Source organism: Bradyrhizobium sp. STM 3809, assembly GCF_000239795.1.
Lineage (GTDB): Bacteria > Pseudomonadota > Alphaproteobacteria > Rhizobiales > Xanthobacteraceae > Bradyrhizobium.
Map to the genome: position 1 here is coordinate 1 of NZ_CAFJ01000166.1, position 42441 is coordinate 42441.

The window sequence follows — 42441 nt, forward strand, 5'->3', positions numbered from 1 at the left end:
TCGCCGACCGCCAGCACGCGCTGCAGGTGATGCAGGCGCTGAAGGGAATCGGCGTCACCGTGGCGATGGACGATTTCGGCACCGGCTATTCGTCGCTGTCGACCTTGCAGGTGTTTCCGTTCGACAAGATCAAGGTCGACAAGAGCTTCATCCAGTCGGTCGAGACCAGCGTGCATGCGGCTGCGATCGTCAAGGCGACCCTGCTGCTCGGCCGCAGCCTGAACATTCCCGTGCTCGCCGAAGGCGTCGAGACCCAGCAGCATCTCGCCTTCCTGCGCGAGGAAGGCTGCGCCAGCGTGCAGGGCTTCCTGTTCGGCAAGCCGATGCCGCACGAGGCGATCAGCCGCATGATCCGGGATGTCGGCATCGCGCAGACGTTAGCCTCGGAAGCGCCGGCCAAGAATGCCGCGGCGGCGTGAGCTGCCGGCGGCGCTGCCAGAGCTGAACCGAAACACGAGCCGCCCAAGCGCCCCGACGGACTCGACCGCCTGGGAGGGTCGGGGTCTCCCCTTCGGCGCGTTGCTGACGGCCAGCGGACAGCTCCGGCTTCGCACTCAACCCTCATGGTGAGGAGGCGCGCAGCGCCGTCTCGAACCATGAGGCCGGATCCGGGCCTCGCCCTTCGAGACGCCCGCCTGCGGCGGGCTCCTCAGGGTGAGGGTTGAGGGTACTCAGTTGGTCTCCAACGGAGCATTTGCGATTGGCAAGCCGATCGAGCCAACGACGAGCGCTCGTCCCTCTGTCGGCACGCGACGCATGACCACTGCGCCGGGCCGGCGTCGGCGCTCGCCATGACATTCAAAACTCCGCGGCGGTCAGAACGTGCGGATGATCCTGAAATCCAGGCCGTCGGCGGCGGCGAGGTGAATCGCCATGCCGGCGCGGCCGTGGCGGATGGCGACGTCGCCGCGGGCGGCGGAATAGACGATGTTGCGGCCGGCGGCGGCGAGCGGGCGCAGCGCCAGTGAGCCCGCGCGCTCGGCGGCGGCCTTCAGGAAGCACAGGCCTTCGTAGTTCGACTGGCCGACCGAGCCGACCGGCGGCGCGTCCGCGCCGAACCTTGCGGTGTACAGGCTCATGAAGGCGTCATTCGCCGCCGAGCCGATGCAGTTGAAATAGCCGGAGGCGGAATACAGGTTCTCGGTGTTGTCGGCGCCGATGCCGAGCAGCACGGTTTCGTCCACCGCCCCGGCGAGACGCAGCGTGGTGGCCGCCAGACCGGATTCGCCGAACGCCCGGTTGAAGGTGATGCTGTCGGTGCCGATCAGCGACACCAGCACCACGTCCGGCCGGGCGGCGCGGATGCGCGCCAGATGCGCCTCGTGATCGTCGTCGCCGACCGGCACGAACTCCTCGCCGACGACCTGGCCGCCGGCCTCGGTGATGTAGGTCTTGGTCTGGAGATGCGATTGCCACGGCCAGACATAGTCGCTGCCGATCAGGTACCAGCGCCTGGCGCCCTTGTTCTCCGCCAGCCAGTGAATGGCGGGGCGGGTCTGGCTGTGCGGCGTCTCGCCGATCGCCATCACGCCCGGGGTGCGCTCGCCGCCTTCATAGACGGGCGTGTAGACGTAGGGGATGCGGCCGCGGGTGAGCCTGCGCAGCCCCAGCCTCACGGCGCTGATATGCGAGCCCATCACCACGTCGATGTCGTCGAAGTCGAGCGCGTCGCGGGCGCGCGCGACCACCTCCTCCACCGGACCGCCGGAATCGTAGAACGACAATTCGATCTCGCGGCCGAGAATGCCGCCGCGGCGGTTGATCTCGGAGACCGCGAGCAGCGCGCTGTTGGTCGCAGCCGGACCCCAGATGCCCGGCGAGCCGGAGAAGGTGATGAAATTGCCGATGCGCAGCTTGTTGTGCCGGCCGCGCCGCTCGAAGCGATCGGGATCGAGGCGGATCAGCGACGTCAGGCCGTCGCGCCGGGGCGGGCTCCTGAACAGCAGGGATGGCGGCAGGTTGAGGCGACCGGCCGTGACGGATCCTGTCGAGAGCACACCCACTCCTTGGCCACAACCGGGGTTGGCCCACTGTGGGCCGGCGGTCATACGCCGTCAAAATCAGCACAGGTTCGGCAAATATCCTATTCGAAAATGTTGAATGTTCAAGAATTGGGATGCATATAGATCGGGCAGCAACTGCCGGACAATCATTCAATTCGGGACCCCTGAGCGAAGTTCACCGTGGCCAAATCGCCAAATCCAAACACACCCCTCACCGAACATCTCGCCTACCTGCTCGCGCAAGCCAACCGGGAGATCAACCGGCAGCTGGAATCGCGCTTGAGCGCGGAGGGCGTGCCCGTCGAGCAATGGCGCATCCTCAAGGTGCTCTCCGACGGCGAGGGACACTCGATGGGCGACCTCGCCGAGGCGGTGCTGCTGAACCATCCGACCCTGACAAAGATGATCGACCGCATGGTGTCGGACTCGCTGGTCTACCGCCGCCAGGACGCCCACGACCGCCGCAAGGTGCTGATGTTCATCAGCGACCGTGGCAAGGCGCTGTGCAAGCGGCTGAACTCGCTCGCCGCCAGCCAGGAGGCGCATATCCTGGAGAACTACGGCGACAAGGCGACCGGCGAGCTGAAGCGGCTGCTGGAGAACCTGATCGACGCGGCGAGCTGAGCGGCTCGGGCGTTGCAGGCATTCAGGGCCGAGCTCTATCCTCCGGTCATTGCGAGCGCAGCGAAGCAATCCAGGGTCTCGCCCACCATCCTGGATTGCTTCGCTGCGCTCGCAATGACGCGGAGTTCGAAGGCCGTAGGGTGGCAAAGGCGCGCCCGGCTTGAGCTGAAGCGAAGACTGGTGCGCGCGCCGTGCCCACCATTGGCCGATGCACACGTCGATGGACGGTGGGCACGGCGCGTCGACTGAATCCCGCGGAGCAGCACCTGGGACGCGCCTTTGCCCACCCTGCGGCATCTCTCCTGCGGCAAATCGGTCTCCTGGCCCGGCAACGCCGGGATAGACGCAAGACGAATCCTCCCTCATCCTGTCACCTGACGATCGCGACGAACGGGCCATAGAGCTCGCGCGCGATCACCGGCCCGGCGTGGCCGGACGAGGACCGACACAGGGAGGACAGGCCAATGGGCATGCATCTGCTCGATCGCGCCATCGGCAGCGACTATCCGACATTCGCCAGCACGGCTGACATCCGCGCCTTCGAGCAGACGCCGTACAGCGAACGCATCGCCGCGCAGAGTACGTATGACGCTCTGAAATGCGGGGCGTCGGCCAATCCCGATGCGCCGGCGATCCAGTTTCTGCCGAATGCCGATCCGGCCGATGCGCCGGTCACCATCAGCTATCGCGACTTCATCGCGAAGGTGACGCAGGCGGCCAACATGTTTCATGCGCTCGGCGTCGGCCCCGACGACGTCGTCAGCTTCATGCTGCCGCTGGTGCCCGAAGCATTCGTCACGCTGTTCGGCGCGGAGGCCGCGGGCATCGCCAATCCCGTCAATCCGCTGCTCGAGCCGCATCAGATCGCCGAGATTCTCGATGCCGCCAAGACCAAGGTGCTGGTGGCGCTGGGCCCCCTGCCCGGCACCGACATCTGGCAGAAGGTCGAGAAGGTCCGCGGCGGCCTCAAGCACCTCAAGGCGATCGTGCAGGTCCATGGCGGCGGCGGCGACCCGGCCAACGGCATCCACGCCTTCAACGACCTGATCAAGCCGCAGCCGGGCGACCGCCTCGTCAGCGGGCGGCAGATCAAGGCCAGCGACACCGCGGCCTATTTCCACACCGGCGGCACCACCGGCACGCCGAAGCTGGTGCGGCACAGCCACGGCAACCAGGTCTACCAGGCCTGGGGGATCAACCTGCTGTTGAAGGCGAAGCCCGGAGCGACGCTGTTGTTCGGCATGCCGCTGTTCCATGTCGGCGGCTCGCTGACGCAGGCGCTGCAGACGCTCTCGGCCGGCGGCAGCCTCGTGGTGCTCTCCGGCGCCGGCTGGCGCAATCCGAATGCCGTGCGCAACATCTGGGGCCTGGTCGAGCGCTTCAAGCCGGAGACGCTGTCGAGCGTGCCGACGGTGCTCGCGGCAACGCTGGCGGTGCCGCAAGGCAGCGCCGATGTTTCCAGCCTGCGCTATGCCGCTGGCGGCGGCTCGGCGATCCCCGTCGCCGTCGGCCAGGCGATCATGGACAAGCTCAAGCTGCCCGTGCTCGAGGTCTACGGCATGACCGAGACCGCGAGCGTGCACACCATGGCCTATGCGGACCAGCCGATCCGGCTCGGCTCGGTCGGCCTGCCCCTGCCCTATGCCAAGGTGCGGATCGTCAAGCTCGATGCCGACGGGGTTTACGAGCGCGACTGCGCGAAAGATGAGATCGGCGTCGTCATCATGGCCGGACCCGGCGTGTTCTCCGGCTATCTCGACGAGGCGCACAACAAGGGCGCCTTCATCGACGGCCACTGGGTCAATTCCGGCGATCTCGGCCGGCTCGATGCCGACGGCTTTCTCTGGATCACCGGCCGCGCCAAGGACCTGGTCATCCGCGGCGGCCACAACATCGACCCGGCGCCGATCGAGGACATCCTGTTCCAGCATCCCGCGGTCGGCTTCGCCGCCGTGGTCGGCCAGCCCGACGCCTACGCCGGCGAGCTGCCGATCGGCTATGTGCAGTTGAAGCCGGGCGCGAGCGTGCAGCCGGGCGAGCTGGAGGACTGGGTGCGCGCGCGCACGCCCGAGCGCGCCGCCGTGCCGGTGCAGATCATCCCGATCGATCCGATGCCGGTGACCGGCGTCGGCAAGGTGTTCAAGCCGCAGCTGCGCTGGGACGCCGCGACGCGCGTGTTCACCAAGGTGCTGTCGCAGCTCACCGACCGCGGCATCGACTGCAGCGTCAAGGTCGGCGCCCATGGCAGCCACGGCAGCCTCGCCACGGTGACCTTGCGGAATGTGCCGGCCGAGCAACGCGAGGCGATCGCAAACGAGGTGCACACGCTGCTGGCGCCATTCGTGATCCGGCATGAGGTGGTTCACGCGTAAGCCGAAAGCTTCAGAAGGTTCCGTAATTTTACGGAATGTTGCTGGGCAGTAACATACAGCGTTACCTCCAAATGCTACAACCTCAGCGTGATTGCTGGGGGTTTTGTCAATGCGTAACACGATCATGTTGAGCGCGGCGGTGATGATCATCTCCACCGCCGCGGCCTTCGCCGCCGATCTTCCCATGGCCGTCAAGGCTCCCGTCGCCGCCGCACCGGTCAGCTGGACCGGCTGCTTTGCCGGCGGACATCTCGGGGGTGCCGTCAGCGACGACACGTCGACCAATGCTCTCGGCCGCTCGATCAACTACCAGGCCACGGGGTTCGTCGGCGGCGGCCAGATCGGCTGCGACTACCAGTTTGCGCCGAACTGGGTGATTGGCGGCGAAGGCCGCGCCGCATGGACCAGCCTTGAGACCACGCGCAATGAGTTCGTGAGATTCCCGGGGCTGGGCGGATTGCTGGTGCCGTCTCAACTCCGCATCCGGAACGACTTTCTGGCATCGGTGACGGGCCGCCTCGGTTACGTCTATGCCGCGACGTGGCTGGTTTACGCCCGGGGTGGCGCCGCATGGACGCGCGAAAAGCTCGATGACGCCTTTGTCAGCCCGAACGCAGGTGTGTTCACCGATCCGAGCGTGACGACGACCCGCACCGGGTGGACCGCGGGCGCCGGCGTGGAGTGGGCCTTCGCGGCGAATTGGTCGGCGAATGTCGAATACAACTACTATGATTTCGGCACCAAGAGCCTGCTTCTGACGAGCCCGACCAATCGCGTGACCTTCGCCGGCTTCAAGGACACCATCCATGCCGCGACAATCGGGGTGAACTACCATTTTTGATCGCGACAGACGATGCTGTCTCGCCGGTTGAACGAGACGGCGGTCCTCTGCCGGGATGACAGCGCGCCGTGACGATCTCCCGGCTGGGAAGATGAATCCGATTGGCATCACCATCGCGGCCGAAGATGCCAGGCAGGCCGACGTGGCGGCCCTTATGGAGGAGGCCGACGACTATCTGCGGACGTTGTACCCAGCTCAAGGCAACCGTCCCGTCGACGTCGACGCGCTGTCGGCGCCCGGGGTTGCTTTTCTGGCGGCCCGTCGCAACGGATCGCTGCTCGGCTCGGTTGCCCTCCGGCCGATTGGTCCGGGGCATGCCGAGATCAAGCGACTGTTCGTGCAAGAAGCGGCGCGCGGCTGTGGGCTCGGACGCAGGCTCCTCGCGACGCTGGAAAGCGAGGCCAGGCTGCGCGGCATCGACCGCGTCAGCCTCGAAGTGGGAATCAAGCAGCCTCAGGCGATCCGGCTCTATCGGAGCTTCGGCTATCGGGATTGCGGCCCGTTCGGCACCTACCGCCTCGACCCGCTCAGCCTGTTCATGACCAAACGATTGGCGCCTTGAGCAGGTCGCGCGGCCTGGCTCGGAAAGAATTGAGACGACCCTATTTCTCCGGCAGCCCCGGCGCCAGCCGCTGAATGTGCAGTTGCCCCATGGGCTTCACGAGCCCCTTGTCTGCCGCCACCTGGCGCAGGAGATTCGGCCAGTCGGAAATGATGCCGTCGACACCGATGTCGATCAGTTGAGCCATGTCCTCGGGCTTGTTGACGGTCCACACCACCACCTGAAGACCGAGCGCATGCGCCTCGCTGATCAGCTCCGGCGTGACCTCGGTGTAGTAGGGCGACCACACCTTGCCGCCGGCCGTGTGGATCGTGCGCGGCAGCGATTGGCCGTGATCGGCGGGATTGAACCCGGCGGTCCAGCGAGTGGCTTCGGTCAATGACACTGTCGGCGTCTTGCCGCCGACGCGCGACAAATAGACTGTGGGGATCCGAGGCGCGCGCTGCTGCACCAGTTGCAGGATGCGCCAGTCGAACGACTGGATCATGACCCGGTCGGCGAAGTGCTCGGCCGCGATCAGGTCGAGCAGGAGGCTGACGAAACGCTCGGGATCCGGCGCTTCACTGGGAAAGGCGGGATCGAGCTTGGTCTCGATGTTGAGACGCACCTGGTCTTTGCCGGAGCGCCTGACGAGATCGATGACCTGCTTCAACGTCGGAATCCGGGGTGACGGAAACAATTCGCCGGTGAGCACCCTCTGCTCCGGAAACTGCTTGGCATAGTCGCTGCCCGGCCTGATCTGCCCGACATCGTAGGACTGCACCTCTGCAAGCGGCAGGTCGATCAGCAGCGGCCCGGGCGGGGCCACGTAATGGCCGAGGGCATCGCGGGCGAGATCGGGATTGAGCCGCCGTTCGTGCGAGACCACCAGCACGCCGTCGCGGGTGACCCCGACATCGAGTTCGAGCGTGTCCACGCGAAGCGCCAGCGCGACTGTGAACGCCTGCAGCGTGTTCTCCGGATGGAGCGCGCGCCCGCCACGGTGCGCCTCGATGTCGAACGCGAGGCCCGGGCAGCTGATGCCGCAGAGCAGGAGAGCCGCGCAGAGGGACCGAGACAAGGGCTGCATGGCACCAGTCTACCACGCCGGCGCGTCAGGCCCATTCCTCTTGTTTCCGCTGCCCTTCTGAACTAGGCCTTTACCATGAGACCAGCCGACAAGGCTGGCCAGGAGGCATCGAGGGGAGGCGATCCGCACACGCAGCAAACGCCGTGCCTGCATCCCCTTTTCGGCCTCTCTCTCCGGTTTCTCTTGAGTTCACGCGCGACGGACCATGCCCATGACCGACCTTCCTGTCCTCATCGCCGGCGGCGGCATTGGCGGCCTCGCGACCGCGCTGACCCTGCAGCAGATCGGCGTGCCCTGCATCGTCTACGAGAGCGTGCGCGAGATGCGGCCGCTCGGGGTCGGCATCAACCTGCAGCCCAATGCGGTGCGCGAGCTGTATGACCTCGGCATCGGCGCCGATGATCTCGACCAGGTCGGCGTGCCCGCGAAGGAATGGGCGCTGGTCGGGCTGAACGGCAACGACATCTATTCCGAGCCGCGCGGCCTGCTCGCCGGCTACAACTGGCCGCAATATGCCGTGCATCGCGGCAAGCTGCACATGCTGCTGTACAGCCGGCTGGTGCAGCGGGCCGGCGCTGCGACGGTGCGGCTCGGCAGCCGCGTCGCGGGTTATGACAAGCATGCGGATGGCACGGTGACGGCGCGTGTCGAGCATGCCGACGGCTCGCGCTCCGAGCAGCGCGGGCGGCTGCTGATCGGCGCCGACGGCATCCATTCCGCGGTGCGCGCGCAGATGCATCCTACCCAGCCGCCGATCCATTGGGGCGGCGCGGTGATGTGGCGCGGCGTCACCTGGGCGAAGCCGATGCGCACTGGCGCGTCGTTCGTCGGGCTCGGCACCCACCGCCACCGCGTCGTGGTCTATCCGATCTCGCATCCCGATCCCAAAACGGGCCTCGCGCTGATCAACTGGATCGCCGAGGTGACGATGGACAACACCGAGGGCTGGAAGCAGACCGGCTGGTTCCGCCAGGTGCCGGTCGCCGAGTTCGCGCATCATTTCTCGGGGTGGACCTATGACTGGCTTGACGTCCCCGCGCTGATCGCGGGCGCCGACGGCGCCTATGAGAACCCGATGATCGACCGCGATCCGGTGCCGACCTGGGTCGACGGGCCGGTGGCGCTGATGGGCGACGCCGCGCATGCGATGTATCCGACTGGCTCGAACGGCGCGAGCCAGGCGATCGTCGACGCCCGCGTGCTCGGCACCTGCCTGCTGGCGCACGGCGTGACGCCGGCGGCGCTCGCCGCCTATGACGACAAGCTGTGCGGCCCGATCTCGCAGGTCATCCTGCGCAATCGCGGCGCCGGCCCGTTCGGCCTGCTCAATCTGGTCGACGAGCGCTGCGGCGGCACCTTCACGGACATCGACGAGGTGATCCCGCCGGCCGAGCGCGAGGCGTTCATGGCCGGCTACAAGAAGGCGGCCGGCTTTGCGATCGAGCAGCTCAACACAGCGCCGCGGACGATCGCCGAGGGCGCGCGCGTCGAGAGCCTGGCCGCGATCTGAGGCCGTTTCGCAGACGGCGTGAGCTGAACCGGTGCAGACGAGCCCATCGCCGACACGGCTGCCGGGGACCGCGATGCTCCGACGATCCGGCATTCTTTCCCTGGTCCTCGCCTCCCTGATCCTGTCGGGTCAGGCCGGAGTCGCGGCCGAGTGCCGCAACAGGCCAGCCACGGCACGCCTGGTCGGCCCCATGATCATGGCCGGCTTCTTCGGCACCAAGCCATCCGATGCCGGATTCCAGCAGGTCGTAGCAGACCTCGAGGAGGGGCTGATCGGCGGGGTCGTCATCCTCGGCCGCAATGTCGGCACGCGGGACGACCTCGTGGCGATGATCGAGCGGATTCGATCCTGCAAATGCGCGGCGCCTCCGTTCATCGCCATCGACGACGAAGGCGGCACGGTCGAGCGGCTCGGCCCCAATATCGGCCTGGCGGCAACGCCGTCGGCCGCGGAGATCGCCCGCGGCTCCGTCGCGGCCGCGCGCGAGACCTACACGGCTCTCGCCGCGAAGCTCGCGGCGCTGCACATCACCATGAACCTCGCGCCGGTGGTCGACCTCAACACCAATCCCGCGAACCCGATCATCGGGCAGCGGCAACGCAGCTATGGCAGCGACGCCGACACGGTCGTGCGCTACGCCACGGCCTTCATCCAGGCGCATCGCAAGCAGGGCATTCTGACGGTGCTCAAGCATTTTCCCGGACATGGCTCGTCGACCGCCGACAGCCACGCCGGCATTGCCGACGTCACGGCGACCTGGTCGCCGGCGGAGTTGAAGCCTTACAGGCGGCTGATGCGGAAGGGACTGGCCGGAGCGATCATGGTCGGGCATCTCGCCAATACCAGCCGCTGGGGCGGAGTCGCCACCCAGAGCGAGGGTCACGCGATCGACCGCCTGCTGCGCCGCGAGCTCGGCTATGACGGCGTGGTCATGACCGACGACCTCGCCATGAAGGCCATCCTCGACGCCAAGCCGCCGGCCGCCGCGGCGGTGGACGCCGTCAAAGCGGGCGCCGACATCATCATGTTCACCAAGCTCGGCGAGGAGGACCAGACGTCCAACATCGGCCGCGAGATCAACGGTGCGCTGACCGATGCCGTCTGCTCCGGCGGGATCAAGACCGGCGCGCTGCAGCGCTCGGTGGCGCGGATTCGCAAATGGAGATCTGGCTGGGCGCAGCACAGCCCCAGGAAATCCTAACGCCACGCCAGCTTCGATTTGTGTAGTTGGCGAGCTGCCGTAGGGTGGGCAAAGGCGAACCGCTGACCTCCCCGCAAGCCAACTCGCGGTGGCGCCGTGCCCACCATCTCGCGGCTGACGACGTCGATAGACGGTGGGCACGCTGCCGCCTCGCGGCGGCGGCTTTGCCCACCCTACAGGAGCTGCGAAGGCCGCAGCCCGCTTACGCGTACCGCCCGTGGCAGTGCTTGAACTTCTTGCCGCTGCCGCAGGGGCAGTCCTCGTTGCGGCCGACCTTGCCCCAGGTGGTGGGATCGTTGGGGTTACGCGCTTCGGCGGGCACCGGGGCGGCGCCGGAGGACGGCACCAGGGAGACGTTGGCGAAGGCCATCTCGTCCTCGCCGGTGTTGGGATCGGCGTGATGCGCCTGCATCGGCGGCAGCACCGGCTGCTGCTCCTCCGGCGGCACGATCTCGACCCGCATCAGCTGCGCGGTGACGGCCTCGCGCAGATGCGCGATCATCGCCTCGAACAGCGTGAAGGCCTCCGACTTGTACTCCTGCAGCGGATCGCGCTGGCCATAGCCGCGCAGGCCGATCACCTGGCGCAGGTGGTCCAGCATGATCAGGTGCTCGCGCCAGAGATGGTCGAGCGTCTGCAGCAGGATCGTCTTCTCGACGTAGCGCATCACGTCGGGACCCCATTGCGCGACCTTGGCGGCCATGCGCTCGTCGGCATGGGTCTCGATGCGCTTGAGCAGTTCCTCGTCGGCGATGCCCTCTTCCTTGGCCCAATCCTCCACCGGCAGGTCGAGGTCGAGCACGCGCTTGAGCTCGTCCTTCAGCCCGGCGACGTCCCACTGCTCGGCATAGGCATGCTCGGGCACGTGCTTGCTGACGAGGTCGTCGATGAAGGCGTGGCGCATGTCGGTGATGGTCTCGACCACGCTCTCGTCCTGCATCAGCTCGACGCGCTGGTCGAAGATCACCTTGCGCTGGTCGTTCTGGACGTTGTCGAACTTGAGCAGGTTCTTGCGGATGTCGAAGTTGCGCGCCTCGACCTTCTGCTGCGCCTTCTCCAGTGCCTTGTTGATCCAGGGATGGATGATCGCCTCGCCTTCCTTCAGGCCGAGCCGGGTCAACATGCTGTCGAGCCGGTCGGAGCCGAAGATGCGCATCAGGTCGTCTTCGAGCGACAGGAAGAACTTCGAGCGGCCGGGGTCGCCCTGTCGGCCGGAGCGGCCGCGCAGCTGGTTGTCGATGCGGCGGGATTCGTGGCGCTCGGAGCCGATGATGTAGAGGCCGCCCGGCTTGACCACGGTCTTGGCCGGCTTGGAGCCCTTCGCCGGCTCGATCTCGACGGTCTCCTCGGCCTTCAGCACGATCTCGCGGAAGCGGGCGATGTCGGCCTTGATCTGCTCGATCTTGGCGGCCTTCTCGGCCTCGTCGGTGATGTCAGCGGTCTCCTGCTGGATGCGCATCTCCAGGGAGCCGCCGAGCTTGATGTCGGTGCCGCGGCCGGCCATGTTGGTCGCGATCGTGATCGCGCCGGGCACGCCGGCCTCGGCCACGATATAGGCCTCCTGCTCGTGGAAGCGTGCGTTCAGCACCGCGAACAATTTCGCCGGCTTGCCGGCGCGGGCGGCCGCATAGAGCTTGTCGAGGGCACGCTCGCTGCCGAAATCGATCTGCTTATAGCCGTGCTGCTTGAGATAGGCGGCGAGCACCTCCGACTTCTCGATCGATGCCGTGCCGACCAGCACCGGCTGCAGCCGCGCATTGGCGCGCTCGATCTCGGCGAGGATCGCGGCGTATTTCTCCTGCTGGGTGCGGTAGACCTCATCGTCCTCGTCGAGACGCGCGACCGGCAGGTTGGTCGGAATCTCCAGCACCTCGAGCTTGTAGATGTCGAACAGCTCGTCGGCCTCGGTGGCCGCCGTGCCGGTCATGCCGGCGAGCTTGGAATACATGCGGAAGTAGTTCTGGAAGGTGATCGAGGCCAGCGTCTGGTTCTCGGGCTGCACCGGCTGGTGCTCCTTGGCCTCGAGCGCCTGGTGCAGGCCTTCCGAATAGCGCCGGCCCGGCATCATGCGGCCGGTGAACTCGTCGATGATCACCACCTCGCCGTCGCGGACGATGTAGTCCTTGTCGCGGGTGAACAGCGTGTGGGCGCGCAGCGCCTGGTTGATGTGGTGGACGACCGAGACGTTCTCGACGTCGTACAGCGACTCGCCCTTGAGCTGGCCGGCGTCGCGCAGCAGCGTCTCGATCTTCTCCATGCCGGCTTCGGTCAACGTCACCGTGCGCTGCTTCTCGTCGACCTCGTAGTCGGTCTTGTCGAGCTTCGGCACGAAGGTGTCGATGGTGTTGTAGAAGTCGGAGCGGTCGTCGAGCGGGCCGGAAATGATCAGCGGCGTGCGCGCTTCGTCGATCAGGATCGAGTCGACCTCGTCGACGATGGCGAAGAAGTGCCCGCGCTGGACCATGTCCTCCAGCCGGTACTTCATGTTGTCGCGCAGATAGTCGAAGCCGTATTCGTTGTTGGTGCCGTAGGTGATGTCGCAGGCATAGGCCGCCTTGCGCTCGGCATCGTCGAGCCCGTGCACGATCACGCCGGTGGTCAGGCCGAGGAAACCGTAAATCTGGCTCATCCAGCCGGCGTCGCGGCGGGCGAGGTAATCGTTGACCGTCACGACGTGGACGCCCTTGCCGGCGAGCGCGTTGAGGTAGACCGCGAGCGTGGCCACCAGCGTCTTGCCTTCGCCGGTCTTCATCTCGGCGATATCGCCCTCGTGCAGCACCATGCCGCCGATCAGCTGGACGTCGAAATGGCGCTGCCCGAGGGTCCGCTTGGAGGCCTCGCGGACGGTGGCGAAAGCCGGGACCAGAATGTCGTCGAGCGTCTTGCCGTCGGCGAGCTGCTGCTTGAACTCTGCTGTGCGCGCCTTGAGCTGCTCGTCGGTCAGCTTGGCGAGCTCCGGCTCCAGCGCGTTGATCGCGTTGACACGCGACTGGTAGCCCTTGACGCGGCGGTCATTGGCGGAGCCGAAAAGCTTGCGGGCGAGCGCGCCGATCATTGCTGAAATCCTGCCTGTGTGGGTCTGCGTTGCAGCCGTAACTCATGGTTTGGGTTTGCTGTTCCCGGCGTGATGCACCGCAGCACCCGCGCCAGGCTCGAACGTCGGCGCCTCGGGGCGGCCGTCAGATGAGTGGGAGACGAGCAAACCAGGGTTCAACGGCCAAAAACGCAGCAAAATAAGCGCTATCGCCCTTGAAGCGACCGGGGAGAGATATGGCTGGGGGGGAACGTTGTCAACGGCGCCCGACGGCGGGACATCGCCCCTCAACCTGTCGCCGATTTCACGAAATTGACAGACTTTTCGCGTTGCCAAGGCACCGCGATTGGGCGAGTGTCCCGGCCGCCCAGAGGTAAGCCCCTCGAGCCCCCTCTTCAAAACAAGGATTTTCCATGACCACGTCGTTCCCGGTTACGAAAACCGGCCTGCGCTTCGGCCTTGCCACCGCTCTCGCCGGCAGTCTCGCATTGTCCCTGCTGGTCGCCCCCGCGCGCGCCGCCGACGATGCCAACCCGGTGCTGGCCAAGGTGAACGGTGCCGAGATCCGCAAGAGCGATGTCGCACTCGCGGAGGAGGAGCTCGGGCCGAGCCTCGCCCAGATGGATCCGTCGACCAAGGACGAGAACGTGCTGTCGTTCCTGATCGACATGAAGCTCGTGTCGAAGGCCGCCGAGGACAAGAAGGTCGCCGACACCGAGGACTTCAAGAAGCGCCTCGCCTTCACCCGCAACCGCCTGCTGATGGACAGCCTGCTCGCCAGCGAGGGCAAGGCCGCGACCACGCCGGACGCGATGAAGAAGGTCTATGAGGAAGCCTCCAAGCAGATCGGCGGCGAGCAGGAGGTGCATGCGCGCCACATCCTGGTCGAGACCGAGGACGAGGCCAAGGCCGTCAAGGCCGAGCTCGCCAAGGGCGCCGACTTCGCCGAGCTCGCCAAGAAGAAGTCGAAGGATCCCGGCGCCTCCGACGGCGGCGACCTCGGCTTCTTCACCAAGGAGCAGATGGTGCCGGAATTCGCCAACGTCGCGTTCTCGCTCGAGCCGGGCAAGATCTCGGACCCGGTGAAGACCCAGTTCGGCTGGCACGTCATCAAGGTCGAAGAGAAGCGCAACCGCAAGCCGCCGGAGTTCGATCAGGTCAAGAGCCAGATCGAGACCTACGTCACCCGCAAGGCCCAGGCGGACTATGTCGGCAAGCTGCGCGAGGCGGCCAAGATCGAGCGCCTGGACAAGCCGGCCGCCGACGCCGCCAAGCCGGCGGACGCGAAGCCGGCCGAGCCGGCGAAGAAGTAAGCGGTTCGCTTCGGACACGGCGGCGGCCGCTCGTCACAGAGCCGTCAGAGAGGCGCAACCGCCGCGTCACAAAAGGTGTCGTCCCGGCCTTGAGCCGGGACCCATGCCGCGTGATGCCTGAAAGGGGCACGCGGCCAGTAGCTCGGCTCACAACTCCATCCTGTGGTTATGGATCCCCGCTTTCGCGGGGATGACGACGGTGGGCGTGGGCGCAGCCACTCCCACAACGTCGATCAGGATGATACAGAGCGCTTCCCGCCATCCTGCCGGAAGCTCTCCGATGTCCTCAGCCGTCTCCCCGCTCGCCCCGACCGATGTCCCCGACATGCCGGCAATCGCCGGCGTCAGGCTCGCGACCGCCGCGGCCGGCATCCGCTACAAGAACCGCACCGACGTCCTGCTGGCGCTGCTCGATCCCGGCACCACCGTCGCCGGTGTGTTCACCAAGTCGAAATGTCCCTCGGCCCCGGTCGAATGGTGCCGCGCCAAGCTCAAGGGCGGCAAGGCGCGCGCCCTCGTCGTCAACTCCGGCAATGCCAATGCCTTCACCGGCAAGACCGGCAAGCAGTCGACGGCGCTGACCGCGGCGATCGCCGCCAAGGCGGTCGGCTGCAAGCAGGACGAGATCTTCCTGGCCTCGACCGGCGTCATCGGCGAGCCGCTCGACGCCACCAAGTTCGACGGCGTGCTCGAAGGTCTCGCCGGCACCGCCACCCCTGAAGACTGGATGGGCGCGGCGCGCGCCATCATGACCACCGACACCTTCCCGAAGGTCGCCACCGCCACCGTCAAGCTCGGCAAGGCCAAGGTGACGATCAACGGCATGGCCAAGGGCGCGGGCATGATCGCGCCGGACATGGCGACGATGCTGTCCTTCATCTTCACCGATGCGCCGATCACCGCACCGGCGCTGCAGGCGCTGCTGAAGGCCGGCGTTGAGGACACCTTCAACGCGGTGACGATCGACGGCGACACCTCGACCTCCGACACCTTGCTCGCCTTTGCCACCGGCGCCGCCGCGGCCAAGGGCGCACCGAAGATCAGCCGGATCAGCGATCCCCAAGCCAAGGCCTTCGTGAAGGCGTTCAACGCCGTGCTCGCCAACCTCGCCGAGCAGGTCGCCCGCGACGGCGAGGGCGCGCGCAAGCTGGTCGAGATCATCGTCGAGGGCGCCAAGAGCAAGCCGTCGGCGCGCAAGATCGCGATGTCGATCGCCAACTCGCCGCTGGTGAAGACCGCGATCGCCGGCGAGGACGCCAATTGGGGCCGCGTCGTGATGGCCGTCGGCAAGGCCGGCGAGCCGGCCGACCGCGACAAGCTCTCGATCTCCTTCAACGGCATCCGCGTCGCCTCGAAGGGCGCGCGCGATCCGTCCTATGACGAGACCGAAGTATCGAACGCGATGAAGGCGCAGACCATCCAGATCAAGGTCGCACTCGGCCTCGGCAAGGGCCGCGACCGCGTGCTGACCTGCGACCTGACCAAGGAGTATGTCGCGATCAACGGCGACTACCGCTCCTGAGCACCGCCTTCAGATCTTCTCGCTGCCGACATGGACGGTGACCTCCACACCCTTGGTCACCGGCTTGTTCACCGCATCGGTGCCCTGGCGCTCATAGGCGAAATGATCCTCGCCCACGAAGCCCGGGGCCGAGCGGTAGACGATCTTGTGTCCCGCGACGGCGACGGTGCCGTGGCTCGGCGAGGATAGCACGCGGGCACCGAACATCGGCCCGCGGGAGCCGAGGAGGACGATGCTGCAGGGCCTGCCCGTCCGGGCAAACATGTGACCTTGAACGGTCTGGTTCTCCAAGGTGCGGATCGTCGGCACCCGGCAATTGTCGGCGGACGCCGCCGCCGAGAACGCCACGAGCATGATGAACGACAGCGTCGTAACCTTGATCACGATGAATCTCCCCCGGGATGAGATACCCCGCGCGATTTCACCTCAAGGCGCAAATCCGATCAATCCATCCCTTGGGTTGAGTGCGAATCCCGCTCAACCGGCGATACGCGCGTCGGCGACGGCCTTGTTGAACAGGGCATTCATCGCATCCGAAATGCCCTGGGTCGGCGACACCTCGAAATAGAACCCGTCCGAGGCGCAGGCCTGCATGTTCTGGGCGATCTCGCTGTTCGGCGACGGGCCGAACGGTCCCTTGTTGAAAGGGTCGATCCAGCTCATGTACCAGCTGTTGGTCGGCAGCTGCAGATAGGTGGTGTAGAGCACCGCGATCTTGATGCCGCGGCTCTTGAGCGCAGTGCACAGGGCCGGATTGATCGGCGACTGGCAGCGGTTGCCGCTGGCCTTGGGCTTCAGGCAGGCGGCATTGCTCTCGTCGGCGACGCCGTCGGAGACGAAGAACAGATATTTCAACGGCGAGCCCGAGGTGCCGTCGCCCGGCGTCGCGATCTCGTTGTTGATGGCGGGCAGGACGGTGGTGTAGGGCGTGTCCTTATCGGCGGTGAAGGAGTCGTTGTTGCCGTACACGCCCATCAGGTCGATGTTGCCGGCAGCGCTCTTGGCGCTGGTCAGGCTCGACGACAGCGAGAACAGCGCCCGCAGCCCGATCGTCTTCGACGATGCGCCGAAGTCGTAGATCGCCATGCGGAACTGGTTGGAATAGGTCTGCGTCCGCGCCGCCGTATCCATCAGCTGCTGGGTGGCGCTGCGCAGGACGTCGATCCGGGTCGTGACGCCGAGCGTCTTGGCGAGATTGTAGTAGTTGTTGGCGTCGTTGTAGTCGTGGCAGGCGAAGGCGCATTTGTCCGACGTCGCATTGACCATCTTGGTGACGTCGGCGGGGGTGGCCGCGACGCCCATCGACGGCGAGTTGTCGAGCAGCAGGTAGAAATCGATATATTTCGGCATCGACGCCTTCGCGGTCGACGAACCCTGCAGCGACATCGTCTTGTATCCGACGATGCTCATGAACGTCGTCGGCACCGTCGCGGAGAACGACACCGTGGCCGTCAGCACCGCACCGGTCTTCTTCACCTCGGGCGTGAGCCTGTCCAGCGTATAGCCGTTGGCGCCCGACATGTTGCCGTTGAAGATGCTGCGCGCGTCGTCATTGCCGACGGAGATCACACCGTCGCCGGTCATGGCGCCCGCGGCGATGAACGCCGGCGAGGTCCGCGACACCGCACCGACCGAGGCGGCGTCGACGGCGGCCTGCAGCTTGGCCCGTATCTGGTTGGTGCGGCTGTAGTCGACACCGCAGCCGACGGCCGCGATCACGGGGACGCAGACGATCGCAAACGTCATGGCGACATTGCCGCTGGCGTTACGGCGGAAGCTGGCGAGGGCGTTGAACAAGCGGCGCATGGACGAAGCCTGACGGGCGGTTGAAGCAGCGTCGATCGGCCGAAAATGCAGCGCCAGCCATTAAGCTTCGCTTATGCGGTCCGTGAAATCACGGACCGCCATGGCCTGCGGTTAAGCGGGCGTAAACATCGGCAGGCGATCGGCCGCGACAACGGCCGGATACGACGGGATCAGTTGGTCAGCCGGACCGGCGACGCCTTGTTGAACAGGGTCGTGAACGAACTCTGAATGGTGGCGACATCGGAGGCGATGATGAAGTTGCTTCCGGCACATGATTTCAACGCGATCGGGATGTCATCGACCCGCGTGGCGCCGCCGAGGCTGCCGGGCTGGCCGAGCGTCGCGTTGTATCCCCAGTCCCACGTCATCGGATAATAGGGCGTATTGATGATTGCGACCGTCACGCCGTTGGTCTTGAACGTGTTGCAAAAGGCGGTGTTGAACACCCGCACCTGCGATCGCAGCGAGGTCTGCGAGGTCCAGGCCCTTGTCGGATCGTTGACGCCGTCGGTGGCGATGATCACCATCTTCTGCGGGGTGGCCGACGTGCTGCCATCCCCGGCCGTCCCGACGCTGGAGACGAAGCTGCCGATCAGACTGTCGAACGGCGTGGCAGCCGCGGCGTCGTTGTAGGCGAGCCCCGGCGCCGGAAAATTGGTCGCCACCGTGGAGAAACTCGAGGTCAACGACGACAGCTGCGTGAGCTGGTTGTCGAACGACCACAGGCCCACCTTGACGTAGTTCTTGTAGACGGCGCTGCCATTCAGATAGGTCAGTAGGTTCTGCACACCCTGATTGACGACCTGGTAGCGCAGCAGCACGTTGTTCTTCAGCGCGTAGCTGTAGGAATCGGTGCCGTTGGTGTTCTCGTGGCAGGCAAGCGCGCAGCCGGTCCCCTTGTTCATCTGGGTGATGCCGGCTTGCGTTGCGGGCAGCAGCATCGACGACGAGATGTCGACCAGCAGATAGACGTTCAGATAGGGCTGCATCGTTGCCGACGAGCTCGAGCTGGCGTTGAGGGTCATGGTGGGGAAGCCCACCAGCCGCATGAAGGACGTATTCATCACGCTGGTCGCAGATCCCGTGCCGGACAGGGTGCGGCCGACCGTCGTGAAATTGATGGTGGGGGTGGCGGCAATTTTCGCAGTGTTGCCCGCGAAGTAGGAGGAGGACGCCGCCTGGGCCATGGAGACGGCCGAGGCCTGGCTTGCCCCTGAATCCAGCGCGGCCTTGCCGGCGGCCACGCCGGCGAGCACGGCCTCATCGATCGCCATCTGCAGCTTGGTCTTGAGCCTGTTGGCCATCGAGTAGTCGACCCCCGCCCCCACGAAGGCCAGAAGGGGCACGCAGGCGATCGCGAAGAGCACCGCCATGTTGCCGCGCCGGTCCTGGCCGAAGCGGTGGAGGTGACGGAGCAGCCGATTCATGCGCGCGGGGTTCTCGATGACAATGGAACCGCCAGAGACAAGGTTGCGCGTTAAAGACAGATTGATCGGGTTCCATAAGGTTCCATTGAGTTCCCCGCGTTTGCGACGGGGATGGGAATGGGTTAACGCTGAGTGAATCGCCCTTCCGCCTCACTGCCTCGGATGTCCGATTTGAAACTCACGCTCGTCGTCGCCTGCGCCCTGGTCGACACCGACAACCGCGTGCTGCTGGCGCAGCGCCCGCCCGGCAAGGCGCTCGCCGGCCTGTGGGAATTTCCCGGCGGCAAGCTCGAGCCCGGGGAGCGCCCCGAGGCCAGCCTGATCCGCGAGCTCGACGAGGAGCTTGGCATCACCGTGCGCGAAGCCTGCCTCGCGCCGCTGACCTTCGCGAGCCACGCCTATGAGACGTTCCACCTGCTGATGCCGCTGTACATCTGCCGTCGCTGGGAAGGCGTGGTGACCGCGCGCGAAGGCCAGCAACTGGCCTGGGTGCGTCCGAACAAGCTGCGCGACTACCCGATGCCGCCGGCGGACATTCCGCTGCTGCCGCATCTGATCGATCTGCTGCTGTGAGTTGTTGCGCCAGCTCCACGCTCAGTCGTCCTGCGCGGGCTTGACCCGCCTGCGGGGCCGTAGCCCCTCCGGCGCGGCGCAGGCCCGCGCATCCATCACGGTGCGAAGAAGATGGATCGCCGGGTCAAGCCCGGCGATGACGAGCAGTGTCATTCTGCGCGCGGCGCCCGCTTCACCGCCGCCTCCAGGCTCGCCGTCGCCGAGCCCGGCTTCAGCGGCTTCTGCTGGCTGTCATGCGGTGCCCAGCCGGAGATCCAGATGATGTCGAAGGTGGCGCGGATGCGGCCGTCCGGATCGGCGAAGCGGTCCGAATAGATCTCGGCCATGCGCAGCAAGGTGGCGCGGCGCAGCGGGGTGCGGCGGCGCTCGACCAGGCTGTTGGCCGCGCCCATGCGGCGAAGATCCTGCATCAGGCCGAAAGGGCTGGCATAGCGCACCACGACGCGGTCGACGTCGGTGACGGGCAAGGCGAAGCCGGCCCGCTGCAGCAGGCCGCCGACATCGCGAAGATCGGCGAATGGCGCGACACGCGGCGAGACGCCGCCCTCGCATTCGGCCTCCGCCGCCGCGAAGCTCTGCCGCAGCTCGGTCAGCGTGTCGCCGCCGATCATCGCCGCGAGCAGCAGACCGTCCGGGCGCAACGCGCGGCGGATCTGCACGAGGAGGCCGGGCAAGTCGTTGACGAATTGAAACGCCAGCGCCGACAGCGCCAGATCGAGCGACTGCGGCACGAGCGGCAATCTCTCGTCGGCCGCCTCGGGCGGCGCGAGATGCGTCAGCCGCGCGAGGCGTCCCGCCAGATAGGGCTGCAGCCCGCCAGCCGGCGTCCAGACGTCGGCTGCGTCCGTGAAGCTGCGATTCACCGCGGCGAGACGATCGCCCAGATCCTCAGCGACGCGCTCCAGCAGAAACGTCTCCGGCGCGTTTGCCGCCCGGCGCTGCCGGAGCGCCAGCAGGCGGCGGTCGAACAGAACGGGAGCGGTCGCGGTCTGGGTCATGGGGGTTGGTTACGCCGATCCTCGGAGCCGGGCAATGCGCCGCTTGAGCCGGGCTGGTCGCGGCGCTAGCCTCAACGGATGGGTGTGACGTTCGCTCCAATCAGCGTCGGACGACTTCGTGCGGCCGCCGGCCTGCTGCAGGGCAGCCTTGCGCAGGTCGCCAAGCTGGCGCTCGACATCGCGCTGCCGACCCTGTGCATCTCCTGCCGCGAGCCGGTCGACGGCGAGGGTGTCTGCGCGGCGTGCTGGGGCAAGCTGTCGTTCATCGAGCGGCCGTATTGCCCGAAGCTCGGCATCCCCTTCGTCTACGATCCCGGCCCCGAGCTGTTGTCGATGGAGGCGATCGCCGCACCTCCCGCCTATGCGCGGGCCCGTGCCGCCGTGCGCTATGACGAGGTGGCGCGCACGCTGGTGCATGCGCTGAAGTATCAGGATCGGACCGATCTGGCGCCGATCATGGGCCGCTGGATGAGCAGGGCCGGCCGCGAGCTGCTGGCCGAGGCGGACCTCGTGGTGCCGGTGCCGCTGCACTGGCGCCGCGGCTTTTCCCGCCGCTACAACCAGTCCGGCGCGCTGGCGCGGGTGATCGCGCGGGCGAGCGGCGTCCGGATGAGCGGCGATACGCTGCGACGGGTGCGCGCCACCGAACAGCAGGTCGGGCTGTCGCGGCCGCAGCGCGCCAGCAATGTGCAGGGCGCATTCCAGGTATCACCAAACCGTCTCCATGACGTGCAGGGACGCCGCATCGTGGTCGTCGACGACGTCCTGACAACGGGGGCGACGGTGGATGCGTGCGCCCGCGCGCTGCTGCGCGCCAAGGCGGCGGAGGTCAGCGTGCTGGTCTTCGCCCGGGTTGTCGATGCGCCCCGCGCTCCCATATAATCTGACGCTTCCGTAATAGCTGAGCGCGACATGACCGCTGCGATCGAAATCTATACCCGTCCGGGGTGCGGCTACTGCACGGCCGCCAAATCGCTCCTGACCCGCAAGAACGTTCCCTTCACCGAATACGATGCGGGCAAGGATCCGAACGTCCGGCAGCAGATGTATGACCGCGTCGGCCCGGGCTCGACCTTCCCGCAGATCTTCATCGGCAAGGCCCATGTCGGCGGCTGCGACGATCTCTATGCACTCGATCGCGAGGGCAGGCTCGACGCCATGCTCGCCGGAGACAAGGCAACCTCATGAGCAACGACCGCAGCTTCATCGCCGCCATGGTGCAGATGCGCACCTCGCTGCTGCCCGAACCGAGCCTCGAGCAGGGCACCAGGCTGATCCGGGAAGCGGTCGCGCAAGGGGCGCAATACGTCCAGACGCCGGAAGTGAGCAACATGATGCAGCTCAACCGGACGGCGCTGTTCGAGCAGCTCAAGAGCGAGGCCGATGATCCCTCGCTCAAGGCCTATCGCGGGCTCGCCAAGGAGCTGAACATCCATCTGCATATCGGATCGCTGGCGCTGCGCTTCTCGCCTGAGAAGGCGGTCAACCGCTCGTTCCTGATCGGGCCCGACGGCGACGTGCTGGCGAGCTACGACAAGATCCACATGTTCGACATCGATCTGCCGGGCGGCGAGAGCTATCGCGAGTCGGCGAACTATCAGCCCGGCGAGACGGCGGTGATTTCCGATCTGCCGTGGGGCCGGCTCGGACTGACGATCTGCTACGACGTGCGCTTTCCGGCGCTGTATCGCGCGCTGGCCGAGAGCGGCGCCTCGTTCATCAGCGTGCCCTCGGCGTTCACCCGCAAGACCGGCGAGGCGCATTGGCACACGCTGCTGCGCGCCCGCGCCATCGAGACGGGCTGCTTCGTGTTCGCCGCCGCGCAATGCGGCCTGCACGAGAACAAGCGCGAGACCTTCGGCCACTCGCTGATCATCGATCCCTGGGGCGAGATCCTCGCCGAAGGCGGCGTCGAGCCGGGCGTGATCGTGGCGCGCATCGATCCCTCCAGGGTCGAGAGCGTACGCCAGACCATTCCGTCGCTGCAGCACGGCCGCCGCTTCGGCATCGCCGATGCCAAGGGCGGACCGGACTATCTGCACCTCGTGCGGGGCTCGGCATGATCCGCTACGCGCTGCGCTGCGAGCGTGATCACACGTTCGAAAGCTGGTTTCAGAGCTCCTCAGCTTACGAGTCCCAGGTGAAGCGCAAGCTGGTGGAATGCCCGACATGCGGCTCGACCAAGGTCGAAAAGGCGATCATGGCGCCGCGCATCGTCAGCAAGAAGGGCCGCGAGGCCGTGCCTGCGCCCGCCGCTCCAGCGCCGGTCCCGACGCAGGAGGTCATTCCGCCCGGACCGACGTCGCTCTTGATGGCGCAGGAGCGCGAGCTGCGCGCCAAGCTCAAGGAGCTGCGCGACCACATCGTCAAGAACGCCGACGATGTCGGCGAGCGCTTCCCGACCGAAGCGCGCAAGATGCATTATGGCGAGACCGAGCATCGGCCGATCTACGGCGAGGCATCGCTCGACGAAGCCCGCGAGCTGATCGAGGAAGGCATCGAGGTCGCGCCGATCCCGGTGCTGCCGGACGATAGGAATTGAGGCGCGGGGCCGCGTCATTGGCGACAACCTGCCAGTGATGCGCGCACAATCTCGGCAACCTCTTCGTCATTGCGAGCGCAGCGAAGCAATCCAGAGTTCCGTCCGCAGCCCTGGATTGATTCGCTGCGCTCGCAATGACGGTTGATATAGATCGACCTAGACCGCGACCTTCCTCCGGGAGTTGACGATGTCCCCCCTCTCCTCCGCGTGGCAACTCTGGGCACTGCTCTCCGCGTTGTTCGCGGCGCTCACCGCGATCTTCGCCAAGGTCGGCGTCGAGGGCCTCAACTCCGATCTCGCCACCTTGATCCGCACCGCGATCGTGCTGGTGACCCTGGCGCTGATCCTGTTCGCGACCGGACAGCTCACCAGCCCCGGGCCGATCGCTGCGAAAAGCTGGATCTTTCTGACGCTGTCGGCGCTCGGCACCGGCGCCTCGTGGATCTGCTATTTCCGGGCGCTCAAGCTCGGGCCCGCGACGCTGGTCGCACCGATCGACAAGCTCAGCGTCGTGCTGGTCGCGCTGTTCGGCGTCGTGTTTCTCGGCGAGCGGCCGAGCCTGCAGGGCTGGATCGGCATCGCGCTGATCGCGGCCGGCGCAGTGCTGATTGCGATCAAGGCCTGATCACACCGCGATCAGCAGCGCCACGCCAACGACGATCAGCGCGATGCCGCAGATCTCGCGCAGCGAGACCGGCTGCTTGAACGAGTAGTACGACACGCCCTGTGCGAACAGCACCTCGATCAGCGCCAAGGTGCGGACGTTGGCGGCCGCGGTGAGCGCGAACGCCAGGAACCAGAATTGCGAGGCGAAGGCGCCGACGAAGCCCGCCATCATCGACGGCCGCCACAACGACAGGATCCCGCGCAGGATGTCCGGCGCCCGCGCGAGCAGATAGACCGTCAGGATCGCCGTCTGCACGAACAGGCCCCAGACCAGCGTGGTGGATGCCGCGGTCACGAAGCTGACGCCCTCGACCGCAATGATGGCTCCCCGGTAGCCGACGGCCGACAGTGCGAAGGCCGCGGCCGCGACCAGGCCCGTCACGGTCGGCTTCAGCTCTGCAAAGCTCTTCTCGCCGCCCGGCCGGAGCGCGGTGATGACCACGCCGATCGTAGCGATCAGAATCGCCGCGAGCTTCGGCAGCGACAGCGGATCGCCGAGGAAGATGAAGCCGAAGATCGCGGTCTGAATCGCCTCGGTCTTCAGATAGGCCGTGGTGACGACGAAAGAACGATCCGTCATCGCCAGCAGCATCAGGCCGGTGGCGACGATCTGGCTGAGCGCGCCGAGCAGCAGCCACGGCCAGAAGTTCAGGGGCGGCCAAGACAGATGATCGCCGGTCGCGAGCAGCACCGCGCTCAGGAACACCAGCGAGAACGGAAACCCGAACAGGAAGCGGATATTGGTCGCGCCCCAGGTGCCGAGCTTCGCCGTGAGCGACCGCTGCATCGCATTGCGCGCGACCTGGCCGGCGGCGGCGACGAGGGTGAACGGGATCCAGAGCGAGGTGATGGAGAGCATGGGGTGACTGCGCCGCGATGAGGCCGGCACCGTGGCGAGCGCGGGGCGCCGGGTCAACAGCGTAGGTGAAGCTAAGTCCGCATGTCAGGCTTGCAGTTCGGACTTCCGTCACTTGGCTCGCACAGAAAACGAGAATCTCAGCAACTCGTGCTAAGCTAGGCACCACATAACCGGTGTCGTCCCTGCGAACGCAGGGACCCATAACCACAGGCTTCAATTGGGTTAGGCGATCCACCACGCGATGGTGCGGCGATGTATTACGTCTATATTCTCGTAAGCGGCCGTCACGGCACGCTGCATATCGGTATCACGAACTCGATTCGAGCGCGACTCGAGCAGCACCGCAATGGCGCAGGCTCGGATTTCGTCAAGAAGTACAACGTGTTTCGACTGGTCTACATCGAGACCTACGCCGTCGCGAAGAAGCAATCACCCGCGAGAAGCAGCTCAAGCGCTGGAAGCGCGACTGGAAGATCGAGCTGATCGAGCGCGAAAATCCCGAATGGCGCGATCTTAGCGACCTGATCTCCTAGCGTGCCCCAAACCCCACCCTGTGGTTATGGGTCCCTGCGTTCGCAGGGACGACACCGGTGATGGGGCGGCAGTCGGGCAAAGTCAGAGCTGATCAGACCATCTGCTCGGCGACCACCATGTAGTTCACGTCCATGTCGCCCGACAGGCTCCAGCGGTCGGCGAAGGGGCTGTAGACGACGCCGCTCTGCTCGGTGATGACGAGGCGGTTGTCGAGCAGGTACTTGGTCAGTTCGTCCGGGGTGACGAACTTGCTCCACTCATGGGTGCCGCGCGGCAGCCAGCGCAGCACATATTCGGCGCCGACGATGGCGAGCGCGAAGCTTTTCCAGTTGCGGTTCAGGGTCGAGACCACCATCAGCCCGCCGGGCTTGAGCACCGCGGCGCAGCGGCCGAGAAAGGCGCTGACGTCGGTGACGTGCTCGACGACCTCCATCGCGAGCACGATGTCGAAGCGCTCGCGCGGGTCCATCTCCTCAATCGTGGTGCAGCGGTAGTCGATCGAGAGATGGCCCTTCTCGGCATGCAGCTTGGCGGCGGCGATGTTGCTGGCCGAGGGATCGACGCCGACGACCTGCGCGCCGAGCCGCGTGAACGGCTCGCACAGCAGTCCGGCACCGCAGCCGATGTCGAGCATGCGCAGGCCCGACAGGCAATTGAGGCTCTTGGCGTTGCGCTCGAACTTCCGGCAGGCGGCGTCGCGGATGTAGGTCAGGCGCAGCGGGTTGATCTTGTGCAAGGGCGCCATCTTGCCCTTGGGGTCCCACCACGTCTCGGACAGCTTCGAGAACTTCGCGATCTCGGCCGGGTCGACGGTCGAGCCGGGAGGAACAGGGGTACTGCGGGAATCCTGAGGCATTGTCATCGCTGCATACTCAATGATCGAAGCTGGGCGCCCCCGGCGGGGTTAACGCGCCGTGATGGCGTTGCGAAACGCCAGCGGCTCCGCGATGGTCGAAATCGTTTCCTTGCCCTCGCCCACGCCCAGAATCGTGACGTCGCCGTAGTTGAGAACCCGTCCCATGATGGTCTGGTTGACGTCGACGCTCTCGACCTTGTCCAGTGCCATCTCGAAGGTGCGGCGCCGGATGAAGCCGGTCTTGTGGACCACCCGGCGATTGGTGACGTCCGTCTCGGTCGTCAAACGGTGGAACCAGGCCCGGACCGTCCAGTACAGCGCCACCACGGCCATCACGGCAGCGGTGGCCAGGCACAGCATCACCAGATTGTCGTTCACCGTCATGCGGGACAGGACGAGCAGCCCGAACACGACGATCCAGGCCCCGATCGCCGGCAGGTAGAACATCCAGTGCGCATTGGTCGAATACAGCACCTTCTCGCCGGGTTGCAGGATTTCGTCGATATAACGCGCCATACCAGTCCTCTACCCCACTCCATCACCACAAGGAACCGTCTTGCCCCCGGCCTCCGCGCTATGTATACGCGCGTTTCGGCTGGCGCGCCTCCGGTTTCGCGCCCGGCCGGTCAACTTATCCTCCTGCTGGGAATGAGCGCGTCGTCATGGGTCGCCTCGTGCTGAAATTCGGCGGCACCTCCGTCGCCAACATCGACCGCATCCGCAACGTCGCGCGCCACGTCAAGCGCGAGGTCGATGCCGGACACGAGGTCGCCGTCGTGGTCTCGGCGATGTCCGGCAAGACCAACGAGCTGGTGGCCTGGTGCGCCGAGGCGTCGCCGATGCATGACGCGCGGGAATACGACGCCGTCGTGGCCTCGGGCGAGCAGGTCACGTCGGGCCTGCTGGCGATCGTGCTGCAGAGCATGGGCATCCAGGCCCGCTCCTGGCAGGGCTGGCAGATCCCGATCAAGACCAGCGACGCCCATGCCTCGGCGCGCATCGTCGAGATCGACGGCTCCGAGCTGATCCAGCGGTTCCAGGAGCGCAAGGAGGTCGCGGTCATCGCCGGCTTCCAGGGCATCCATGCCGAAACCGGGCGAATCACCACGCTCGGCCGCGGCGGCTCGGATACCTCTGCGGTCGCGATCGCCGCCGCCATCAAGGCCGACCGCTGCGACATCTATACCGACGTCGACGGTGTCTACACCACCGACCCCCGCGTGGTGCCGAAGGCCAAGCGGCTCGACAAGATCGCGTTCGAGGACATGCTGGAGCTGGCGTCCCAGGGCGCCAAGGTGCTGCAGGTCCGCTCGGTGGAACTGGGCATGGTCCACAACATGCCGATCTTCGTCCGCTCCTCATTCGACAAGCCCGAGGATATCGACCCGCACGCCACCCAGCCGCCGGGGACGCTGATCTGCAGCGAGGAACAAATTATGGAAAACCACGTCGTGACCGGCATCGCCTTCTCCAAGGACGAGGCCCAGATCTCGGTGCGCCAGATCGAGGACAAGCCGGGCATCGCCGCCTCGATCTTCGGGCCGCTGGCGGACGCCAACATCAACGTCGACATGATCGTCCAGAACGTCTCCGAGGACGGCAAGACCACCGACCTGACCTTCACGGTGCCGGCGACCGATTACAATCGCGCGCGCGAGACGATCACGGCCGCCAAGGACAAGATCGGCTACCAGCGCATGGACGCCGCGACCGACGTCGCCAAGGTCTCGGTGATCGGCTCGGGCATGCGCAGCCATGCCGGCGTCGCCGCCAAGGGCTTTGCGGCGCTGGCCGCCCGCAACATCAACATCCGCGCGATCACGACCTCCGAGATCAAGTTCTCGGTGCTGATCGACGCCGCCTATACCGAGCTGGCCGTCCGCACGCTGCATACGCTCTACGGACTGGACCAGGCCTAGAATATTCTCCCCCGTCACGCCCGATGTCCCGTTTCGCAACAGGGGGACATCGCGCAGACGTGCGCGAAAGCCGTTGACGCGGCCTGCCGTGGCAGGCGTTTTGCTTGGCAAAACAAGCCCTAATTCGCTATACGCCTCGCAGGATGGCTGCCGCGAAAAGTGCTCCAGTGATGGTTGTCCTGATTCGGTCCGGCACTTTCGGGGTGCGGCGGTAGCGGATCAAGAAAGCTGTTCGATTTCGCGAGTTTAGCGCCACTCCGGCCGACCGCCGGAGTGGCCCCAGGAAGGGGGATTGTGCCACATGCGAAGCACGTCGGGAGGCCCCCGCGTCCTGCTCAGACGGCTTCGCGAGACCATGGCGGAGCAGGTCTCGGCACAGGAGCGGCTCGACAAGATCGTGGTGCTGATCGCGGCCAACATGGTCGCGGAGGTCTGCTCGGTCTATGTGCTGCGCGTCGACAACACGCTCGAGCTCTACGCCACCGAAGGTCTGAACCGCGACGCCGTCCACATCACCGTGATGAGCGCGCATGAAGGCCTGGTCGGCCTCGTCGCCAGCGAGGCCACCCCGCTCAATCTGAGCGACGCGCACAGCCATCCGGCCTTCTCCTATCGTCCGGAGACCGGCGAAGAGATCTACCACTCCTTCCTCGGCGTGCCGATCCTGCGCGCCGGCAATACGCTCGGCGTGCTGGTGGTGCAGAACCGCGCCAAGCGCACCTATGTCGAGGAAGAGGTCGAGGCGCTGCAGACCACCGCGATGGTGCTCGCCGAGATGATCGCCTCCGGTGAGCTCGCAGCGCTCGCCCAGCCCGGCGCCGAGCCGGCCGTCCGGCATTCGATCCACAAGACCGGTGCGGTGCTGTCGGACGGCATCGCGCTCGGCCATGTCGTGCTCCACGAGCCGCGCGTCGTCGTCAACAACTACATCGCCGAGGACCTGCCCAAGGAGATCAAGCGGCTCGACGCCGCCCTGGTGAAGCTGCGTGCGGATCTCGACCGCATGCTGGAGCGCGGCGACGTCGCCGATGGCGGCGAGCATCGCGAGGTGCTCGAAGCCTACCGCATGTTCGCCAACGACCAGGGCTGGTCGCACAAGCTGCATGAGGCGGTGGCGACCGGCCTCACGGCCGAGGCCGCCGTCGAGCGCGTGCAGTCCGACACCCGCGCCCGCATGCTGCGCTCGACCGATCCTTATCTGCGCGAACGGCTGCACGATCTCGAGGACCTCGGCTACCGCTTGCTGCGCCAGCTGGTCGGCCAGGACCATGCGCCGAGCCGCGACCACCTGCCCGACAATGCCATCCTCATCGCCCGCGCGATGGGCCCCGCCGCGCTGCTCGACTACGACCGCAAGCGGCTGCGCGGCCTGGTGCTGGAGGAAGGCACCGCCAACTCGCACGTCGCCATCGTCGCGCGCGCGCTCGGCATTCCCGCCGTCGGTGAGGTGCCGAACGCGCCGGGCATCGCCGATCCCGGCGATGCGATCATCGTCGACGGCACCTCGGGCTCGATCTATGTGCGGCCGTCGGCCGAGATCGAATCCGCCTATGCCGAACGGGTGCGCTTCCGCGCCCGCCGCCAGGCGCAATATAGCGAGCTGCGCAACAAGCCCTGCAAGACCAAGGACGGTCAGCCGGTCGAGCTGATGATCAATGCGGGCCTCGTGATCGACCTGCCGCATATCGAGGACACCGGCAGCGCCGGCATCGGCCTGTTCCGCACCGAGCTGCAGTTCATGGTGTCCGCCAGCCTGCCGCGCTCCAGCGATCAGCTGGCGCTGTATCGCACGGTTCTCGACGCGGCCGGCAGCAAGCCTGTCACGTTCCGGACACTCGACATCGGCGGCGACAAGGCGCTGCCCTACATGGAGACCGTGATCGAGGAAAATCCCGCGCTCGGCTGGCGCGCGATCCGCCTCGGCCTCGACCGTCCGGGCCTGCTGCGCGGCCAGATCCGCGCGCTGCTGCGCGCCGGCGGCGGCCGCTCGCTGCGCATCATGTTCCCGATGATCTCGGAGGTCGCCGAGTTCGATACGGCGAAAGCGATCGTCGAGCGCGAGCTGACATACTTGCGCCAGCACGGCCATACGCTGCCGGAGCGAGTCGACGTCGGCACCATGCTCGAAGTTCCGGCGCTGATGTACCAGCTCGACGAGCTGCTCGCGAAGGTCGACTTCATCTCGGTCGGCTCCAACGATTTGTTCCAGTTCCTGTTCGCGGTCGACCGCGGCAATGCCAAGGTCTCCGACCGCTTCGACACGCTGTCGACGCCGATCCTGCGCGCCTTGCAGGAGATCGTGCGCAAGGCCAAGGCGGCCAAGCGATCGGTGTCGCTGTGCGGCGAGATGGCCTCCAAGCCGATCGGCGCGCTGGCGCTGATCGCGCTCGGCTACCGCTCGCTGTCGCTGTCGGCGACGGCGCACGGCCCCGTCAAGGCCATGATCCTCGAGCTCGACGCCGCCAAGGCCGAGGCGAAGATGGCCGAATGGCTGGCAGCGCCGGCCGGCAGCTTCTCGATGCGGCAGAAGCTGACCGAGTTCGCCGAGAGCGAAGGCCTCGCGCTGTAGCGGGCCGGTCTCGTCGCGCGTCTTTCGTTCGTCTCGTTTGCTCCTACATCAGATTGCATCATGTCGTCGCTTCCCGAAGCCAAACTGGATGTCCTGCTTGCGCATCACGCCGCGCTGGAGGCCGAGCTGCTCGGCCAGGTCAATTCCGACCGCTACGTGCAGATCACCCGCGAGCTGGCCGAGCTCAATCCGCTGATCGATGCGGTGAAGGCGTATCGTGCAGGCGTCAAAGAACTCGCCGACACCGAGGCGCTGATCGCCGATCCGGACACGGATGCCGAGATGCGGGCGATGGCCGAGGCCGAGCGCGACGAGCTGGTCGCGCGCCGCGGCGAGCTGGAGCAGAAGATCCGCGTCGCGCTGTTGCCGAAGGACGCGATGGACGACCGCAACGTCGTGCTCGAAATCCGCGCCGGCACCGGCGGCGACGAGGCCTCCTTGTTCGCCGGCGACCTGTTCCGCATGTATGAACGCTTCGCCGCCTTGCAGGGCTGGAAGGTCGAGGTGATCTCGGCCTCCGAAGGCACCGTCGGCGGCTACAAGGAAATCATCGCCGAGGTGCAGGGCCGCGGCGCGTTCGCCAAGCTGAAATTCGAATCCGGCGTACACCGCGTGCAGCGCGTGCCCGACACCGAGACGCAGGGCCGCATCCACACCTCGGCGGCGACGGTGGCCGTGCTGCCGGAGGTCGAGGATGTCGACGTCGACATCAAGCAGGACGATCTGCGCATCGAGACGATGCGCGCGCAGGGCGCCGGCGGCCAGCACGTCAACAAGACGGAATCGGCCATCCGCATCACCCACATTCCCACGGGCATCGTGGTGATGATGCAGGACAGCCGCTCGCAGCATAAGAACCGCGCCTCGGCGATGAACATTTTGCGCTCGCGCATCTACGACGCCGAGCGACAGAAAGTCGACGCCGCGCGCTCGGCCGAGCGCAAGGAGAAGGTCGGATCCGGCGACCGCTCCGAGCGCATCCGCACCTACAACTTCCCGCAAGGGCGCGTCACCGACCACCGCATCAATCTCACCCTCTACAAGCTGCCTCAGGTGATCGCCGGCGAAGCGCTCGGCGAATTGATCGACGCGCTGACGACCGAGCACCAGGCCGCACAGCTCGCCGCGCAAGGCGCTGCGGCGTGAGGCGCGCCTGCGCGCTGCCGGAAGCGACGCGACCCTGCCTCGCCACAAACGATGTCGTCCCGGCGAACGCCGGGACCCACCACGACCGGCGTCAGTGGTTGTCACGGAAGGCAACTCCGTCTGCCCGTCCCGTGCTTGCACGGCGTATGGATCCCCGCTTTCGCGGGCATGATCCGTGGGGAGAGCTTGCGCGATGAGCGAGATCGTCGCCGGCGTGAGCATCGACGCGGCACGCCGCGCGCTCGCGGCGCGGTTCGGCGAGGCCGGTCTCGACTCGCCCGAGCTCGATGCGCGGCTCCTGGTCGGGCATGCGCTGCAGCTCGACCTCACCGGGCTCGTAATGCACGGCAAGCGCGCCCTCTCCCATGACGATGCGCAACGTCTCGATGCGCTGGTCCAGCGCCGCCTCGCCGGCGAGCCTGTCGCCCGAATCCTCGGCGCCAAGGAATTCTGGGGCCTCGAGCTGCATCTCTCGGCCGACACGCTGGTGCCGCGGCCGGACACCGAGACCGTGGTCGAGCTGGCGCTGGACCATCTCTCCGCCGGTGGCGTGCTCACACGGCCACTGCGCATCGCCGATCTCGGCACCGGATCAGGTGCCATCCTGCTGGCGCTATTGTCCGAGCTGCCGCAGGCGTTCGGCGTCGGGACCGACATCAGCATCGCCGCGCTGACGACGGCACGCGACAATGCGCGCGCGCTCGGTCTGAACGACCGCGCAGCCTTCGTCGCCTGCTCCTATGCATCCGCGCTTGCGCCGCCGTTCGACCTGATCGTGTCGAATCCGCCCTACATTCCCTCGGCCGACATCGCCGGTCTCGCAATCGAGGTGCAAGCCCATGACCCGCTCCGAGCACTCGATGGCGGCCGAGACGGTCTCGACGCCTATCGCAGGCTGATTCCGCAGGCCGCGTCCCTGCTTCAGAGCGGCGGAGCCCTGATCGTCGAGGTCGGGCGGGGCCAGAGCGGGGACGTCATGGCGCTCATGACCGAGGCCGGTCTGGCGGGCGATCCGGCGGCCATCAAGGCCGATCTGGCCGGTATTCCAAGGGCCGTGATGGGCCTAAAAAACCGCCGGTAAAGGCCGGCCGACGCCGAAAAAGCTCTTGGAATATCCCCCGGGAGCGACTACGTTCCGGGCATAGCATCGGCGCAGGCCCCGCTGGGCGGTATTCACGGAACACCGCGGCGGACAGATGCCAGAGAGCCGCGCCGGGCGATTGGTTCCAGAACGCAGATCTGTTGAGCGCGAAAGCCGGATGGCTGCGCAGCCCACGACTGCAAAGCGAACGAAAGCCTGACTTTGCACTTGAGGTCCTACGCTAAGCAAACTGGGTCGGTCGTGGCGTAATCGCCCGCGCTGACTGAATGACGTGGTTCGCCGGCCGGAAGGGCTGGTGGGTGGGGAACGCGTGTTGAACGCGCTTTTGTCGAGAGAATCGGCTGTCGATCACATCGACATTGGCCAAGACCGGCATGTCCAGAGCGGCATGTTTCCGATCGGCGTGTTTCCGATCGGTATGGTTCGGCTTGGACCAATTGGACCGCGCGCGAAGCGTCCGGGCCACGGATCGGTATTTCAATACGGTATCTGTATTCCGATGACAGTCAGTGCTCCTAACGCAGGGTTGGAATAAAGGCAGGACATGAGAAACGGTCAAAACAACAAGCGGATGCGCAACCGGAATAACGGCAACAATAATAACAACCGGCGCGGCCAGAACCCGCTGACCAGGGTGTTCGAGTCCAACGGGCCAGACATCAAGATCCGTGGCACCGCCTCCCATGTGGCCGAGAAATACGTCCAGCTTGCCCGCGACGCCCGCTCCTCGGGCGACCCCGTCGCCGCCGAGAACTACTACCAGCATGCCGAGCACTATTTCCGCCTGATCGCCGCCGCGCAGGAGCAGTTCCGCCAGAACCAGCCGCAGCCGCGCAACACCGACGACCTCACCGTCGACGATCTCGATGATGACGGCGAGAGCTTCTCGAATTTCGGCCAGGAACCCGGCTTCGTTCAGCCCCAGCCTCAACCTCAGCCATTCATGCGCGAGGGCGGCCAGCGCGAGCGGGGGGATGGCCAGCCGCCCTATCAGCGCGATCAGCAGCAGCCGCGCGAACATCGCGAAGCGCGCGAGCATCGCCAGCCGCGCGAGCATCGTGAGCCGCGGGAGCATCGCGAGCCGCGCGAGCACCGCGAGACCCAGGAGCATCGTGACCGCGAGCCGCGTGAGCATCGCGAGCGTGCTCAGCCCGCCGCGTATCAGCCGCAGCCGCAGCCGGTGATCGCCGATAGCGGCGTCGACCGCCTGCCGTCCTTCATCACTGGTCCGCAGCCGCAGATCGCCAATGCCCCGGCGGCCTTCGAGGGTGGCGCCGAGCGCTATCCGCGCCGCCGCCGCCGTCCGCACGGTCCGCGCTCCGAGGCTGCCGCAGCCGCGCCGGCCCCGAGCGAGGATCTCAATCCCGGCGAGTGACCGACACGTTCCGCCGTGGCGAAGCGGGCGGGCCTCCGGCCTGCCCGCTTTTTCATGCGCGGCTCGGAATCGCAAACGTCCGCCGTCGCGCGTCTTCAATCAGCCGGGACGGAGTGAGGGCTGCGATCCACCGCGAGATTGGACCCTTGCGCCGACGGCGCCGGCGCCAGCACCGGCTCGAGCCGCGGGATCAGCCTGATGCGCTCGCGGCGCGCCGGGATCACGCGATAGACCTGCTTGGTCGCCTCGACGATGTGGACTCCCGCGAACGGCAGCGACAGCGCCGCGCCGACGCGCTCCCAGGCCATCGCCGATTTCAGGAACCAGCCGCCGACCGGCGGCATGAAGAGGGCTTCGCCCCAGGCGCTCGGCGTGAACCAGGTCTGCCGCAGCAGCTGCGTGATCTGCGAGCGCGAATACGGCCGCCCATGGCCGAACGGCGTATTGTCGGTTCGCGTCCAGACGCCGCGCCGGTTCGGGATCACGATGATCATGCGTCCCGCCGGCGCCAGGACCCGCCACATCTCGCGCAGCAGCCCGGCCGGATCGTCCGACATCTCCAGCGCGTGGACGATCAGGATCCGGTCGACCGCAGCGTCCGGCAGCGGCAGCGAGAACTCGTCGACCAGCGAGGCCAGTGTGGGCCGCGCCGTCGGCCATTTCAGCACGCCTTGGGCGGCCGGCATGAAGGCAATGCAGCGTTCGGAATCCTCGCGAAACAGACCGAGATAGGGCGTGGGATAGCCGATGCCGAGCACGCGCTGCCCGGCCGCGCTCGGCCAGCGCGCGCGGATGCCGCGGTTGATCAGCAGCCGCGCGACGATCCCGAGGCGACCCGAATAGAAATTCCGCAGATCGATCACGTCCATGACCGTGAATGTAACATGCCGTTGCGGCCCGCCGCGCGCCCAATATTGCGTTGCGCCTGCAGCGTTAACGCCATATCTCTGCCGCCACGCGACAACGGAGGCCGCCCGCGACGCTGCGCCCCGGGGCCAAGTCTGGGTCAGGTCCGGGCGAGGTCTCTCACGACATCTGACATCCCGCGTGGCGCGATCGTGCCGCGCCTGGTACCGCCGACGGAGACAACATGGCCGCCGACATCCGCGTCTTCACCTGCCTGTCCGACAATTTCGGCTATTTGATCCACGATCCCGCGACCGGCGCCACGGCGTCGATCGACGCGCCCGAGGCGGGCCCGATCACCCGTCAGCTGGAGGCCAATGGCTGGCGGCTCACCGACATCCTGATCACGCATCATCACCATGATCATGTCGGCGGCGTCGCCGAGCTGAAGCAGCGCTATGGCTGCCGCGTGATCGGGCCGCACGACAAGAAAGCCGCCATCGCCGACGTCGATCTGCGCGTCGCCCATGGCGACGTCGTCAAGATCGGCGACCTGCTCGCGCGCGTGCTGGAGACGCCGGGCCACACGCTCGACCACGTGTCCTACGTGTTCGATGCCGAGAAGGCCGTGTTCGCCGCCGACACGCTGTTCTCGATCGGCTGCGGCCGCGTCTTCGAGGGCAGCTATCCGATGATGTGGGATTCGCTGTTGAAGCTGCGGACCCTGCCGGATGATTTCAGGCTGTATTGCGGCCACGAATACACCGCCTCGAACGTGAAGTTCGCGCTGACCGTCGATCCGGACAATGAATCGCTCAAGGCCCGTGCCGCCGAGGTGACCCGGCTGCGCGCCGCCAATCAGCCCACCATTCCCGTGCTGCTGGGTGAGGAGAAACAGGCCAACGTGTTTCTGCGCGCGGACGATCCGGCCATCGCGGTCAGGCTGCGCATGAAGGGCGCCAGCGCCGAGGAGGTCTTCGGCGAGTTGCGCGAGCGCAAGAACAAGTCGTGAGCCAGCACATCTTCCAGTCTTCGGGGATCACGGCCATGACCACGCTCTCCGCCGCCGGCATCATCGCCCGCCTGGGCCTGCAGCCGCATCCGGAAGGCGGGCATTTCCGCGAGACCTTCCGCGACACAGCCGTGGATGCCAGGGGCCGCGCGGCGTCCACGCTGATCTACTTCCTGCTCGCCCGCGGTGAGCGGTCGCATTGGCACAAGGTCGATGCGGTCGAGACCTGGCACTATTACGCCGGGGCGCCGCTGCTCCTGCGCATCGCCAGCGACGGCGAGGCACCGCGCACGACGACGCTCGGTATCGATCTCGCGGCCGGCCAGCAGCCGCAGGCGGTGGTGCCGGCCCATGCCTGGCAGGCCGCCGAGAGCACCGGCGACTGGACGCTGGTCGGCTGCACGGTCGCGCCAGGCTTCGAATTCGCTGGATTCGTTCTGGCCGCTCCGGGCTGGGAGCCGCCCGTCTAGCTCAGGCGCTGGCTCCAGCCACCTTCGCGGCAGCCGGCTCATCGAAGCGCTGACGCTCCCTGGCGAGAAATCCGGAGATCGCGTCGGCCGACATCGGCTTGGCGAAGTAATAGCCCTGGATGTAGTCGGCGCCGAGACGCTTCAGGCTGTCGAGTTGCTCCTTCGTCTCGACGCCCTCGACGACGCAGGAGATCTCCATGTCGGCGCACAGGCCGGTCAACGACTTGATGATCTTGTGGCTGACCGGGTTGGCGTTGACGTCGTGCACGAAGCTGCGGTCGACCTTGAGCTTGTCGAGCGGCAGCCGGTGGACATGGCTGAGCGACGAATAGCCGGTGCCGAAATCGTCCAGCGAGATGCCGCAACCGAGCGCCTTGAGCGCCGCGATCGACTGCTCGGCGCGCGCGAAATCGAACGTGACGGCAGTCTCGGTGATCTCGAACTCGATGCGGCGCGGCGGTACCCCGCTGGCCTGAATCGCGGCGATCAGCGGCAGGACTCCCTCTGGCGCGCAGATGTCGTGCGCCGAAAGATTGAACGAGATCCGGATGTCGTCGGGCCAGGTCCGCGCCGCAGCCAGCGCCTTGACGAGCAGGAAGCGGGTCAGGTGGCGGATCACGCCGATCCGCTCGGCCGCCGGAATGAAGCTCGCCGGCGACACCATACCGAGCTTGGGACTGTTCCAGCGCGCCAGGACCTCGAAGCCGGTGGTGCGCGCGTTGGCGGCGTCCATGATCGGCTGGAACACCAGGTCCATTTCGGTCTCGAAATCAGCCGTGCGCAACAGGTGCTCGATGACGCTGCGGCTGCGGATCTCCGCCTCCAGCTCGCTCGAGAAGATGACTGCCTGGCCGCGGGCGCGGCGCTTGGCGTGGTACAGCGCGTAATCGGCGCACTCATACAGGGCATCCGCCGCGGTGGCGGAGCGCGGATAGAGCGCGAAACCGGTCGAGCACGACAGCCCGGTATGCGTCGTATCGAATTGATAAGGAAGCTTGATCAGGTCGGTGATCTCCCGCCCGAACGACAGCAGATCGTCATCGGTCGGATTGCCGGTGACGATCAGGCCGAACTCGTCGCCGCCGAGCCGGGCGAGATGGACCTGCGCACCACGCTGCTCGCAGACGTCGCGGATGCGGCGCGCGGCCTCGATCAGTACGCGGTCGCCGACCGTGTGCCCGTAGGTGTCGTTGATCGGCTTGAAGCCGTCGAGATCGATGATGCCGACGGCGAGCCGCGTGCCGTCGCGCTCGGCCTCGGCGAAGGCCTGCGTCAGCTCGGAGAAGAAGCGGCGGCGGTTCGGCAGGTCGGTCAGCGAGTCCAGGTTGGCGAGCCGGAAGTTCTCATCGGAGAGCGCCTGGGTCGCGGCCTGCTCGGCGAGCAGCGACTTGCGGCTGGCGACGAGCGCGGCGAAGTCGCGATAATAGATGAAGAGCACCGTGACCATGGCGCCGGACACGAGCAGCTGATTGACGGCGATCGCGCGCAGCGCGTGGACGCCGGTGGCCATGAAGAAGATCACGTAGGGAACGATGACCACAAGGGTCACCAGCAGCGCCGCCGAGCGCAGATGCATGAGGCAGAAGATGATGCCGATGACGGTGACCGCCATGTAGAACGCGACCTGGCCCTTGGCATACGGATCGCCATAGGGAAACAGCGAGAACGACCAGACCACGAACAGCGCGCCGATGGGCCCGGCGATCCGGTTGGTGACGCGCAGATTGTGCAGAACCTCTGCATCGCTGGCTGCCCTGTCGTCCTGGCGCAGCCACCACAGCATGCGGACGCCGGTGATCGTCGAGAGCAGCGCCGGGACGGAGATGGTCAGCAATGTCGGCGCAAGCGGCAGGAACGTGTAGGCGAGCGCGAGGCTGTTGGTGATGAGAATGAAATAGAGCAGCGGCACCTGCTTGGAGAACGCCTGGAACTGCGCGCGCGTCAGCTCGGGATTGTCCGCAGGAACGCGAAACAAGTTTCCCGCGCGAGCGATGTAACGTCTCACGTCCGGCATCCGCCGCCCCATTGCCTCTTTCATTCGCAGCAGTGTTGCGCAGCACGGGTAAAGGCCACGTTAGGTGCAGAGCGGGCCGCCACCTTATCGGCGGTTGCAATCTACCGGCCGTTGGCCGCCCACCTCTTTCGATTAAGCGTGCATCAAGGATAACGGACAGATTTGCGCTGCCGCGAGAGATCCGAGCGCGCATCCGACATGACGCCGGAATAGCCGAGAGCGTGCCGCTCAGAGGCCTCGCAGCCGGAACAGGTCCTTCGCCGCAACCAGTCCGCCGCCGGCGATCAGCAGCGCCGCGACCGCGATCGCCGCGCTGGGCTTGGCGTAGCCGGCCAGAATGAGAAAGGCCGTCGACAGCAGTGGCGTGGCATAGGACGCCGCGCCGAGCACGCGGATGTCGCCGCGCTTCATGCCGACGTCCCAGGCATAGAACGCCGCGCCCACCGGGCCGATGCCGAGGCCCGCGACCGCAAGCCACTGAACGGCACCGTCCGGCCAGACCGTCGGCTCGATCGCGGCATGCACCACGGCGGCGAACAGCGATGTCGCGAGGCAGAAGCCGGCGACAGCGTCAGTCGGCACCGCCTTCAAGCGGCGTGACAGCACCGAGTAGATCGCCCAGACGAACGCGGCAACGAATGCGGCCGCGAGGCCCGGAAGCTGGTCCGCGGCGAAGCTCGCGCCATTGCCCATGAACAGCAGCGCGGTGCCGATGAGACCTAGCGCGGCGCCGATAACATGATGGACGGCAAGACGCTCGCCGGGCAGCAAGGCCGAGAACAGCACGATCAGCAGCGGCCAAAGATAGTTCAGCAATCCCGCTTCCGCCGGCGGTGCGAAACGCAGGGCCAAAAAATACAGCGCGTGGTAGCCGAACAGTCCGCCGACGCCGACCGCCCAGGCCAGCGCCGGCTGCCGGAGGCTGCGCGGCGCTGCCGGGCGTCCGATCCAGGTGAGCATCCCGACCAGGCCGCCGACCGCGAAGGTCATGGCCGCCAGCTGAAACGCGGGGATCTTGCCGGTCGCCACGGTCAGCAGGGCGAGCAGCGACCACATCAGGATCGCGGTCAGACCGATCAGGGTCGCAGTGCGCTGGGACATCGGCGGCAGGCTCCGTCGCGGCCGCGTCAGTCGGGCCGTTCACGCCTGTGCCCGTGCCGGGCAACGCCAAAGACGTGAATGCCCGCGGCGAGCGCGGGCATTCGGGTCTTAACCGCAGATCGCGTCCGGAGGCAACGCCGCCTCTCGCATCACACCGGCATCAGGCCATGTACTGGCCGCCATTGACCGACAGCGTCGAGCCGGTGATGGCGCCGGCCTCGTCGGCCGCGAGGAACACGACGGTGCGGGCGATCTCCTCGGGCTCGCCGAGGCGGCCGACCGGGATCAGCGGCAGGATCGACTTCTCCAGCACGTCCTTCGGCACCGCCTGCACCATCTCGGTGTTGATGTAGCCCGGGCAGATCACGTTGACGGTGATGCCGGCCTTGGCGGTCTCCAGCGCCAGCGCCTTGGTGAAGCCGATGTCGCCGGCCTTCGCCGCGGAGTAGTTGACCTGGCCGAACTGGCCCTTCTGACCGTTGATCGAGGAGATGTTGATGATGCGGCCGAACTTGCGCGCGCGCATGCCCTCGATGATCGGGCGGGTCATGTTGAACAGCGAGCCGAGATTGGTGTTGATGACGGCGCTCCACTGCTCGAGCGACATCTTGTGGAAGGCCGTATCGCGGGTGATGCCGGCATTGTTGATCAGCACGTCGATCGGCCCGAGCTCGGCCTCGACCTTCTTGATCCCCTCGGAGCAGGCCTCGAACGAGCTGACGTCCCATTTGTAGACGGGGATGCCGGTCTCGCCCTTGAACTTCTCCGCCGCGGCATCGTTGCCGCCATAGTTCGCCGCGACCTTGTAGCCCGCCGCCTTCAGCGCCTTGCTGATTGCAGCGCCGATCCCGCGCGTTCCCCCCGTCACCAACGCCACACGTGCCATGTCGAATCCTTCCCTCGATGATCAAGCGCACGACGACAACCTGTGGCTGTCGGCGTACATGCCCGTTGTTATTGGATCACGTCCGCCCTTGCAGCAATCCATTCGCCGCAGAGACATCCATGTTCAACGTCGTTTTTTTAGGAGTTCGATTATGCGACGTGTTTGACGGACATCAAGAACAAAACGCCCGGCGATATCGCCGGGCGTTGATCTTTAGTAGAGCGGAGCGCGATTGCGAAGGCCGAACGGTTCGCAATCACTGCCGCGTTTTTAGTCGCGTGCAACGCACAGCGCGATGCCCATGCCACCGCCGATGCACAGCGTGGCAAGACCTTTCTTGGCATCACGCTTCTGCATCTCGTGCAGCAGGGTCACGAGGACGCGGGCGCCGGAGGCCCCGATCGGGTGGCCGATCGCAATCGCGCCGCCGTTCACGTTCACCTTGGACGTATCCCAGCCGAGATCCTTGTTGACCGCGCAGGCCTGCGCGGCGAAGGCCTCGTTGGCCTCGATCAGGTCGAGGTCGGCGATGTTCCAGCCGGCCTTCTTCAACGCGGAACGCGAGGCCGGGATCGGCCCGGTGCCCATGATCTTCGGATCGACGCCGGCCTGGCCCCAGGAGACGATCCGCGCCAGCGGCGTCTTGCCTTCCTTGGCGGCCTGCTTGGCGGTCATCAGCACCACGGCGGCGGCGCCGTCATTGATGCCCGACGCGTTGCCGGCGGTGACCGTGCCGTCCTTCTCGAACGCGGCGCGCAGCTTGGCCATCGCCTCGAGCGTGGCGCCATGACGCGGATATTCGTCGGTGTCTACCACGGTATCGCCCTTGCGCCCCTTGATCGTGACCGCCGCGATCTCGTCCTTGAACTTGCCGGCCTTCTGCGCAGCCTCAGCCTTGTTCTGCGACGCAACCGCGAACTCGTCCTGCTGGGCGCGCGTGATCTGATACTGCTTCGCAACGTTCTCGGCGGTGTTGCCCATGTGGTAGCCGTTGAAGGCGTCCCAGAGACCGTCCTTGATCATGGTATCGACGAGATCGAGCGATCCCATCTTCACGCCGGCGCGCAGATATTGCGCGTGCGCCGCCATGCTCATCGACTCCTGGCCGCCGGCGACCACGATGTCGGAATCGCCGTTCTTGAGCGCCTGATAGCCCAGCGCGACCGAGCGCAGGCCGGAGCCGCACAGCTGGTTGATGCCCCAGGCCGGGCTGTCGACCGGAATGCCGGCGGCGATCGAGGCCTGGCGCGCCGGGTTCTGGCCCTGGGCCGCGGTCAGGATCTGGCCCATGATGACCTCGGAGACGCGGCCCGGCTCGACGCCGGCCCGCTCCAGCGCGGCCTTGATGGCAACGGCGCCCAGCTCGTGGGCCGGGACATTCGCAAACGCACCGTTGAAGCTTCCAACCGGGGTGCGGGCGGCGCTGACGATGACGACATCGTCTGACATGGGCATCTCCTGAGGTTCTTGATCTTGAGACGAGAAAGCGAGGGCTTGAGAGCTTGGAGGCTTGAGAGCTTGGGAGGTGTTTGAAATGAAAACAAATTTTTCAGTTCACGGTCGTGCCGGCCGTCCGCAAGCCCCGGATGGGCAGTCGCGCAACCTTCGCCCGGCATCCTGTTAACGTCGTTGCGACATGTCAATTGGCGGCAGCAGCAATTCCTGCTGCGGCGCACTCAAAATGGTGCG

General features: G+C 66.4%; 38 protein-coding genes and 1 pseudogene. 23 read left to right on the forward strand and 16 right to left on the reverse strand.

What is annotated here, in order from left to right:
* Positions 1-419, forward strand: a 419-nt coding sequence (locus BRAS3809_RS08830; protein ID WP_035655809.1) for an EAL domain-containing protein, incomplete at its 5' end; no start/stop codon positions are given.
* A gap of 396 nt (positions 420-815) precedes the next feature.
* Here the strand turns inward: BRAS3809_RS08830 and BRAS3809_RS08835 are convergent.
* Positions 816-1997 carry a substrate-binding domain-containing protein gene (locus tag BRAS3809_RS08835; RefSeq protein WP_008961741.1) on the reverse strand — a complete coding sequence of 394 codons (1182 nt, stop codon included), beginning with the start codon at positions 1995-1997 and terminating at the stop codon, positions 816-818.
* 186 nt (positions 1998-2183) lie between these two features.
* Between BRAS3809_RS08835 and BRAS3809_RS08840 the strand changes: the two genes are divergently transcribed.
* The 4 genes from BRAS3809_RS08840 (at position 2184) to BRAS3809_RS08855 (ending at position 6402) form a co-directional block, all read left to right on the forward strand.
* Positions 2184-2627 (forward strand): MarR family winged helix-turn-helix transcriptional regulator, encoded by a 444-nt coding sequence (locus BRAS3809_RS08840; protein ID WP_008961742.1) that lies wholly within the window; start codon positions 2184-2186, stop codon positions 2625-2627.
* A gap of 464 nt (positions 2628-3091) precedes the next feature.
* A complete protein-coding gene (locus BRAS3809_RS08845; RefSeq protein ID WP_008961743.1) occupies positions 3092-4999 on the forward strand; it encodes an acyl-CoA synthetase in 1908 nt (635 codons plus the stop codon).
* Between the two features lie 91 nt (positions 5000-5090).
* Positions 5091-5840, forward strand: a complete 750-nt coding sequence (locus BRAS3809_RS08850) for an outer membrane protein (protein WP_240535631.1) — start codon at positions 5091-5093, stop codon at positions 5838-5840.
* 91 nt (positions 5841-5931) lie between these two features.
* On the forward strand, positions 5932-6402 hold the full coding sequence (locus BRAS3809_RS08855; protein WP_035655811.1) for a GNAT family N-acetyltransferase: 471 nt from the start codon (positions 5932-5934) through the stop codon (positions 6400-6402).
* Positions 6403-6442: 40 nt separating this feature from the next.
* On the opposite strand, the gene BRAS3809_RS08860 is transcribed toward BRAS3809_RS08855, so the two are convergent.
* Positions 6443-7471 carry a glycerophosphodiester phosphodiesterase gene (locus BRAS3809_RS08860; RefSeq protein ID WP_008961746.1) on the reverse strand — a complete coding sequence of 343 codons (1029 nt, stop codon included), beginning with the start codon at positions 7469-7471 and terminating at the stop codon, positions 6443-6445.
* 211 nt (positions 7472-7682) lie between these two features.
* Here BRAS3809_RS08860 and BRAS3809_RS08865 point away from each other — a divergent pair, with 211 nt between their 5' ends.
* A complete protein-coding gene (locus tag BRAS3809_RS08865) occupies positions 7683-8981 on the forward strand; it encodes a flavin-dependent oxidoreductase (RefSeq protein WP_008961747.1) in 1299 nt (432 codons plus the stop codon).
* Positions 8982-9054: 73 nt separating this feature from the next.
* Positions 9055-10182, forward strand: a complete 1128-nt coding sequence (locus tag BRAS3809_RS08870; RefSeq protein WP_008961748.1) for a glycoside hydrolase family 3 N-terminal domain-containing protein — start codon at positions 9055-9057, stop codon at positions 10180-10182.
* A gap of 202 nt (positions 10183-10384) precedes the next feature.
* On the opposite strand, the gene secA is transcribed toward BRAS3809_RS08870, so the two are convergent.
* Entirely contained in the window at positions 10385-13237 is a 2853-nt protein-coding gene (gene secA, locus BRAS3809_RS08875; protein ID WP_008961749.1) for a preprotein translocase subunit SecA, read from the reverse strand.
* 392 nt (positions 13238-13629) lie between these two features.
* Between secA and BRAS3809_RS08880 the strand changes: the two genes are divergently transcribed.
* A complete protein-coding gene (locus BRAS3809_RS08880) occupies positions 13630-14529 on the forward strand; it encodes a peptidylprolyl isomerase (RefSeq protein ID WP_085963469.1) in 900 nt (299 codons plus the stop codon).
* Positions 14530-14809: 280 nt separating this feature from the next.
* On the forward strand, positions 14810-16051 hold the full coding sequence (gene argJ, locus BRAS3809_RS08890) for a bifunctional glutamate N-acetyltransferase/amino-acid acetyltransferase ArgJ (RefSeq protein ID WP_008961751.1): 1242 nt from the start codon (positions 14810-14812) through the stop codon (positions 16049-16051).
* Positions 16052-16060: 9 nt separating this feature from the next.
* Here argJ and BRAS3809_RS08895 read toward each other — a convergent pair whose 3' ends face one another.
* The 3 genes from BRAS3809_RS08895 to BRAS3809_RS08905 form a co-directional block, all read right to left on the reverse strand.
* Positions 16061-16435, reverse strand: coding sequence for an Ig-like domain-containing protein (locus BRAS3809_RS08895; RefSeq protein ID WP_008961752.1), 375 nt, complete (start codon positions 16433-16435; stop codon positions 16061-16063).
* A 93-nt stretch (positions 16436-16528) separates the two neighbouring features.
* Positions 16529-17857, reverse strand: coding sequence for a TadE/TadG family type IV pilus assembly protein (locus BRAS3809_RS08900; RefSeq protein ID WP_008961753.1), 1329 nt, complete (start codon positions 17855-17857; stop codon positions 16529-16531).
* A gap of 170 nt (positions 17858-18027) precedes the next feature.
* On the reverse strand, positions 18028-19284 hold the full coding sequence (locus BRAS3809_RS08905; RefSeq protein ID WP_008961754.1) for a TadE/TadG family type IV pilus assembly protein: 1257 nt from the start codon (positions 19282-19284) through the stop codon (positions 18028-18030).
* A gap of 162 nt (positions 19285-19446) precedes the next feature.
* Between BRAS3809_RS08905 and BRAS3809_RS08910 the strand changes: the two genes are divergently transcribed.
* Entirely contained in the window at positions 19447-19857 is a 411-nt protein-coding gene (locus BRAS3809_RS08910; RefSeq protein ID WP_008961755.1) for a (deoxy)nucleoside triphosphate pyrophosphohydrolase, read from the forward strand.
* A gap of 21 nt (positions 19858-19878) precedes the next feature.
* Here BRAS3809_RS08910 and BRAS3809_RS37590 read toward each other — a convergent pair whose 3' ends face one another.
* Together BRAS3809_RS37590 and BRAS3809_RS08915 are read right to left on the reverse strand one after the other, a co-directional pair.
* Positions 19879-20010: a hypothetical protein gene (locus BRAS3809_RS37590; RefSeq protein WP_283805754.1), complete on the reverse strand. Its 132-nt coding sequence runs from the start codon at positions 20008-20010 to the stop codon at positions 19879-19881.
* Positions 20007-20855, reverse strand: a complete 849-nt coding sequence (locus tag BRAS3809_RS08915) for a methyltransferase domain-containing protein (RefSeq protein WP_008961756.1) — start codon at positions 20853-20855, stop codon at positions 20007-20009. The genes BRAS3809_RS37590 and BRAS3809_RS08915 overlap by 4 nt, the downstream gene beginning before the upstream one ends.
* A gap of 78 nt (positions 20856-20933) precedes the next feature.
* Here BRAS3809_RS08915 and BRAS3809_RS08920 point away from each other — a divergent pair, with 78 nt between their 5' ends.
* From BRAS3809_RS08920 to BRAS3809_RS08940, 5 genes are all read left to right on the forward strand, one after another.
* The gene (locus BRAS3809_RS08920; RefSeq protein ID WP_008961757.1) at positions 20934-21737 is read left to right on the forward strand and encodes a ComF family protein; all 804 of its coding nucleotides are present in this window, start codon (positions 20934-20936) and stop codon (positions 21735-21737) included.
* A 30-nt stretch (positions 21738-21767) separates the two neighbouring features.
* Positions 21768-22043, forward strand: coding sequence for a glutaredoxin 3 (grxC, locus tag BRAS3809_RS08925; RefSeq protein WP_008961758.1), 276 nt, complete (start codon positions 21768-21770; stop codon positions 22041-22043).
* Positions 22040-22918 (forward strand): carbon-nitrogen hydrolase family protein, encoded by an 879-nt coding sequence (locus tag BRAS3809_RS08930; protein WP_008961759.1) that lies wholly within the window; start codon positions 22040-22042, stop codon positions 22916-22918. The genes grxC and BRAS3809_RS08930 overlap by 4 nt, the downstream gene beginning before the upstream one ends.
* Positions 22915-23397, forward strand: a complete 483-nt coding sequence (locus tag BRAS3809_RS08935; RefSeq protein ID WP_008961760.1) for a DUF1178 family protein — start codon at positions 22915-22917, stop codon at positions 23395-23397. The genes BRAS3809_RS08930 and BRAS3809_RS08935 overlap by 4 nt, the downstream gene beginning before the upstream one ends.
* A 187-nt stretch (positions 23398-23584) precedes the next feature.
* Positions 23585-24022, forward strand: coding sequence for an EamA family transporter (locus tag BRAS3809_RS08940; protein WP_008961761.1), 438 nt, complete (start codon positions 23585-23587; stop codon positions 24020-24022).
* On the opposite strand, the gene BRAS3809_RS08945 is transcribed toward BRAS3809_RS08940, so the two are convergent.
* The gene (locus BRAS3809_RS08945; RefSeq protein ID WP_008961762.1) at positions 24023-24922 is read right to left on the reverse strand and encodes an EamA family transporter; all 900 of its coding nucleotides are present in this window, start codon (positions 24920-24922) and stop codon (positions 24023-24025) included.
* A gap of 252 nt (positions 24923-25174) precedes the next feature.
* On the opposite strand from BRAS3809_RS08945, the pseudogene BRAS3809_RS08950 reads away from it, so the two are divergent.
* Positions 25175-25455 (forward strand): annotated as a pseudogene (locus BRAS3809_RS08950) (GIY-YIG nuclease family protein).
* A gap of 92 nt (positions 25456-25547) precedes the next feature.
* On the opposite strand, the gene ubiG reads toward BRAS3809_RS08950, so the two are convergent.
* Positions 25548-26312 carry a bifunctional 2-polyprenyl-6-hydroxyphenol methylase/3-demethylubiquinol 3-O-methyltransferase UbiG gene (ubiG, locus tag BRAS3809_RS08955; RefSeq protein WP_008961764.1) on the reverse strand — a complete coding sequence of 255 codons (765 nt, stop codon included), beginning with the start codon at positions 26310-26312 and terminating at the stop codon, positions 25548-25550.
* A gap of 48 nt (positions 26313-26360) precedes the next feature.
* Entirely contained in the window at positions 26361-26828 is a 468-nt protein-coding gene (locus tag BRAS3809_RS08960) for a PH domain-containing protein (protein ID WP_008961765.1), read from the reverse strand.
* A gap of 146 nt (positions 26829-26974) precedes the next feature.
* Here BRAS3809_RS08960 and BRAS3809_RS08965 point away from each other — a divergent pair, with 146 nt between their 5' ends.
* From BRAS3809_RS08965 to BRAS3809_RS08985, 5 genes are all read left to right on the forward strand, one after another.
* On the forward strand, positions 26975-28231 hold the full coding sequence (locus BRAS3809_RS08965) for an aspartate kinase (RefSeq protein ID WP_008961766.1): 1257 nt from the start codon (positions 26975-26977) through the stop codon (positions 28229-28231).
* A 301-nt stretch (positions 28232-28532) separates the two neighbouring features.
* Positions 28533-30800: a phosphoenolpyruvate--protein phosphotransferase gene (gene ptsP / locus BRAS3809_RS08970; RefSeq protein ID WP_008961767.1), complete on the forward strand. Its 2268-nt coding sequence runs from the start codon at positions 28533-28535 to the stop codon at positions 30798-30800.
* A 60-nt stretch (positions 30801-30860) separates the two neighbouring features.
* Positions 30861-31946 carry a peptide chain release factor 1 gene (prfA, locus tag BRAS3809_RS08975; protein ID WP_008961768.1) on the forward strand — a complete coding sequence of 362 codons (1086 nt, stop codon included), beginning with the start codon at positions 30861-30863 and terminating at the stop codon, positions 31944-31946.
* Between the two features lie 193 nt (positions 31947-32139).
* The gene (gene prmC / locus BRAS3809_RS08980) at positions 32140-33027 is read left to right on the forward strand and encodes a peptide chain release factor N(5)-glutamine methyltransferase (RefSeq protein ID WP_008961769.1); all 888 of its coding nucleotides are present in this window, start codon (positions 32140-32142) and stop codon (positions 33025-33027) included.
* A gap of 565 nt (positions 33028-33592) precedes the next feature.
* Entirely contained in the window at positions 33593-34423 is an 831-nt protein-coding gene (locus tag BRAS3809_RS08985; RefSeq protein WP_035655816.1) for a DUF4167 domain-containing protein, read from the forward strand.
* A 95-nt stretch (positions 34424-34518) separates the two neighbouring features.
* Here BRAS3809_RS08985 and BRAS3809_RS08990 read toward each other — a convergent pair whose 3' ends face one another.
* Complete coding sequence (locus BRAS3809_RS08990; RefSeq protein WP_008961772.1) at positions 34519-35292, reverse strand: class I SAM-dependent methyltransferase; 774 nt, start codon at positions 35290-35292, stop codon at positions 34519-34521.
* 221 nt (positions 35293-35513) lie between these two features.
* Here BRAS3809_RS08990 and gloB point away from each other — a divergent pair, with 221 nt between their 5' ends.
* Positions 35514-36281 (forward strand): hydroxyacylglutathione hydrolase, encoded by a 768-nt coding sequence (gloB, locus tag BRAS3809_RS08995; RefSeq protein WP_008961773.1) that lies wholly within the window; start codon positions 35514-35516, stop codon positions 36279-36281.
* Between the two features lie 35 nt (positions 36282-36316).
* Positions 36317-36751 (forward strand): cupin domain-containing protein, encoded by a 435-nt coding sequence (locus BRAS3809_RS09000; RefSeq protein ID WP_035655818.1) that lies wholly within the window; start codon positions 36317-36319, stop codon positions 36749-36751.
* A 1-nt stretch (position 36752) separates the two neighbouring features.
* Here the strand turns inward: BRAS3809_RS09000 and BRAS3809_RS09005 are convergent, their stop codons facing one another.
* The 4 genes from BRAS3809_RS09005 to BRAS3809_RS09020 all read right to left on the reverse strand — a co-directional run bounded on the left by BRAS3809_RS09005 (position 36753) and on the right by BRAS3809_RS09020 (position 42201).
* On the reverse strand, positions 36753-38765 hold the full coding sequence (locus BRAS3809_RS09005; protein WP_035655819.1) for a putative bifunctional diguanylate cyclase/phosphodiesterase: 2013 nt from the start codon (positions 38763-38765) through the stop codon (positions 36753-36755).
* A gap of 228 nt (positions 38766-38993) precedes the next feature.
* Complete coding sequence (gene yddG, locus BRAS3809_RS09010) at positions 38994-39866, reverse strand: aromatic amino acid exporter YddG (protein WP_008961776.1); 873 nt, start codon at positions 39864-39866, stop codon at positions 38994-38996.
* Between the two features lie 160 nt (positions 39867-40026).
* Positions 40027-40752, reverse strand: coding sequence for a beta-ketoacyl-ACP reductase (locus tag BRAS3809_RS09015; protein ID WP_008961777.1), 726 nt, complete (start codon positions 40750-40752; stop codon positions 40027-40029).
* Positions 40753-41022: 270 nt separating this feature from the next.
* The gene (locus BRAS3809_RS09020; RefSeq protein ID WP_008961778.1) at positions 41023-42201 is read right to left on the reverse strand and encodes an acetyl-CoA C-acetyltransferase; all 1179 of its coding nucleotides are present in this window, start codon (positions 42199-42201) and stop codon (positions 41023-41025) included.
* Positions 42202-42441: the final 240 nt, after the last annotated feature.

Bases quoted from the DNA above. Each gene is read 5' to 3' on its own strand.
- BRAS3809_RS08935 (WP_008961760.1), top strand. From the start codon at position 22,915: ATGATCCGCTACGCGCTGCGCTGCGAGCGTGATCACACGTTCGAAAGC.
- BRAS3809_RS09020 (WP_008961778.1), bottom strand. From the start codon at position 42,201: ATGTCAGACGATGTCGTCATCGTCAGCGCCGCCCGCACCCCGGTTGGA.
- BRAS3809_RS09015 (WP_008961777.1), bottom strand. From the start codon at position 40,752: ATGGCACGTGTGGCGTTGGTGACGGGGGGAACGCGCGGGATCGGCGCT.
- secA (WP_008961749.1), bottom strand. From the start codon at position 13,237: ATGATCGGCGCGCTCGCCCGCAAGCTTTTCGGCTCCGCCAATGACCGC.
- BRAS3809_RS08845 (WP_008961743.1), top strand. From the start codon at position 3,092: ATGGGCATGCATCTGCTCGATCGCGCCATCGGCAGCGACTATCCGACA.
- BRAS3809_RS08960 (WP_008961765.1), bottom strand. From the start codon at position 26,828: ATGGCGCGTTATATCGACGAAATCCTGCAACCCGGCGAGAAGGTGCTG.
- argJ (WP_008961751.1), top strand. From the start codon at position 14,810: ATGTCCTCAGCCGTCTCCCCGCTCGCCCCGACCGATGTCCCCGACATG.
- prfA (WP_008961768.1), top strand. From the start codon at position 30,861: ATGTCGTCGCTTCCCGAAGCCAAACTGGATGTCCTGCTTGCGCATCAC.
- BRAS3809_RS08915 (WP_008961756.1), bottom strand. From the start codon at position 20,855: ATGACCCAGACCGCGACCGCTCCCGTTCTGTTCGACCGCCGCCTGCTG.
- prmC (WP_008961769.1), top strand. From the start codon at position 32,140: ATGAGCGAGATCGTCGCCGGCGTGAGCATCGACGCGGCACGCCGCGCG.
- BRAS3809_RS08930 (WP_008961759.1), top strand. From the start codon at position 22,040: ATGAGCAACGACCGCAGCTTCATCGCCGCCATGGTGCAGATGCGCACC.
- ptsP (WP_008961767.1), top strand. From the start codon at position 28,533: ATGCGAAGCACGTCGGGAGGCCCCCGCGTCCTGCTCAGACGGCTTCGC.
- grxC (WP_008961758.1), top strand. From the start codon at position 21,768: ATGACCGCTGCGATCGAAATCTATACCCGTCCGGGGTGCGGCTACTGC.
- BRAS3809_RS08965 (WP_008961766.1), top strand. From the start codon at position 26,975: ATGGGTCGCCTCGTGCTGAAATTCGGCGGCACCTCCGTCGCCAACATC.
- gloB (WP_008961773.1), top strand. From the start codon at position 35,514: ATGGCCGCCGACATCCGCGTCTTCACCTGCCTGTCCGACAATTTCGGC.
- yddG (WP_008961776.1), bottom strand. From the start codon at position 39,866: ATGTCCCAGCGCACTGCGACCCTGATCGGTCTGACCGCGATCCTGATG.
- BRAS3809_RS08910 (WP_008961755.1), top strand. From the start codon at position 19,447: ATGTCCGATTTGAAACTCACGCTCGTCGTCGCCTGCGCCCTGGTCGAC.
- BRAS3809_RS08855 (WP_035655811.1), top strand. From the start codon at position 5,932: ATGAATCCGATTGGCATCACCATCGCGGCCGAAGATGCCAGGCAGGCC.
- BRAS3809_RS08900 (WP_008961753.1), bottom strand. From the start codon at position 17,857: ATGCGCCGCTTGTTCAACGCCCTCGCCAGCTTCCGCCGTAACGCCAGC.
- BRAS3809_RS08865 (WP_008961747.1), top strand. From the start codon at position 7,683: ATGACCGACCTTCCTGTCCTCATCGCCGGCGGCGGCATTGGCGGCCTC.
- BRAS3809_RS08860 (WP_008961746.1), bottom strand. From the start codon at position 7,471: ATGCAGCCCTTGTCTCGGTCCCTCTGCGCGGCTCTCCTGCTCTGCGGC.
- BRAS3809_RS08985 (WP_035655816.1), top strand. From the start codon at position 33,593: ATGAGAAACGGTCAAAACAACAAGCGGATGCGCAACCGGAATAACGGC.
- BRAS3809_RS37590 (WP_283805754.1), bottom strand. From the start codon at position 20,010: ATGACACTGCTCGTCATCGCCGGGCTTGACCCGGCGATCCATCTTCTT.
- ubiG (WP_008961764.1), bottom strand. From the start codon at position 26,312: ATGCCTCAGGATTCCCGCAGTACCCCTGTTCCTCCCGGCTCGACCGTC.
- BRAS3809_RS08920 (WP_008961757.1), top strand. From the start codon at position 20,934: ATGGGTGTGACGTTCGCTCCAATCAGCGTCGGACGACTTCGTGCGGCC.
- BRAS3809_RS08940 (WP_008961761.1), top strand. From the start codon at position 23,585: ATGTCCCCCCTCTCCTCCGCGTGGCAACTCTGGGCACTGCTCTCCGCG.
- BRAS3809_RS08990 (WP_008961772.1), bottom strand. From the start codon at position 35,292: ATGGACGTGATCGATCTGCGGAATTTCTATTCGGGTCGCCTCGGGATC.
- BRAS3809_RS08945 (WP_008961762.1), bottom strand. From the start codon at position 24,922: ATGCTCTCCATCACCTCGCTCTGGATCCCGTTCACCCTCGTCGCCGCC.
- BRAS3809_RS09005 (WP_035655819.1), bottom strand. From the start codon at position 38,765: ATGCCGGACGTGAGACGTTACATCGCTCGCGCGGGAAACTTGTTTCGC.
- BRAS3809_RS08880 (WP_085963469.1), top strand. From the start codon at position 13,630: ATGACCACGTCGTTCCCGGTTACGAAAACCGGCCTGCGCTTCGGCCTT.
- BRAS3809_RS09000 (WP_035655818.1), top strand. From the start codon at position 36,317: ATGACCACGCTCTCCGCCGCCGGCATCATCGCCCGCCTGGGCCTGCAG.
- BRAS3809_RS08905 (WP_008961754.1), bottom strand. From the start codon at position 19,284: ATGAATCGGCTGCTCCGTCACCTCCACCGCTTCGGCCAGGACCGGCGC.
- BRAS3809_RS08870 (WP_008961748.1), top strand. From the start codon at position 9,055: ATGCTCCGACGATCCGGCATTCTTTCCCTGGTCCTCGCCTCCCTGATC.